We start from the raw sequence: 53,878 nt of genomic DNA on the forward strand, positions 1-53,878 counted from the left end.
AGAGCCGGACGGCCACTCCTGTGGAGCCACTGAAGGCAAGACCCCATCAGCCACATCCGGCCCTCCCGGGCCGTCTAACACCTTACGGAGAACCCCATGCGCATCACCGTGTTCGGCGCCACCGGCAACGTCGGCAGCCGGGTCGTGGCCGAGGCACTCGCCCGCGGCCACGAGGTCACCGCCGTCGTACGGGACCCGGCCAAGCCGCACGGCCTGCCGGCCACCGCCGCACTCACCGTCGGTGACGCCGGCGACCCCGAGGACGTCACCCGGATATCCGCCGGCCAGGACGTGGTGATCACCGCCACCCGCCCGGCGCCCGGCCGTGAGCACGAACTGTCCGTGGCCACCAAGGGCCTGCTCGCGGGCGTCGCCGGTACGGGCGTGCGGCTGCTGGCCGTCGGCGGCGCCGGCAGCCTCACCGTCCCCGGCGCCGGCGGGACGACCCTCGTGGAGACCCCCGACTTCCCCGCCGAGATCCGGTCGATCGCGCTGGCCTGCAGCGAGCAGCTGGACCTCTACCGCGCCGCCGGCGAGGACGTCGACTGGACGTACCTGAGCCCGGCCGCGCTGCTCGAACCCGGCGTGCGCACCGGCCGCTTCCGGCTCGGGCGCGACGAACTGCTGGTCGACGCCGCGGGCGACTCGGCGATCTCCATGGAGGACCTGGCCGTCGCGCTCCTCGACGAGGTCGAGCAGCCCGCCCACCGCCGCAGCCGCTTCACCGCCGCCTACTGACGGCCGGAAGCGGTACACCCCCGGACGGGGGTGTAGCCAGCACCACCCCGAAGACGGCAGTGCGGGTGATCGATCGTCAGGACGCGGGCGGACAGGATCGTTCCCGTGACGAACACCGAAACGACCGACACCGCAACGACGAACCCCGCAACGACGGCCACCGCACCGGCGGCCACCGCCACCCGGGCCCGGCGCGCCGCGCTGGCCGTGGCCGCCGCCCTGCTCGCCGGTCTCGCCGCGCCGGCCACCGCCACCGCCGACACCGCCCGCGACCCGGGCGACGCCGACCCGGCACCCGCCCGCTACACCCACCAGACCCTGAACTGGCAGCCCTGCGCCACGAAGCCCACCCTGGACTGCGCCACCATGACCACCCCGAGGGACTGGCACCACCCCGGCGTCGGGGCCGACCTCACCATCGCCGTCTCCCGGCACCGCGCCACCGGCCCGGCCGCCGCACGCAAGGGCACCCTGCTGCTGGCGGCCGGCGGCCCCGGCGCCTCGGGCCTGACCCGCCCGGCCGGGCTGGCCGCCTCGGCCCCGGCCGTCGGCGCCGCGTACGACATCGTGGGCTTCGACCAGCGCGGGGTCGGCGCGAGCACCAAGGCCGTCTGCCAGACCCAGTCGGAGTTCGAGGAGTTCCTGGCCGGCGACTACCGTGACCAGTCCCCCGCCGCGATCGACCGCGTCATCGCCAACTCCAAGAAACTGGCGGCCAGTTGCCAGGAGCGCAGCGGTGATCTGATCCCCTACCTGAACACCGAGCAGACCGCCCACGACGTCGACCTGTTCCGCGTCCTGCTCGGCGAGCGCAAGCTCAGCTACGACGGGCCGTCCTACGCCTCGATGATCGGCGCCTACTACGGGGCGCTCTTCCCGCACCGGGTCGAACGGATGCTGCTGGACAGCAACATCGGCTTCGAGGGCACCTGGGAGAAGTTCCAACTCGGCCAGCCGATGAGCTTCCAGCGCCGCTTCGACGAGGACTTCGTGCCCTGGCTCGCGGCCCGGGACGCCACCTACCACTGGGGTTCGACGCCGGAGCAGGTGCGGGCGCACTGGGAGCAGCGGCGGGCCGCCCTGCACGAGGCGCCCATCGTCGAGGGCTCGGTGACGATCGGCCCCAACCAGTTGGACAACATCGCGATCTCGGGGATCTACGAGGCCTCGAACTTCCCCGACGTCGCCCGGCTCCTGGCCACCGTCGACAACTGGCAGACCACCGACCCCGCGACCAGGGCGGCCGCCGCGAAGGCCTTCGGCGGCTACCTCAGCCCGGACTTCCTCGCCGAGTACTTCTCGGTGACCTGTAGCGACACCCCGTGGACCAGGGACCTGGACACCTGGGTGCAGCGCGGCGCCGAGAACACCGCCCGCTGGCCGCTGGTCGGCGCCCGGTCGCTCGCCTTCGGCGCGGTCTGCGCGTCCTGGCCGGTCGCCCCGGCGCCCAAGGTGAAGGTCACCGGCGCACACCTGCCGGCCACGCTGATGCTCAACTCGGTGCACGACCCGGCGACGTACTACGAGGCGGCGCTCGGCGCCCACCGCGCGCTGCACGGCTCGCGGCTGGTCACCGTCACCGGGAGCGGGGACCACGGCCAGTACCCCGGGGCCAACCCCTGCGTCACCGACGTGGTCGAGCGCTACCTGCTGGACGACCGGGCACCCGCCCACGACCTCACCTGCGCTTCGCCGCAGGCGAGTTGACACAGCGGGCGACCGGCGCCGGGGCCTGCAGGGCGGCGCCGGGGCCGTGTCCGACCAGCCCCGACGCCGTGTCCGACCAGCCCCGGCGCCGCGTCCGATCAGCCCCGGGACCGGGCCTTCAGCCGGCTTCGGAGCTGGTCCAGGCCGACGGCCAGCACGGCGAAGCCGCCGACGGTGAGCTTGATCCCGGCCTTGGCGACGATCCAACCGATCCCCGGGGCGGTCCACCCCAGCCAGTGGAGCGCGGCCAGCAGCGCCGCCGAACCGCACAGCGCGGCCAGGACGGTGGCCGTGACGGCGGCGGCCCGCGAGAGCTCCTTCGGACCGTCGTCGTCGGCACCCGGGGCCGACGAAGCGCCGTCCCTACCGTCGGCCGTCCCGTCCACCATGTCGTTCGTACCCCCCTCGGTCATGGAGGGATGATACGACCTCAGCGGCAGCCGTGATGCGTGTCCCCCAGGTGCTCGCCGGTCTCGTCGTCGGGGAAGCTGACGGCCAGGGTGACGCGGTACTCGTGGACGTCCTCCCGGTGCCCCGGCACCCGGGCCCAGGCCAGCGAGTGCACCTCGGCCTCTGGGGCCTGCCGGCACCAGGCGGCGGCCTCCTCCAGGGCACGGGCGGCCGACCGGCCGGTACACACCACCGCGGTGTACGCGGCGACCGCGAGGTCCCCGCCGGAGCGGCAACTGCGCGACACCGCCCGGACGGCGGCGGCTGCCTGGGTCAGGTCTCGGGCCAGGTCGTCCACGACCCGAGGGGGTGCCGGCAGGACGACCGTTCCCTCGGCGACGGTCTCCGGCAGGTTCGCGCTCACGGTCCGGACCTCCATCCGCATCATCACGCGGCACAGCATGCCGGGCGGTGATTCCTGGCATGCCCACTTTCACCGGAACATCACCCGTCCAGGGCCGAGTTGGGGGCGCACCCTGGCGCCGGCAGGCCCGTCCTGGTAGAGGCGCCCGGCTCCCGCGCCGGACGTTCCGGCAGGTCAGACCGGTCGGCCGCGGGCGCCGCCGGGGAGCTCGAACCGCCGCGCACGTACCACCCCTGTGCTCCGAACCGCCGGTCCGGGCCCCGGGGCTCGCGCCCCCTCTCGTTGGTCCCTTGGTCAACTCCTCGTACCGCAACGGGAGATGACGCCTGGAGCGGGCGCGGGCGGCGCGGGTCACGAGCCCAGGGCGGCACTCCGGGCGGCGCTCCGACGACACTCCGACGGCGCCCCGGGGCGGCGCACACCCCCGCTGAGGTGCCGAGTTAACCCCTCGGTGGGCATCGGGCCCTCTCCCGGTCACCCTGTCCCTGTCAGATCGTCGTGATACTAATCGTCCGGTGGCGGGTGCCGTCATCAGGTGGACAGGCACGATGACGACAGCTCAACCGTTCTGGGATGGTCCGGGCGGCGACGGGAGGGGACACGGATGACGGCGAGGTTCGGCAGTACCCAGGGCGGGCGGAAGCTCCGGGTCGGCAAGCGGGTCACGGGGACGGCCGCGGCCTTCGCCGCACTGGCCGCGCTGACCGGCTCTCAGGTGACGGGCCTCGGGCTCGCGCCGGTCGCGGCCGCCGACACCGGCCCGACGAACAGTGCCGCCTCCCAGAGCGCCGACTTCCCGCTCGGCAGCCCCTCGCCCGGCACTCCCGGCACCTTCGGCACCGGCGTCCCGGCCGACGGCGGCGGCACCGTCCAGCTCCCGCAGCCGCCCGGCGCGCTGCCCGGCGCGCCCGCCGCCGGCCCGTTCGCGGCCACCGGTCCCGCGCTGCCCGCCACGGTGTTCGCCGCCTACCGCCAGGCCGAGGCCTCGCTGGCGCAGCGCTCCCCCGGCTGCCACCTGCCCTGGCAGTTGCTCGCCGGGATCGGCCAGGTCGAGTCCGGCCAGGCCAACGGCGGCCAGGTGGACGCCTCGGGCACGCTGCTGCGCCCGATCCTCGGCCCGGCGCTGGACGGCAACGGCTTCGCCGCGATACCCGACACCGACGGCGGCCGCTACGACGGCGACGCCCGCTGGGACCGCGCCGTCGGCCCGATGCAGTTCATCCCCTCCACCTGGGCAGCCTGGGGCGTGGACGCCAACGGCGACGGCAAGGCCGACCCGAACAACGTCTTCGACGCCGCCGAGGCCGCCGGGCGCTACCTGTGCGCGGGCGGCCGCGACCTCGCCGACCCGGCGCAGCTCGACCGGGCGGTGCTCAGCTACAACAACTCCGGCGAGTACCTGCGGACGGTCCGCAACTGGATGGCCCACTACGGCAGCGGCACGGTGACCACCGTCCCGAACCGCCCCGGGGCCCCGGTGCCGCCCACCTCGCTGCCCTCGCCGTACCTCCCGGCCGGCGGCAGCACGACGGGCAGCGGCAGCACCGGCACCGGCACCGGCACGACGCCCGTTCCGACGCCGGACCCGACCGCGCAGCCGACGACCGCTCCGAGCCCCACCACGGCGCCGACGCCGAGCGGTTCGCCGTCGCCGACGGCGCAGCCGACCACCACCCCGACCGGCACGCCGTCCGGCACCCCGTCGACGACGCCGAGCACGACGCCCACCGGCACCCCGACCGGCACGCCCACCGCCTGCCCGGACCCGACGGCCACGGCCACGCCGACCGGCACGCCCAGCGGTTCGCCCACCGGAACGCCCACCCCGACGGGCAGCCCGTCCCCCACCGCCACGCCCACCGGCACCCCGACAGCGACGCCCACCGGCACGCCCACCGGCACCCCCAGCTGCCCGACCCCCGCCCCGACGGCGACGGGCACCCCGAGCCCGGCGCCGAGCACCACCCCCAGCGCCTCGCTCTCGCCCTCGGCCGCCCCGAAGCGCTGACCGAGCAGCAGACCAGGAGGGGCGCGGTTCCGTACGAGGAACCGCGCCCCTGGCACAACGGCTGAGCATGGGCTTCTCCCACTTGGGCCCCCGCCACACCGCTCGGGCGAGGGCACCGAGGGTGCGACGCCCGGACGGCGCCGATCAAGGATTCTTCCCGTGGCGGAACGAACCGAGCACGTACCGGAGTTGACACCTGACGGCAGGCCGGCCCGAGCGCCGCCCCGCCCCCACCGCCGGACTCCCGCCGAAAGGCCGTGTCATGCCCCAGCTTCGCCTCGGTGTCTCGCTCCAGCCCGCCCCGCCGACGGGTGACGGACTCGCCCTGCTCCGCTCCGCCCGCCGGGCCGAGGAGCTGGGCTTCGATCATGTCGCCGTCGGCAACCGCCTGTTGGAGAGCGGCTTCGGTCTGGACACCGATCCGTTCGTCCTGCTGGCCACCGTCGCGGGCGCCACGACGCGCCTGCGGCTGCTGACGTCCGTCCTGGTCGCGCCGTACTACCCGGCGCCGGTGCTCGCCAACCAGGCGGCCACGCTGGACGTGCTGTCCGGCGGTCGGCTGATCCTCGGTGTCGGCACCGGGTGGAACCCGGAGGAGTTCGCGGCCGTCGGCGTCCCCGTGCGCGAGCGCGGCGCCCGGACCGACGACCACCTCGCCGCCGCCCGGGCGCTCTGGTCGCACCGGCCCGCCGACTTCGACGGGCGGTTCACCACCCTGCGCGGGGCCCGCCTGGGCGTCGCCCCGGCCACCCCCGGCGGCCCGCCCGTCTGGATCGGCGGCCACAGCGATGCCGCACTGCGCCGGGTGCTGCGCCTCGGCGACGGCTGGTACGGCACCGGCGTCGACCCCGACCAGCTCACCGCCGTCCGGAACCGCCTGCGCGAACTCGCAGCTGAGCAGGCCGAGCAGGCCGAACAGACCGACGGGCCCGCAGGGACGGCCCCCGAGCGCCTGACGCTCGCCTCCGCCCTCTTCCTCACCCCGCCCGGCATCCCCGCCATCGCGCCGCCCCCTGGCCGGCTGCTCGGCGGCGACAAGCCCACCGCGGCGCGCGTCGCCGAGGAGCTGAGCCAGCTCGCCACCGCCGGACTCGAGGTCTGCACCCTCTGGCTGCCCATCGCGGGCGAGCACCTTGAGGAAGCGATGGAATGGATCGCCGCCGAGGTCGTGCCGCTCCTGGCCTGACGCCCTGCCGAGCGACCGGACCGGCTCCCCGGGAGCCGGTCCGGTGGCTCAGAGGTGCGTGCTCAGAGGTGCGTGCTCAGAGGTGCTTGCTCAGAGGTGCTTGACGAGCTCCGGCATCAGGTCCTGGAAGGTCCGCCCACTGGCCGGCTGGCCGATCGCGGTCATCTGCCAACCGGTGCCCGTGCGCTGCACCTTGGCCATGATCTGCGCGGTGTACGGGCCGCCGCCGGTGAGCGTGTAGCGGGCGAGCTCAGCGCCGGTGGTCTCGTCCACGAGCCGACAGAAGGCCGCCTCGACCTCCTGGAAGGTCTGGCCGGTGAAGGAGTTGACGGTGAAGAGGATCTGGTCGACCTCCGCCGACACGGTGGTCAGGTCGACGGTGATCGACTCGTCGTCGGTCGCGTCGCCGGAGCCGCCGACCAGGTTGTCCCCGCTGTGCCGCACCGACCCGTCGTTGCTGGTCAGGTGCTGGAAGAAGACCACGTCCACCGGCCGTCCCTGGGCGAACAGCACAGCCGAGGCGTCCAGGTCGATCTCCCGGCCGGCGGCGAGCAGCTTGGCCAGGAAGCCCTTGCGCTCGGCAGCCCTCCAGCCGAGCCCCATCCGGACCAGGCTCAACTGCCCACCGCCCGGCTTCTCCAGGCTGATCTTCTGCCCCTTGGCCAGCGAAACGCTCATCGCGTCCTCCTCGTTCTGCCACCGCCGCGTGCCGCGAATCTACAGCACTGTAGAAAAGTTCTGATCATCCGACGGCGCCCTGCGAGCACCCCTACCCCGCACCGCCCCACGCCTCACCCCCGACAACCGTCCGCACACTGAGGAAGCCGGCGCTCGGACGGATCAGGCGTCGCCGTCCAGCAGGTGCTGCCGCACCTCCTGGAAGGTCCACGCCCCGCCGGCCGGCCGGGAGAACACCCAGACCAGGTCGAACCGGTCCGGCCAGGCGGCAGGGGCGCCGCTGCGGCCGGCGCCCAGTGCCTCGACGATGCGCGGGATCCGCGAGTGCTCCCAGCAGATCAGCACCGGCTGCGCCCCGGCCAGGGCGGCGCCGGCCAGCGCGGACTCCTGGGACTCGGCGTACCCGGTGTCCACCGTCAGCCCGAGCGCCGCGGCCAGCGGGGTGACGGTCTGGCGCATCCGGTGCGCACCGGCCAGCGGGCCCTGGTCGGCGGCGGCGAGGATCCGGGCCGGAGTGCGCAGGCCGGGCGCGGGCGGGGAGAACAGCGAGGGCAGCGCCTTGGCGCGGGCCCAGCCGCGCTCGGTCAGGGACTTGCCGTCCTGCCTGCCGCTCTCGTCCAGGCCCGGGTGGCCGCCGTCGGGCTTCTCGCCGTGCCGGATGACCATCACGAAGGCCGCCCCGCCCGGGTCGCTCGCCCGGGCCACGGGCGCGTCCTTCCCCGGCTTGCCCGACGCCCCCGAGGAGCAGCCGGCCAGCACCAGCGGCGCGGCGCCCACGAGCCCGGTCAGCAGCGCCCGCCGGCTGGGGCCGCGGCCGGTCATGCGGCGGCCCGTTCAAGCCGCACCAGCGCGTCCACCGCGACCCGGCCCGCGCCACCGCCACCGCCACCGCCGGCGCCCGTTCCCCCGTCCTTGTGCCCGGGCTCGCCGCCGACCGTACGGTGCACCCGCTCGGCGCGGACGGTGCGCAGGCCGAGGCCGGCGAGGTCGGCCAGGACGTCCTCCGGGGTGAAGAGCACCGCCGGGTCCTGCGGGCCGCCGACGCCCTCGGTGAGGTTGCTCAGGTCGTGTCCGACGACCAGCAGGGTGCCGCCGGGGGCCAGCGCCTCGGCGGCGCGGCGCAGTACGGTCCGGCGGTCGGCGGCGGGGAGCTGGAGGTAGGCGATCAGGACGAGGTCGTAGCCGGCGGCCGGTGCCTCAAAGGTGCGGGCGTCGCCGTGGCGCCAGGTGAGGCGCTCGGCGACCTCGTCGGGCAGGTCGGCGGTGAGGCGTTCGGCGCGCTCCAGGGCGACGGCGGAGAAGTCCAGTCCGGTGACCTCCCAGCCCCGGGCGGCCAGCCAGATGGCGTTGCGGCCCTCGCCCGCGGCCAGGTCCAGGGCGTGGCCGGGGGTGCCGTCGGCCAGTTCGCGGACCACCCACCGGTTGGGTGCCGCGCCCCACACCAGTTCGTTCGCGGCGTAGCGGTCGTCCCAGTCCCGGCTGTCCATCGCGCCTCCTCCGTTCGACGGTCGTTCGACGGGCCTGCCCGTACCGGTCAACCTACCGGGCTGCCGGCCCGACGGCCGCCAAGCCGCTGAGCCAGGAGGCCGGCCCGGCCGCCTGGCCGCCTGGCCGCCTGGCCGCCTGGCCGCCTGGAAGGAGCTCAACCCGACTGCGGCGCAGACCCACTGGGATCCGGTCACCGAGAGCAGCTGGGTCTACGACGGCACCGACTTCTGGACCGGTGACACCCCGCAGACCGTCCGGGCCCGCGGGGCCTACGCCAGGAGCAAGGGGCTGGGCGGCCTGTTCGCCTTCTCCCTGGAGAACGACGACACGTCCGGAACGATGCTCAACTCGATGGACAGCAGCCTGCGTTGACGCCCATCAGCTAACAGCGACGGCCCGCGCGGGACTCCGCGCGAGCCGTCCGCAGTCCGGGACGTCAGCCGACCGGCTCAGCCCTTGAGGTTGAGCGAAGGGAAAAGGTCCTCGAACGGCTGGGTGGTCACCGAGACGCTCCGGGAGAACGGGTCGTCGAAGTCCCAGATCATGAACAGCAGGAACGCGATCAGCGCACTGAAGCACAGGGCCAACACCAACTCCCGTGGCGTGCGCCGGATCTGCAGGGCGAACAGCATGCCGACGGTCACCACGGCGCCGCCGATCAGACCGAACCACACGATCCCCGGCATCGTCGGCCCGGCGTTCTGGCCGCGCGCGTCGCGGGCGTCCGAGGCCTGGCTGATCCGGTCCATGATCGGCTGGTAGGCCTGGGACTCCAGGTCGGAGGCCGGCGGCCGGGTGGCGACGTCCGTCTGCAGCTTCTGCAGCAGCTGGTCGCCCTTCGCGCTGATCTCGCCGTTCTCCTTCATGTAGTCCCACTCGACGTTCACCACGTACGTGACGTAGGCGTCCACGTCGGCGCGGACCTGGTCGCGGAACTCGGCCGGGTAGACCACCACCCGGTCGCTCACCTCGCGCAGCGACTGCGCCTCGCGGAACAGGTCGTCCTGGGCGGCGCCGCGCGCCTCCCAGACACCCGCGATGGCGAGACCGAGGACGATCGCGTAGACCACACCGATCATCATCGTGATGTATTCGATGACGTCCGGGGTCTCGTCGGTATTCACCTCGGCACCGCCCACCCGGCGGTGCCTCAGCAGCACCACCGCCACCACGACGGCACAGGCCGACGCCATGGCGATGGTCAATGCCACCCACTCGGACATGGGAACTCCCTTCTCTGGATTGGCTTGTGACGGAACGGAAAGGTCGGGGCAGCCCGAGGTCGGGGCCGGCCCCGGAGGGCGGGTCCGGTCAGGACCGGCCCGAGCGGCCTCGACCGCGGCCCGGGCGCAGGACTGCCGCCGCGAGCACGCCGGGGACCATGATGATCAGGATCGTGGTGGTCATCGGGGCGGCCTGGTGGCGCTGCGGCAGGGGCATCGGCTTCGACGCCGGGACGTGGAACGCCGGCCGCGCGGACGGGGTCGGCCACAGCGGGCTCGGGGCCGCCGGAGCTGCCGGCGGGGGCGGCACCGCCGGGGCCGGAGTCGCGGGCGGGTCCGGCGCGGGTACGGGGGCGACCGGCGCGGCGGGCACGGGCACGACCGGGGCGGGCGCCGGGGGTGCCGGAGGCGGCGGCGGAGGCGCGGGCGCCGGGGGCGGCGTGGGGGTCCGCGTCGGTGTCGGCGTGGGAGTGGGCGTCGGGCTGGGCGTGTGCGTGGGCGTGGGCGTCGGAGTCGGGGTGTGCGTCGGCGTCGGCGTCGGCGTCGGTGTGGGCGTCGGCGTCGGACTCGGGCAGGGGTGAGGCCAGTGGTGCCAGCCGTACCCGTCGTCGTCACCGTTCCCGCCGGGCCCGTCGTTCCCGCCCGGCCCGTCCTCCGGCCGCCCGGGGCCCGGCCTGAGCCCGGCCGAGGCCGAGGAGGGCGCGAGCGGCGCCGGGGTGGCCCTGGGCGTGTGGCACGGGTGGTGCCCGTGCGGGGGTTTGTGGCCGTGCTTGCCGGTGCCGGCGTTCGGGGCCACGCTGACTCCGACCTGGACGTCGACACCCACACCGACGCCCACGCTCCCGCCCGGCCCGACCGACACCGAGACCTCGGTCTCCGTGCACACGCAGATGTCCACGGCCGGGCCGTGCGCGTGCCCTCCGGTGTGCTCGGCCCCGGACGCGGTCGCGCCGGTGACCAGCGCGCACATCGCGACCACGCCGGCCGCCGCGCCGATCAGCCGCACCCGCCGCTCGGAGGCCGTGGTCCCACCGCCGCGCAGCGGTATCCGTCGTAACTGCCGACGCTGGGACATGGGCTCCACACACCTCTCGGGTCGTCTCGGCTCGCGTCAGGAAGGAACACAGGGAACGGGAAACGGGGGGCCGGAAGGAGCTCGGGTCGAAGGCGCCGAGCACCGAGCGCCGGCCGCCGTACGGTCGGCAAGCAGGCCAAGAACGGCCACCCCCGCCCGGAAGTCAATCGCGCACGACCAAAAGTGACCAGAAACGATCAGGCGGACGGCCCGCCTCCGGGGGCGGGCCGTCCGTCATCAGGTCAAACGATCATCGAGCCAAAGGGTTACGGCCCCGGCTCGCCGTTCCGTGGGCTCAGTGGCGGCGGTGCGCGATCTCCACGTTCTCCAGCACGCCGACCGCGTCCGGCACCAGGATGGCCGCCGAGTAGTAGGCGCTGACCAGGTACGAGATGATCGCCTTCTCGTCGATCCCCATGAAGCGGACCGAGAGCGACGGCTGGTACTCGTCCGGGATCCCGGTCTGGTGCAGGCCGATGACGCCCTGGTTGTCCTCACCGGTACGGATCACGAGGATCGAGCTCGTGTTCTCCTTGGTGATCGGGATCTTGTTGCACGGCAGGATCGGCACCCCGCGCCACGCCGGCACCTGCTGCCCGCCGAGGTCGACGTGGGTGGGGTACAGGCCCCGGGCGTTGAACTCGCGGCCGATCGCGGCGATGGTCCGCGGGTGGGCCAGCAGGTAGTCGGGGTCGCGGCGGCGGTTGAGCAGCTCGTCCAGGTCGTCCGGGGTGGGCGGGCCGGAGTGGGTCTGGATCCGCTGGTCGAAGTCGGCGTTGTTGAGCAGGCCGAACTCCGGGTTGTTGACGAGCTCGTGCTCCTGGCGCTCGCGCAGGGCCTCGATGGTCAGCCGGAGCTGGTGCTCGGTCTGGTTCATCGGCTCGTTGTACAGGTCCGCGACCCGGCTGTGGATCTTGAGCACGGTCTGCGCGACGCTCAGCTCGTACTCGCGGGGCTTGAGCTCGTAGTCCACGAAGGCGCCGGGCAGCTCGAACTCGCCGTGGTGGCCGGCCGACATAGCGATCTCGGCCTCGCCGCGCTCGTTCTGGGCCTGCAGCGGCAGGGCCAGGAAGGCCTGCAGGTGTTCCTGGAGGCTCGGCGCGTTGTCCCGGATGGCGGCGAAGTCCGCCCGGCTCAGGGTGAGCGCGACACCGGCGGTGGCGGTCTTGGCGGTGAAGTCCCAGAGGGCGTCCGGGTTCAGCAGGGCGTCGTCACCGAAGCGGTCGCCGTCGCCGGCCACGCCGACCACGGTCTCGTCGCCGTACTTACCGGTGCCGATCTGGTTGATCTTGCCGTGCGCGATCAGGAAGATGCGGTCGGCGGCCTCGCCCTGGGTGACGAGCACCTCGCCGGGGCCGAAGTCCCGCTGCTGGCAGCGGTCGGCCAGGGCGGTCAGCACCTCCTCGTCCTCGTAGCCGCGCAGCAGGGCCAACTCGCCCAGCTCGGCCGGGATCACCCGGACCTGGGAACCGGTCTTGATGAACTCCACCACACCGTTGCCCACGGTGTAGGTGAGCCGCCGGTTGACCCGGTAGGCCGCGCCGGCGGCCTGCACCCAGGGGAGCACCTTGAGCAGCCAGCGGGAGGTGATCTCCTGCATCTGCGGTGCGGACTTGGTCGTGGTCGCAAGGTTACGGGCAGCGGCCGTCGCAAGGCTCTGCTGCTTGACCTGCTCTGTCTCCGGGGTCGTGTCCACGGGCATCGGCAGGGTCTCCATTCCTGTGGTCGGGTCACGCGGCTGGGGCCATTCGGACCGCCCTGGCGCATGCCCATGACGGATCATCAGATCCGTAGACTGGTGGGGGGTTTTGGCGAAGTGTCGCGAAGGTGGTCGCCGTCTCCCGACGACCCACCGGGAACCCTAGATCACCAGGACCCGACCAGGCCCGTACGAACGCCCACTACCCCCCGATAGGGTGAATCTCGCGCGGTCCGCCCCCACCGCGCCGCCGAGCGGAGGAACATCCGTTCGCACCTGCGACCCCCGCACTGCCAACGGATTCCCGTCCCCGCCCAGCCGCCCCCGGACGGCCCCGCAGGCCACCGCCCGGCGTCAACCCGGCACACCGGCACGGCGGTTCGGCGGGATCGGCGGAGCAACCGCGACCGTCCGCGGCGGATGCCACGCGGACGGCCCGTCAGGCCGCGGGCGGCAGGATGTCGCAGAGCGCCGCGAGCGCCGCCGGGTAGGCGTGGTCGGGCGGCGTGGCGTAGCCGACCACCAGGCCGTCCACGACGGGCATGGCCTCCGGGCCGATCGCCGGGTGCCGGTAGTCGGCGAGGCCTTCCACCGCCAGGCCCCGGTAGGCGGCGGCCTTGAGCACCGAGCGCTCGGTGCCCGGTTCGAGGCGCAGCACCGCGTGCAGGCCAGCCGCGATGCCGGACACCTCGATGTGCGGGGCGCTCGCCGCGAGCGCGGCCACCAGCTGGTCGCGGCGATCCCGGTAGCGGTGGCGCATCCGGCGCAGGTGCCGGTCGTAGCCGCCGGAGTCGATGAACTCGGCCAGGGTCAGCTGGTCCAGTGCGCTGGCCCAGCCCTCGCGTTCGCCCTTGGCGGCAAGCACCCGGTCGACCAGGTGGTCCGGCAGCACCATCCAGCCGAGGCGCAGCGCGGGCGTGAGGCTCTTGCTGGTGCTGCCGAGGTAGACGACCCGCTCGGGGTCGAGGCCCTGGACGGCGCCGACCGGCTGGCGGTCGTAGCGGAACTCGCCGTCGTAGTCGTCCTCCAGGATCAGCCCGCCCCGGCCGCGCGCCCAGTCGACCACGGCGGCGCGGCGGCCCGCATGCAGCGGGCCGCCGGTCGGGAACTGGTGGGCGGGGGTGAGCAGGACCGTACGGACCTCCCCGTGGTACGCCAACTCGTCGACCCGGGCGCCCTGTTCGTCGATCGACAGCGGAACGCCGGTGGCGCCTGCGGCGGCCAGCAGCCCGCGGTGGAAGCCCAGCCCGTACGCCTCGACGGCCGGCGGCCCGTTCTCGGCGGGCGGCAGTACGGGCCTCGCGCCGTCGAAGAGCAGCCGCAGGGCGTGGGCGAAGCCGGAGCAGATCACGATCCGGTCCGGGTCGGTGCGCACGCCGCGGGCGCGGGCCAGGTACTCGGCGAGGACGGTGCGCAGTTCGCGTCGGCCCTGCGGGTCGCCGGGTCCGAAGGCCTCGTTGGGCGCGACGGTGAGGGCCCGGCGGGCGGCGGCCAGCCAGGCGGTGCGGGGGAAGGAGGCGGCGTCGGGCTGGCCTTGGCGCAGGTCGTACCGGGGCCCGGGGCGTACCGACGGCCGGCGGGCCCGGGTGGGCGGCACGGGTTCGGCGCGTTCGGCGACGGTGGTGCCGGAGCCCTGGCGGGCGGTGAGCCAGCCCTCGGCGACGAGCTCGGCGTAGGCCTCGGCGGCGGTGTTGCGAGCCAGGCCGAGGTCGGTGGCGAGGGCGCGGTAGGGCGGCAGCCGGGTGCCGGGGGCGAGGCGGCCGCTGCGGATCGCCTCGCGCAGGGCGGCCATCAGCGCGGCGCGGCGGCCGCCGGTGGCGGGGAGGTCGAGGTGCAGGTCGTTGCCGGTCGGGTGGGCGGGCTCGGAGGGGTGCGTGCCCCGCGTGTCCGTCATGTTCACGCACCCTACCCGCCGCCCCACCGGCACCCTGCGGGCGGTCGACGACTTACCAGGTCGACGACTTACCAGGGGACGACTTACTTGGGGACGACTTACTTGGGGACGACGGTCACCGGCCAGCGGCCGGCCTTCACCAGCCGGACGGCGCGTCGGCCGCCCCTCCGGCCTCGGCTCCGGCCGGCCCTTCGGCCCCGGCCCCGGCCCCGGGCGCGCCCCGACCGGGCGTTCCCGCGCCCGCCGGGCCTGCTGTCTCGTTCTCGTCGCTCATGGCGCCGAGGCTATGCCCGGCACCGTGGGTGAGTGCAGGGGGCACTCCGGGTGAGGGCTGTGGTGCGGGCCACCCGCAGCGGCAGCGGGCGCCGCGGATTCGGCACCGGAGGCTGGCCGGCCGTCACGCGCTGTCGACGATGTGCGCGGCCTCACACGACTTTCGGTGTGACTCAGGCCGCTTTCCCCGATGGTTTGATCTTGGAAATGGGTGCAAATCGGGCGAAATTGGCACAATTCCTTGATCTTTACCCCCGGTAACAGCCCCCTGACGTGCCTAAACCTCCGAATGCTTGAATCGGCCACAACCACCCCCGTAACTTCGAACCCGTTGCACCGAGCAATCCGCTCCGGCCGGGCCCCACAGCCCCCGAGCAGGACGGTGCCGGACCACGCGAGTGACGTGTCCCCGAAACCGACGGCCTTCCGAGGGCCTGGTTCCGCGCGCTCGCATCCCCCTCCGAAAGGCACTTCATGACCTTCCGTAACGAGACCGCCGCTGCCACCACCACTGCCACCCCGAAGCGCCGCAACCGCGTCCGGATGGCTCTGATGGCCGGGGCGGTCACCGCCCTGCCCGTGGCCGGCCTCGTCACGGCCACCAGCGCCTCCGCCGCGCCGGCCTCCGTCTGGGACAAGGTCGCCTCCTGCGAGGCCACCGGCAACTGGGCCATCAACTCCGGCAACGGCTTCTACGGCGGCCTGCAGTTCACCTCCAGCACCTGGGCGGCCTTCGGCGGCACCTCCTTCGCCCCGCGCGCCGACCTGGCCACCAAGGACCAGCAGATCTCCATCGGCGAGAAGGTCCTCGCCGCCCAGGGCCCGGGCGCCTGGCCGATCTGCTCCGTCAAGGCCGGTCTGAGCAAGTAAGACCCCCCGAAGCCGCCGCACCCCCTGCCGGGTGCGGCGGCTCCGTCGTGCCCAGGGCAGGCCGACACCGGGCGGCGGGCCGACCGTCAGGCGGCCGGCCGGGGCGGGAGCGGCAGCGGGATGCCGGGCAGGCCGTCGATGCTGGTGCCGACCAGCGGCTTGCGCTCGCAGTAGGCGCCGAACTCCTCCTCGTCCTTGCGGTCGAAGTACTGGGCGTGCAGGTCGCGGTCCGAGCGGTAGTCCATGAACGGCACCGCGTACCCGCAGGAGTCGCTGACCCGCTCGGCCGTGACGAGCACGATCGCCCGTAGCCCCGAACCGTCGGCGGCCGGGCCGAAGTGGCCGAGCAGGTCGGCGAACCGCGGGTCGTCGCGGAAGATCGCCTCGCCCCGGCCGTGCACCCGCACCACGGTCGGCGGCCCGTCGAAGGCGCACCACATCAGGGTGATCCGGCCGTTCTCCCGCAGGTGGGCGACGGTCTCGGCCTGCGAGCCGCCGAAGTCCAGGTAGGCGAGGGTGAGTTCATCGATCACGGCGAGCGTTCCGGAGCGCCCCTTGGGCGACAGGTTCACGTGCCCGTCCCCGGCCAGCGGGGCCGTCGCGACGAAGTAGACCGGCTGGCTCTCGATGAACCGGCGCAGCCGACCGTCGATGCATTCGTACTGCTTTCCCATGTGCGCGATTCTGCCCGCATCTCGGCTGGCAAGAAAGGAAAATCCAGTCCATGAGACGGCCGTGAGCGACCCGCGCCCCGCCCGGTGGAGGCCTGCGCCGGTCTGCACACGTGTCACCCGCCCGGCAGAGCACGGGAGTTGTGATGGACTGCGGGAGCTGACCGACCACCTGGCCGACGCCCCACTCTCACGAAGCGGCCCCGTCCGGCACCCTCGAAGGGCCCGGCCGGTACGGGGGGGACCGGCCGGTCACGGGGGTGCGCGGACGGGGCGTAGGCCCTGGCTCGGGTCGGCTCGGATCGGCAGCCGACCAGGCCGGGTCAGCGCTTCATGTAGACGCCGTCCATGAAGTCGATGATCTGCTTGTCGGTCAGCCGCTGGCCGTCGCGGTGGCCCATCGCCAGGTCGGCCTCGCTGATCATGCCCACCAGCCGCTCCCCGTCGATCACCGGGATGCGCCGGATCTGGTGCTGCTCCATCTTGCGCAGCACCATCTCCATGCTGTCGTCGGCGCGCACGCAGTGCAGGTGGCCGGACAGCTCCATCGCCGTCATCGCGGCCGGGTCCTTGCCCTCGGCAACACATCGCAGCACGATGTCGCGGTCGGTGATGATGCCCTTCAGCTTCTGGTCGTCGCCGCAGATCGGCAGCGCGCCCACGTTCTTGTCGCGCATCATCTTCGCGGCCTCGGCCAGCGTCTGGTGGGCGCCGATGCACTGGGCGCCGGTGTGCATGATGTCTCGGGCAGTGGTCACGGGGACTCCTTCGTCGGTGGTTCCCCCCGGCATCCCCCCGGGCGGTGCTCCCCCGGGCGCTCGACACGGCGCGAACGGGGTGACCGCGCCCTCACCATAAGCAACACCGCGCCCGTCCGCGACCGCGCCGGGGAGCGCCCGCACCCGCGGCCCGGCGCCGCCCGGCCGTGACCGCCGATACTGGCAGGGTGACCACGGATGCCACCGCGGATGCCATCACGGATGCCCGAGGAGACGCCGCCCCCGGAACGGACCCGCCCCTCGACGAGGCCGTCCGGGCCCGGCCCGCGACCACCCTGCGCCCGTACGTGGCCTGGTACTCCGGCTACCGGCAGCGCGGCCTCGCCCCCGCCGTGCACCGGGGCCTGCCCTCCCCGTACCTGACGTTCATCCTCACCCTCGACGAGCCGCTGGTGATCGCCGGGCACCCCGACCCCGCGCAGCCGCCCGGCAGCTACCCGACCCTGCTCGGCGGCCTGCACACCGCCCCCGCGCTGATCACCCACGAGGGCGCGCAGTCCGGGGTGCAGATCGCCGTGCACCCGCTCGCCGCCCGGGCGCTGTTCGGGCTGCCCGCCGGGGAGTTGGCCGGGATCGACGTCCCCGCCGAGGAGGTGCTCGGGCGGCTCGGCCCGCGGCTCCGGGAGCAGCTGCAGTCCGCACGCGATTGGCCGGAGCGGTTCGCCGTGCTGGACGCGGCGCTGCTGCGGGCCGCCCGTCCGTCCGGGCAGGTGCCGCCGGAAGTCGGCTGGGCCTGGCGGGCGCTGCGGCGCAGCGGGGGCGGGCTGCCGGTGGCGGCGCTGGCCCGGGAGACCGGCTGGAGCGCCCGGTACCTGCGGGAACGGTTCCGCCGGGAGACCGGTCTGACGCCGAAGGCCGCCGCCCGGGTGATGCGCTTCGACCGGGCCCGGCACCTGCTCGCCACCCCGGCCCCACCGGCCCGGCCGACCCGGCTGGCGGAACTGGCCGTGCACTGCGGCTACTTCGACCAGGCGCACCTGGCCCGCGAGTTCCGCGCGCTGGCCGGGGTGGCGCCCAGCGCCTGGCTGGCGGCGGAGGGACCGGAGGCGGCGAAGTTCCGAAACGTCCAAGGCGGGGCCGCCGGGGCGGCCGCAGAGTGGGACTCCTAGGGAACTTCCCTCCCCCAGCCGATCCCCTCCCGAGGAGACAGCCATGGCCGCCACCGAGACCCCCGCCCCGCAGGTCTGGCCCAGCCTGCGCGCCACCGACGCCCGGGCCCTGATCCGCTTCCTGGTCGAGGCCTTCGGCTTCCAGGAGGTCGTCACCTACGGTGAGGGCGAGGTCGTCGCGCACGCCGAACTCGCCTGGCCCGAGGGCGGCGGCGTGATGCTCGGCTCCGAGCGCGAGACCCCCGAGGGCGCCGAGCCCTGGCCGGGCCGCCCGGGCACGTTCACCGCGTACGTGGTCACCGCCGACCCGGACGCCGTGCACGCGCGCGCGGTCGCGGCCGGCGCCCGGATCTCCACCGCGCCGTTCGAGACGGACTACGGCTCGCGGGACTTCGCCGCCGCCGACCCGGAGGGCAACCGCTGGTACTTCGGCACCTACCCGGGCGCGCCCCGGCCCGCCGCGGGCTGAGCCCCGGCGCGGGCTGAGCCCCGGCGCGGGCTGAGGCCCGGCGCACCCCGGCCCTGGGACCGAGCCGAGGCGCCCGGGGCGGTGGCCGCCGAACCGGGGCAGACTGGCTGCGGGGGCCACCCTCCCGCAGGCTTCGGAGGCGGACCGTGCCGCAGATGACGGTGGACGGGCGCACCCTCGCCCTCTCCCACCTCGACAAGGTGTACTACCCGCGCACCGGCACCCTCAAGGGCGAGGTGCTGCGCTACTACGCCGCCGTCCACACCGCCCTGCTCCCGCACCTGCGCGACCGTCCGGTCTCCTTCCTGCGCTGCCCGGACGGCGTGGAGGCGGAGGTGTTCGTCGCCAAGAACCCGCCGCCGGGCACCCCGGCGTGGGTGCGCAGCGTCGAGGTGCCGAGCAACACCGGCGAGCTGCGGCAGCTGGTGCTGGAGAACGGCGCGGCGCTGCTCGCGGTCGCCAACCTGGGCTGTCTGGAGCTGCACGTCCCGCAGTGGCACGCGGCCGCGCCCGCCCTCGCCGACCGGCTGGTCCTGGACCTCGACCCGGGCGAGGGCGCGGACGTCCTCACCTGCCGGGCGGTCGCGCTGCTGCTGCGCGAGCGGCTGGCGGCCGACGGCCTCGCCGCCTGGGTGAAGACCTCCGGTTCCAAGGGCCTGCACCTGCTGGTGCCGATCGAGCCCACGCCCAGCGCCCGGGTCTCCGGCTACGCGAAGGCGCTGGCCGCCGCCCTGGAGGCCGAGCACCCGGAGCTGGTGGTGCACACCATGGCCAAGGCCCGGCGCCGGGGCCGGGTGCTGGTCGACTGGTCGCAGAACAACGCCAAGAAGACCACCGCCGCGCCGTACACCCTGCGGGCCCGGCCGCGGCCGACCGTCTCCACCCCGGTGTCCTGGGCGGAGCTGGAGCGGGCCGGCGGCGAGGAGGAGCTGGCGTTCACCCTGGCCGAGGTGCCGGACCGGCTGGCCGCCCACGGCGACCTGTTCGCACCGCTGTTGGACCCCGGGCAGGCCCGCCCGCTGCCCGGTGCCCGGCCGGCGCCCGGTCCCCCGCCGGCGGCCCCGCCCCCGTCCCCGTTCCCGCCCGCGACCCGGCCCGTCCGGGTGCGCCAGGTGCTGCACCCGCCCGTCGAGGTGATGCGCCCCGTCGCCGTCACCGCCGTACCGCCCGCCGACGGCCTCGGCGGCGGGGGCGTGCAGTACGAGCTGAAGCTGGACGGCTTCCGCTGCGTCGCCTTCGCCCGCGGCGACGGCCCGCCGTTCCTGCAGTCCCGCACCGGCCGCGACCTCGCCCCCGAGTTCCCCCCGATCGCCGCAGCCGTCGCCCGGCTGCCCGAGGGGCTGGTGCTCGACGCCGAACTGGTCGCCTGGCGCGACGGCCGGTTCGCCTTCGGCGAGCTGCTGCACACCCGGCAGGCCCGGGCCGCCGCCCCGGACGTCGCGCTCGGCCTGATCGCCTTCGACCTGCTGGCCCTGCCCGGCCGCGACGTCCGCCGCCTGCCGCTGGCCGACCGCCGCCGTCTGCTGCTCGCCGCGCTGGCCGACGTCCCGCCGCCGATCCAGCCGGTGCTGGCCACCACCGACCGGGCGGAGGCGCTGGAGTGGATGGAGCAGCTCGCCGACACCGGGGTGGAGGGCCTGGTCTGCAAGGCCACCGCCTCCCCCTACCGCCCGCGCGGCGCCGGCCGCAGCTGGGTCAAGTACCGTCGCAGCGACACCCTCGACGCGACCGTCCGCGCCCTCACCGGCCCGGCCGATCGACCGCACGCGCTGGTCCTCCAACTCGACGACGGCCGGGTCCTGCTGACCACCCCCCGGCTCACCCCCGTGCAGTCCCGCACGGTCGCCGAGGTCGCCGGCCCGCTGCTCGGCCCGGCCGCCACCGACCCCGACCACGGCCCGGTCCACCCCCTCACGGCCGCCCTGCGCGCCGAGCTCACCCTCACCGGCCGCCCGCCCACCGCCACCTTCGTCCGCCTCCGCGGCGACTGACCCCGCCAGGGTCACCATGAAGCTCCCAGGCCGCCCTGCCCCGCCCCGCGCTACGTCCGCCGCTTCGCCGTCGCGTGGGCGAACTCCGTGACGAACGCGTCCTCGAAGAGCGGCAGGTCCCCCGGTTTGCGGCTGGTGACGAGGACGCCGGGGCCGTCCCGGCAGACGTGGACCGCTTCGTCGACCCAGTGGGCACCGGCGTTGACCAGGTCGGTGCGCAGGCTGGGCCAGGAGGTGAGGGTGCGGCCGCGGACGGCGTCCGCCTCGATCAGGGTCCACGGGGCGTGGCAGATCGCCGCGGCCGGACGGCCGGCGGCGCAGTGGGCGTGCACGAAGGCGACGGCGGCCCGGTCCAGCCGCAGGTGGTCGGGGTTGGCGACGCCGCCGGGCAGCACCAGGCCGTCGTAGCCGGCCTGGTCCGCCTCGGCGACCACGGCGTCCACGGCGAAGGTGTCGCCCGGGGCGCGGTGCCGGACGGCCTGGATCCGCCCCGGCGCGGTGGACAGCAGGCGCGGGGTGCCGCCGGCCTCGGCGACCGCCTGCCAGGGGGAGGTCAGTTCGACCTGCTCGACGCCGTACGGCGCGACCAGGAAGGCGATCGTCCGGCCGGTGAGGGTGGTGGACGGCCAGCCCATGACTCGGCGCCTCAGCAACTCGGCGACTCAGCGCGGACGGGGCGCGGTCAGGTCGACGGCGGTGGGCGGGGCGGAGCTGAGCCTGGCCCGCGGGCAGTCGAGGTGGACGGCCAGCATCAGGTGGTCGACGCGGGCGACCACGCCGACCGGGACGAGCACCCGGGCGCCCGGCACCCAGGGCTCGGCATCGATCAGCAGGTGGTCCCCGGTGTCCTGTTCGACCCGCCCGACCGGGCCGTCGGTGGCCAGCACCTCGTACCCGACCAGGCCCGGGTCGGCGGCCGGATGGGTGCCCGGGCGGTACTCCCACAGGTCGGTACTCATGCGCCCGCCTCGCTTCGCTCGGTCATCGCCCTCACGCCTCCGGCTGGTCCCAGGGCCGCCGATCGCGGCGCTCGCGGGTCTCCTCGGACTCGGCGGTGCCGGTCCGGCCGCCCCGGGAGGCGCTGCGACGGCGCAGCAGCTCCGAGGCGGCGACCGCGGCCGCCACCGAGGCCACCCAGACCACCCCGAGCGCGGTCAGCACGGCCGTGGTCGGGGTCCGTACGCCGACGCCGAGGCAGATCGCCGTCATCACCAGGGCGGTCAGCGCCACCCCCGCCGAGATCCGGCGCCCGACCGCGCGCAGCGCGCCCCGCAGCCGGCCGGGCCGCTTGGCGCCCATCGTGCTCAGTTTCCGGTCGAGCCGTGTGTCCTGGCGCAGATCGGACTCGATCTCCTCAAGGAGCCGCCGCTCCCATCCGCTCAAAGCGGGGCCGTCCATCTCGGTCACCTCCGACACTTCCGGTGACGTGCTCACACCCGGGCGGTTGCCCGGTACGGGCCGGCGCTAACCGTTCCCGGCGCCGCCCGTTCCCGCGCCCACGGGTCCGAAGGCCCGGGGGCGGGCGAGCAGGCTGTCGTCCAGGACGCGCAGCAGGGCGGCGGCATCGCGGTGGACCTCGGCCGCACCCGCCGTCCGCAGCTCCGGACCGGCGTCCCCGCCGGCCTCCAGGGCGACGCACGGCACCCCGGCCCGCCGCGCCGCCCGAACCTCACGCACACTGCCGGCGACGGCCACGGCGTGCGAGGGCACGCCGTCCACCAGCTCCAGCGCGGCCCGTACCGGGTCGCCCCCGGGTACGGCCACGGTCAGCGCCGGCACCCCGACGGGCCCGGGCCCGGTCAGCACCACCGTCCAGCCCCGAGCGGCGCACTCGCGCAGCAAGTCGGCACCGCCGGGCAGCCCAGGCCGCCAGTCGGTACCGAAGAGAGCCGCCGAGATCACCGTCATGGCCACCGCTTCCCGTCCGCACAGGCCGAGCACCGTACGCGCCCTTCCAGATTAGGCCGCTCCCCCGCCCCGCGCGCTGCCTGCCGGGGAGCACTCCAGCGGTTGGGGTTTCCGGGGCCGGGGGTGGCACGAGCCGCCGGTCAGCCGCCGCTCGGCACGCCCGCGTTTGCGAGGATCTCGCGCGACGGCAGTGCGACGCTCCCGGCGGCGGTCAGGCCGGTGGCGGCGAGGTGCGCGTCCGCGATCCGCAGGCCGGCCGCGTACCCGGCGGCGTGCGGCAGCCCCACCGGCTCGCAGCCCATCAGCCGCGCGGTCGCGTCGCCGTAGACGTACGGGGGCAGGTTGTGCATCCCGGACACGTCGATCCCGGCGGTGACCTTCCGGTACGCCTCCTCCAGCTCGGCCCCGGTCAGCGAGGTCGCCCACGGGCCCAGGGCCTGTTCCCCGGCCAGCTCCCGCACGAAGGCTTCGGCCAGCCCTTCGGCGACGACCTGCTCGCCGACGGTGACGGTCGCCGGGTCCCAGCGCACGTTGGCGTAGCGCACGTTGTGGTGGAGCTCGTGGGCCGCTGCATGGCCGATCTTGGTCAGGGCGGTTTCGGTGGGCCACATCAGCAGCTGGATCGCACCGGGGAAGCCGCCCATGCCGAAGTAGCCGCTGTTGCGGACGACCAGGTGCTCGTCGTCCGGGTCGCCGAGCACCACGACGACGTGCACGGTGTCGGCGTGCGCGACGCCGGGCACGGCGCCGTCGAGCCGCTCCCACGCGGTTCGGAGCGCCTCCTCGACGCGCTGCCAGACTGCCGCCTCCTGCATCTGCCGCACGGCGGGCAGGTACCGGTCGTCCTCGCGGTCGAGCCGGAAGCCGCTTCCCATCCGGTGCATCCCGACCAGGTCGGCCTCGCCCAGCACCGCGGACATCACGCCCTCCAACGGGCGGTACAACTCCCTGAGGGCAGCGGGCCGTTCGGCCACCGGGCGGTGGAACAGATCGAGCATCGCGCTCGCCGTGTCGTGAACAACGATCTTCATGACACGGGACGGTAGGGCCTTCCGTTGCGTGAGGGTCAACAGCCGCGGGTCAGGCGGGCCCCGGGTGGTCGGTGAAGGGGTCGGTGGCCAGGCGGGCGTGCAGGTGCTCGTCGGTGTAGTCGCCGCCGGCGCGGCGGTAGGAGGCTCGCAGGGTGCCCTCGTACGGGAAGCCGGCGCGGACGGCGACCCGGCAGGAGCGGTCGTTGTCGACGAAGTGGTAGAGCTCGATGCGGCGGGCGTCGGCGGTGTCGACGGCCCAGCGGGTGACGGCGGTGGTGGCGCGGGTGGCGAGGCCGCGGCCGCGGGCGGCGGCGAGCAGCCAGTAGCCGACCATGACGACGCCGTCGGCCCGGTTGTTCCACTGCAGGTAGGCGTTGCCGAGGAGGGTGCCGTCGGCCGCGTCGGTGATCGCGAAGGCGGCCGAGCTGCCGTCGGCCCAGCGGGCGTCGCAGCGGTCCAGGTAGGCCTCGGCGGCGGCCGGGTCGGCGGTGTTCAGCGGGTTCCAGTGGGCGATCTCCGGGTCCGCCGCGGCGGCGACGAGCGCGGGGACGACGCCGCCGGTGATGTCGAGGGCGCGGCCCCAGGGGCGCAGCCGGACGTCACCGAGGTCGAGGACGGTGGGGCGGAAGACGCGCCGGTCGGCGGGTGCGGAGGTGAAGGGGTCGCTGGTGCTCATCCGGCCTTCCTATCCCTCACCCGCCAGCGCCCGCCAGCCAATATCCCGGCCCCGGTCCCGGCCCGCCCGGTCGGGACCGGGCGGGCCGCACAAACAGTAGGTGGGTCAGATCCGGGCCAGGTACCCGTTGTCGACCAGCCAGAGGACGTTCAGCCTGGCCGGGCCGCCGGGCACCAGGGCCGTGTCGAGCTGGTACTGCAGGCCCCAGCCGGGCTGGTTGAACCACGGCGCGATCGGGCCGGCGTGCACCTTGAACGCCTTGACCACCTTGTAGTCGTGGTAGTTGCAGGTGGCCGGCGGGTTGCCGTCCAGGCTCTGCGGCGGGATGGCGCGGCTGGCGTACGGCAGGCCCTCGGGGGCGAGGAAGGCGCCGTACTCGCTGCCGTAGCGGTCGATGTTCTGGTTCGGGTAGAGCGTGATGTCGAACTCGATCGGGCTGCCGTCCGGCAGGGTGACGTAGCCGTCGGCCGGCGGGTAGATCCAGCCGCCCTTGCCGCCGTTGGCGGCCGGGTCGTAGTACTTCGCGAGGAAGTCCTGGTCGCTCGCGCCGCCGGTGCGCTGGTAGCCGAGGAGCTGGCGGCCGACCCGGCCGGTGGTGGGGAGGTCCTGGGGGCCGAGGCGGGCGTCGTCGTCGTGGAAGGCGGCGGAGCACTGGTCGGACGGGGTGGCTGCCCGCGCGGCGGTGGTGGCCGGGGCGGCAGCGGCGGCCGGCAGGCTCGGGGCGAGCACGGCGGCGGCTGCGGCGAGGGGTGCGGCGAGCAGGCGAAGGCGAAGGCGCACGGTGTCTCCGTCGGACGGGTCGGCGGTGGGAGGGCGGTCGAGGAAGGAGCCACGGAGGGGTGTTGTGCTCACCCTCCGTGGCTGGTTCGGCACCAGGCAAGCGGATCTGCTGATCATTCGTCAACACGACTTGGCGCAGCGGGTTCCGGATTCCCCGGTTTCGGCCAACCCGGGGACGCCGGGGCCGTCCATCCGAAAGGAGGACCGGCCCACCGCGAGCCCGTCAGCGCCCGGGTGCGACCCGCCCGACCAGGTGGAGCAGCCGGTCGAGGGCGTCCTTGGAGTTGGGCTCGGTCAGGTTGACCATCAGCCGGAACGCCACCTTCAGCAGCGCCGGGTGGCCGAGTCCGGCGGCCCCGGCGGTGCCGAGCAGCTTGGGGCGGCCGAGCAGGCCGGCGGCGAGCCGGCCGAGCGCGAAGTAGCCGGCGTAGGCGGAGCGCAGCGCCTGCGGGTAGCCGTGCAGGGCGAGTTCGCGGCCGCGGTCGGTGCGGCGGGCGACGGCCTGGACGATGCTCTCGGCGGCGTAGCGGCCGGATTCCATCGCGTAGGCGATGCCCTCGCCGGTGCCGGGGCTGACCGTGCCGCCGGCGTCGCCGACGAGCAACAGGCCGTCGGCGTAGTGGGGTTGGCGGTTGAGGCCCATCGGGAGGGCGGCGCCGCGGATCGGTTCGGTGACGCCGTCGGGGGTGTAGCCGTACTCGGGCGGCAGGCCGTCGCACCAGCGGCGCAGCAGGTCCCGCCAGTCGACGTCGGTGTTCGAGGTGTCGAGGACGCCGAGGCCGACGTTGGCGGTGCCGTCGCCCATGCCGAACACCCAGGCGTAGCCGGGCAGGAGGCGGCCGGCCGGGTCGCCGGGAGCGCGCAGGTCGAGCCAGGCCTCCAGGTAGCGGTCCTCGTGGCGCGGGGTGGTGACGTAGGTGCGGTAGGCGACGCCCATCGCCCGGTCGGTGCGGCGGTAGCGCTTCATGGCGACGGACAGCCGGGTGGAGTTGCCGTCGGCGGCGACGACGATCGGGGCCCGGTAGGAGACCGGTCGGCTTTCCTCGCCCAGTTTGGCGGTGACCCCGGTGATCCGTCCGGTCCGCTCGTCCACCAACGGGCCCGCCACGTTGGCGCGTTCGACGAGCCGGGCGCCGAGGGAGGCGGCCTTGCGGGCGAGCAGCTGGTCGAAGTCGGCGCGGCGGCGGACGAGTCCGTACCCGGGGAAGGCGGAGAGCTCGGGCCAGTCGAACTCCAGCGAGCGCCGCCCGGCGATCAGCCGCAGGCCCCGGTTGTGCAGCCAGCCGGCCTCCTCGGAGACGTCGATGCCGAGGTCGGTCAACTGCTTGACGACGCGCGGGGTGAGGCCGTCCCCGCAGACCTTCTCGCGCGGGAAGGCGGACTTCTCCAGCAGGAGGACGTCCAGGCCGGTCCGGGCGAGGTGGGCCGCGGCGGTGGAGCCGGCCGGGCCGGCCCCGACCACGATGACGTCGGCGCTCTCCTCGGCGGTCTGCTCTGGGCCGGGCATCGCACTCTCCCACGGGTCGGATCGGTCGCATACGCAACGGAATCGGCGGACTGGGCGGTTCCAGACGGACGATAGAGAACGCCGGCGCCCGCCTGCCGCCCCGACACGCAGGCCATTGCCCGGGACCGGTCAATACCGGCCACCTCGGTTCCGCGGATTCACCCGCCGGGCCGGGGAGCGGAGTTGACCACCGCATCGGCCATCGGAGGGAAGGAGCGTGCACAAATCCATGACAACCGGGTGATCGGATCGTTGTAACGAACTCATCGGACCAACCGTCCGCAACGATGCATTTCGGCCAAACCGCCCTTGCGTCACGTTTCCCGCTGCGGGACCTTGTGCCCCTCCCGTCGTACGGCACCGGCCCCGCCGACCGGCCGACCGGAGGCTCCCTCCCACTGCGCAGGCTCGTCCCCGGCCTGCCGTACCCGATGGATCACCCATGCACATCCGCTCCACCGCAGCGCGCTCCCTGGTGGCCCTCCCGACCGCCGCCGCCCTCATGCTGCTCGCCCCCGCCGCACACGCCGTCGCGGGCGGCGGCAAGGGCGGCGCCCCCGGCAACAACGGCACCGTCAAGATCCACGACGCCTCCACCGGCCAGGAGGACGTCCGCAACGAGCCCAAGGTCTGCACCTTCTACCTGGACTCCTTCGGCTTCGACGCCAACCAGGACGTGATCTGGGCGATCACCACCGTCGGCGGTGGCCCCAAGGAGAAGCTCGTCGCGTTCGGTGACCTCCCGGTGGACGGCAAGGGCCACGTCCGCACCGAGGACATCCACCTGCCGGACGGCCACTACAAGCTGTACTGGCAGTCCGTCGAGCTGGTCGACGGCGAGCTGCCGCAGGGCACGAAGCTCAACAACCCCAAGCACAAGGTCTTCAAGGTCGACTGCGGCGGCGAGACCCCGGCCCCGACCGGCAAGCCCTCGGCGACCGTGACGCCGACCCCGGCCAAGACCCCGTCGGGCGGCCCGACCACCGTGCCGGCCACGCCGTCGCACAGCCCGTCGGCTCCGGCCTCGCCGAGCGCGAGCGCCACCGCGAAGCCGTCCGAGACCCCGACCGCCACGCCGACCACCCCGGCGCCGACCGGCTCGGCTCCCGCCACTCCCGCGCCCACCGCCCCCGCCACCGACGAGCCGACCGACGCCCCCACCGGCGCCCCGAGCCCGGGCCCGTCGACCGCGCCGACCGCGACCGTGCCGGTCCACAAGCCGACCACCGACACCCAGGTCAGCCCGGACGAGCCGCTGCAGCTGCCCGCCAAGGTCAGCGTCCCGACCCCGATCCCGGGCGCCGCCTCCGACGGCAAGAAGCTGGCCACCACGGGTAGCGACGGCACCCTGCTGTACGCGGGCGCCGGCACCGTCCTGCTGCTCAGCGGCGCGGGCGCGGTGGTCTACACCCGCCGTCGCCGCACCTCCTCCTGAGGCGCCGGCCCCGTCATAGGGCAGTGAGCCCGTGATAGGGCAGTGAGCCCCTGGCCCCGCGAGCAGCTGCGGGGTCAGGGGCTCCAGGCTGTCCGCAGGCGCCAGCACCCCCGGGGCTTCACGACCGGGGGCGCTGCCGACGGCGCCGGGACGACGAGGGCCCCGGCCACGGGGGTGAAACCAGGGGCTCTCTCCCCGTTCTACGGCCGGCCCGCCGCGCCCGGTTCACCGCACCGGCCGGGAATTCCGGAAGCCCCCGGCCGCACGGGGGAGCGGGCCAGGGGCTTCCAACCGGGACTACGGGCGTCCGGCCGTCACGGGTTCACCGCCAGCACCATGTACCCCGCCAGCACCGCCAGGTGCACCGCGCCCTGCAGCGGCGTCGCCCGGCGCGGGATGACCGTGAGGATGCCCAGCACGACGGTCAGGGTGAGCAGCACCAGGTGCGCCGGGTCCAGGCCGAGCACGAGCGGGCCGGACAGCCGGCTGGAGGCGATCGCGACCGCCGGGATGGTCAGGCCGATGCTGGCGAGCGCCGAGCCCAGGGCCAGGTTGAGGCTGGTCTGCACCCGGTTGCGGACGGCCGCGCGCAGCGCCGCGCTGGTCTCCATTGCGCGGCAACCGCGCGGAGCTTCGTGATCATGTGGCAGAGGGTCCCAGACCGGGCACCCGTCACCCGGGTGCCCGCACGCGGTTCGGGCGGATGTGGCACGACTCGTCCCGATTCGCGCTCTCACCCTCCGTAGTCGGAGAGGTGCCGGAGCACCTGCTCGACATGGGGCCGGACGCGCTCGGGCACGCCCCCGGCCGCCGTCACGGTCTTGTCGCTGGTCCGGTAGGCGGCCGTGACCAGGGCGGGCAGGTCGCGGGTGAAGCCGGCGTGCTTGAGCTGCTGGTCGAGCCAGCAGACGTAGTTGCCCATCGCGTCGATCGCGTCGCCCGGGTCCAGGTAGGACTTCGGGCCGGGGTGGGTGGCCGCTTTGGCCCAGGCCTCGAACACCGCGGGCGTCCACATGGCGATCCCGTACTCGCCGGTCTCCGGGCGGGCGGCGTTCGGGTCGAAGCCGCTCTCGGCCTTGAGCATCGCGGCCAGCAGCACCGGGGTGACCTCCGGCTCGGGGCAGCGCCGGGCGGCGACCTCGATCATGCCCCGGTAGGCGACGGGGACGTCCGAGTCCGCCGGGATCGCACCGCGCAGCCGGGGCGGGGCGCGGTGCCGCGACGGCCCGGCGGGCTCGGGCGCCCCCGTCGTCAGCGCGAGGGCGGCGAGTACGGCGAGGACGCCGGCGAGCAGGCCGGCCCCGGCCCGTACGGCGGCGCGGCGACCCCGGGCCGGGCGGGCGGTGGCGCGGGCGACCAGTGCGGCGAGGTCGGTACGGGCGCGCTCCTCCCGGCGGGGGGCCAGGCAGGTGGTGACCACGGCCCGCCAGCGCAGCGGCAGTGCCTCGTCCGTCCGCAGCGGCGCCGCGCCGCGGGCGTACGCCTGGGCGGCGAGCGAGCGGGCCCGGGCGGTGGCGCCGAGGAAGGGGTGCAGGCCGCCGGTGAGCAGCTGGTGGGCGATCACGCCGAAGGCCCAGATGTCCGCGCTGGGGCGCACGGCGACGCCGCGCGCGCCGGCACGCTGGGACCACCACTCGGGCGGGACGTGGTCGGGCGAGCCGAGCGGCGGGGCGTAGGCGTGGGTGCCCTCCAGTTCGGCGGTGAGGCCGAAGTCGGCGATCTTGGCGGTGCCGTCGGGCATCAGGAGGATATTGGCCGGTTTCAGGTCCCCGTGCACCCAGCCGACCCGGTGCATGTGGGTCAGCCCGGCGCACACCTCGGCGAGGATCCGCTCGGCGCCGGGCACGGCCGTGCCGGGGCGGGCGTCAGTGAGGACGTCCTGGAGGCTGCGGGCGGCGCGCTCCATCACCAGGGCGACGGCGCCGTCCAGGCCGGGGTGGTCCGGGTCCTCGACGGTGACGACGGCGAGGGTGCGGATCAGGTGGGGGTGGTCGGCGAGGCGACTGAAGCGCTGCTCGCTGCGGGCCATCCGGGCCACCGTCCGGCGCTGGCCGGGGCTGAACCGGGCGGCGGCGAGGATCTTGACGGCGGCCGGGGTGCCGTCCGGGCCCTCGGCGGCGTGGACGCTGCCCCAGGCGCCCGCGCCGAGGAAGCCGCCGGTGCGGTAGCCGGCGATCGGGTAGCCGTCGGGGAGGTCGAGGCCTTCCGGGGGATGTTCCCCGGGGGGCGGCCGATCGGGCCGGGCGGGCTTCACGGCCGGGCGGCCGGGCGCCGGGGCGGGAGCAGGGCCAGGTGCTCCTCCCGGACGAGGTCGAACCTCAGTGCCAGGGCGACGAGTTCCTCGCGCTTGCCGCCGCCCGGCCCCTCCTCGTACGGCTCGCGCAGCCGCAGCTTCGTCTCCACCAGGTAGTCGATGTGGTAGTTCACCGCCGAGCGGGTCAGCCCCCGGCAGGAGGGCAGGACGCGCAGCCGGGCCAGCACCTCGGTCGCGCCGGGGACGGCGGCGGCGGAGGGCGAGCGCAGCCGGGGTTCGCAGAGCGCCAGCAGCACCAGGAAGTACTTGGCGGTCGGGTCGAGGGCGAACGGACTGACGGTGTGCTCGCCGTCGGCACCGCCCGGTCGGCCGTCCAGGTAGGCGTGTTGCGGGGCGAAGACCTTGAAGGAGGCAGGTTCGCCGAGGGCGGGGAGCAGCACCCGGGAGAGCTCGAACGGCACCGGCGCGCCGAGCCGGCCGGGCGCCACCTTGATGTGCTCCCCCGCGCCCTCCAGGTTCTCCACGACGTAGGTGGCGGAGCCGCTGAAGTTCGACAGCCGCCAGTAGTCCTCGGCCGCGACGACCTCGCCCGCGCGGCGGGAGACGCCCTGGTCGGACAGCCGGATGGGGACCGGCCGGCCGGGCTCCCCGCGTCCGAACAACGCGGCCTCGCCCGGGCCCATCCGCAGCAGGGCGGGCGCCCTGCCGGTCGCCATCTCGGGCCCCGGGCCGGGAAGTTGCACGATGACCGTGTCCACGCAGCCACCTCCGTGGGATCGGGTCGATGGTATCCGCCCGGTTCGCCCCGGCGGCAATCCGCCACCCGGACGAGTGAAGGGACACTGCCAACCCTGCCTGGCCGCCCCGGAGTTCCGGTCCGCAGGCGCCGGATGGCACTGCCGCCGATGAACTGATCATCCGTCAGGCCGTGACATGTCCGCATGTCGAACAGTCGGCGAATCGTTGCGGTATGTAGTTGAACGGTCACCATCAGTGTGACGCAACGCACATCACCCGATGTTCACATTGTGTGCAAGACTCATCTCAAGGAGTGAGATCCCCTTAATTTCCAAGGAGGTTCAAATCATGCGCACTCGGATCGCAGCTGTGATGATGGCGGTGGCAGGGATCACTGGCCTGACGGCCGGCCCGGCCCTGGCCGCCACGGCCACATCCGAGCCCGGCACCACGGCCTGCACCACGGTGCTCAACCGCCCCTGCGTCTCGCAGCAGACCGACGGCGCGGGCATCATCGGTGTCGCCCAGGTCACCGCCGACCCGGCCCAGTTGACGATCGTGCGGGTCGAGGTCCGCACCCAGGCCGCCTGGGGCAGCCCATGGGAGACCACCGCCTCGGCGACCACCGTACGGCTCGGCTCCGCCAAGGCCACCACCCCGCGCGTCACCACCACCGACCTGCGCATGATCTGCGCCACCGCCGGCCCGGCGCTGGACGCGGCCAAGCAGGTCACCACCTGTACCAGCCCGTTCTGAACCCGCACCACCGCGCACCGGGCAACTGAGCACCTGAACGCCTGAGCACCTCAGCACCTCAGCACCTCAGCACCTGAGCAACCGAACTGCGGCACCTCCCCAGGGCCGGCCGCCGGGACCCCCGTTCCCGGCGGCCGGCCCGTCCGCGTCGGCGCCCCGGCCCCCTCGGGGGCGGGCCCGGAGAGCCGCCCGGCAGGGCCTTTGACCTGGCCCGGGTGGACCTGGGGCACCTGTTCGCGGCAAACTGGTCTAGACCTCGCAGGTCTAGACCTCAGACTCGCCTCAGAACGGTGGACCCAGTATGGAAATCGTGATCGTCCCTGACGCCCCTGCGGCCGGCGAACTCATCGCTGCGGCGATCACCGATCTGCTGACCGACAAGCCGGACGCCCTGCTCGGCGTGGCCACCGGCTCGACCCCGCTGCCGATCTACCAAGCCCTCGCCGCGCGGGTCCGCGACGGCCGGCTGAACGCCTCCCGGGCCAGGATCTGCCAGCTGGACGAGTACGTCGGCCTGCCCGCCGGGCACCCCGAGTCCTACCGCTCGGTGGTGCTGCGCGAGGTCGTGGAGCCGCTCGGCCTGACCGAGGACTCCTTCCTGGGCCCGGACGGCAACGCGACCGACATCGCCGCGGCGGCCACCGCCTACGACCGCGCGCTGGCCGAGGCCGGCGGCGTCGACCTCCAGCTGCTCGGCATCGGCACGGACGGCCACATCGGCTTCAACGAGCCCTGCTCCTCGCTCGCCTCCCGGACCCGGATCAAGACCCTGACCCGGCAGACCCGCGAGGACAACGCGCGCTTCTTCGACAGCATCGACGAGGTCCCGCACCACGTCATCACCCAGGGCATCGGCACCATCCTGGAGGCCCGCCACCTGGTGCTGCTGGCCACCGGCGAGGCCAAGGCCGAGGCTGTCGCCCGCTCCGTCGAGGGCCCGCTGTCCGCCGCCGTCCCCGCCTCGGCACTCCAGCTCCACCCGCACGCCACCGTGGTGGTCGACGAGGCCGCCGCCTCCAGGCTCAAGCTCGCCGACTACTTCCGCGACACCTACGCGGCCAAGCCGACCTGGCAGAAGCTCTGAGCGCAGATGCGATGAAGCGCTGAACGCCTGCGCGCGGCCGTGACAGCCGTGATGCCCGTGACGGCCGGGGCGCCGGCCCGCCGAGGAGATCGGCGGGCCGCTGCCCCGGCCGTTTCGGTGTCCGTCGGGCCCGGTCAGCGCTTGCGGAGCCAGTCGGCGAAGGCTTCCAGCGCCGGGCCCGGGTCGCGGCGGCCGACGCCGATGCGGAACCGGTCGGTCGGGGTGGGCGTCAGCTCGGAGCGGAAGATGCTCGCGGGCAGGAGGAGGACGCCCGCCTGTTCGACCAGTGCCGTGCAGAACTCCTCCACGCCGTCCGCCCCGAGGTAGCGCGGGTAGGCGACGCAGCCGCCGGCCGGAGCGCGCCACTCGAAGAGGTCGGCGAACTCGGCGAAGAAGGCGTCGAACCGCGGCAGGTTCTCCGCGATGATGCCGCGGTTTCGCTCCAGGATCCGCTCCCGGGCGGTGATCGCGATCCGGGCCAGCACCTCGCTGGGCGCCGAGTTGCAGATCGTGGCGTAGTGCTTGGCTCGTTCCAGCCGGGAGCGCAACTCCCGGTCCCGGCAGGCGATCCAGCCGATCCGCAGGCCGGGCAGGCCGAGCGACTTGGAGGTGACGTTGAGCGAGAGGGCGCGTTCGGAGAGGTCGGCGGCCTGCGGCAGGGTGCGGGCCCGGTCGTGTTCCAGGCCCCGGTAGACCTCGTCCGAGAACAGCCGGATGCCGCGTTCGTCGCAGATTTCGGCGAGCCGGGCGAAGTCGGCGGCGTCGATCACCCCGCCGGTCGGGTTGTTGGGGAAGTTGACCGACAGCACCTTGGTGTTCGGGCGCAGCGCCGCCTCGACCGCGTCGAGGTCGAGCGCCCAGTCCTGCCGCTCGTCGAGGGCGACGCCGGTGACCTCGCACAGGGAGAGCGGGATGGTCTCGGCGGACTGGTAGTTCGGGGTCACCACGACCGCGTGGTCGCCCGGTTCGAGCAGCACCCGCATGGCGAGGTCGAGCCCCTCCTGGGCGCCGCCGAAGCAGATCACGTCGTCCGCGTCGATCCGCTCGTACATTCCGGCGATCGCCCGGCGCAGCCCCGGGTCGCCGAAGGTCTCGGTGTAGCCGAGGGAGAGGGTGTCCCAGGCCTCGCGGTCCTCGGGGCCGGCCAGGGCGAGCAGTTCGGCCATGGTCATGGTCTGGGCGTCGGAGGCGGTGAGGTGGTGGCGGGCGGTGAACTCCCAGCGCGAGAAGTGGGTTTCGAGGCGGAAGTCGGGGAGCTGGGGCATGGGGGCTATTCCTTCCTGAGGCCGGCCGGGTGCTTGAGCTCGGCGAGCAGGCTGTAGGCGGTGGAGCGGGAGATCCGCAGCGCGGTGGCGACGGCGGGCACGGCGCGACGGACGGCGAACACCCCGGCCTCGTCGAGTCGGCGCAGCACGGTGAGCCGGTCCTCGCGGGTGAAGCGCTCCAGCGGGCGGCCCTGTGCGCGGACGTGGCCGCCGATCACGTCGTTCATCCGCTCCGTCCAGTCGCGTTCGAAGAGCGGTTCGGGGCGCGGTGCGGTGGGGGCGGCGAAGCCGGCCAGCAGGGCGGCGGCCTGTTCCAGCGGGCCCCGGTCGAGGTTGACGCAGAGCACCGCCGCGGGCCGGTCGGCGTCGTCGCGCAGCACGGCGCTGACCGAGGAGAGCCGGCGTCCGTCGGGCAGCAGCTTCTCGTACGGGCCGTAGACGTCGGGGGCGGAGGGGTCGATCTCGTCGAGTTCGCCGAGCAGCGACGGGTCGCCGGGGGCCCGGGGGGTCATCGGGTTCCAGATGGCCAGTACCCGGTCGGTGGTGGGATCGTGCAGCACGACCTCGGCGTAGGGGCCGAGCAGCAGGGCGACCGCCCGGCAGGCCGGGGCGAAGGTCCGTACCCGCGGGTCGGGGGTGCCCGATGGCGAGTCGTGGGTGTCCGGAGGCATGTCTGGACTGTACGTCCAGTCCGGACGATTCGTCCAGGACGGCCGACGCCGCGGCCCGCCGGAACGTTCCGGCGGGGCCGCGGTGCACTCGCCTTCAGGACGCTCGCCCTCGGGACGGGCGTTCTCGGGACGGTCGGGCGCTACGTGCAGGTGATCACCAGCCCCAGGACGGAGGAGCAGCTGCGGGTGTCCTGGCTGGTGGCGGGCGACGGGTCGGCGGGCACTCCGGCGGTGCGGGCGACGGTGACGTCCCAGCTGCGGATCAGGGAGAGCAGGCCGACAGTGACCGAGAAGTGCCGGGTGGTGCTCGCGCCCTTGGCGAGCGGTGCGGCCAGCGTGCAGCTGCGCTTGCCCGCGGCGATCGAGCAGTCGGTGGAGGTGGCGGTGAGCCCGCTGGGCAGGCCGGCGGCGACGGTGGCCGAGGTCAGCTCATCGGGCCCCTGGTTGGTGAGCGTGACCGTGTAGTCGACGCGGCTCGCGAGCAGGTGGGTGACCGGGGTCGCGGTGAGCGCGACGGCCAGGTGGGCGCTCGGCGCGGTGTAGGTGAAGTGGTCCGCGGCGACGGCCGCGCTGGTGCCGCCCGCCGTGGTGACCTGGACGTCCACCGCGCCGGTCACGGTGGTGGCGGGGGCGGTGGCGGTGCAGCTGGTCCTGGTGCAGCTGAACGCGGTGGCGGCGCCGGCCGCGCCGAAGGTCACGGCGGTGGCGCCGTTGAGGTCGGTGCCGGTGACGGTCACGATGGTGCCGCCCACCCCGGAGCCGCTGCTCGGGGTGACCGCGGTCACGGCCGGCACCGGCAGCGGGAAGTTCAGCGCCTGGACGGTGCCGCCGGTGAAGTCCGCGAGGTAGCCGCGCCGCCCGTCGGCGGTCAGCGCCAGGGTGTACGGGCTCGCGCCCACCGGGACGGTGGCGGTGACGGTCCGGCTCGCGGTGTCCACGACGCTCAGCGTGTTGTCCGCGTAGTTGGACACGTATGCGGCGGCGCCGTCCGGGGCCACCGTGACGGCGTATGGGCCGGAGCCGACCGGGACGGTGCCGAGGAGCGTGTTCGCGGCGGTGTCGATCACGGCGGCGGTGCTGTCGTCGGCGTCGGCCGCCCAGAGCCTGCCGCCGTCCGGGCTGAGTGCGAGGCCGAAGGCGCTGTGGCCGACGGGAACGGTGGCGCTCACCGTGCTGCCCACGGTGTCGATCACGTTCACCGCCTTGTCGCCGGAGGCCGCCACGTACAGCCGCCTGCCGTCCGCCGAGACGGCCAGCCCGTGCGGCTCGGCGCCGACCGGGACGGTCGCGGTCACCGTGTCGGACGACGTGTCCAGCACGCTCACGGTGTTGGCGGAGGCGTTGCTCACATAGGCGCGCGAGCCGTCCGGTGAGAGGACGAGGCCCCAGGGCTGGGAGCCGACCGGCACGGTCGCCGTGACGGTGTTGCTCGCGGTGTCCACGACGCTGACCGTGTTGTCCAGGTGGTGCGTCAGGTAGGCGCGGTGCCCGTCGGGCGAGAGGGCGACCGCGTACGAGCCGGTGCCGACGGTGAAGCTGCCGCTTACGGTGTTGGTCGCGGTGTCCAGCACGCTGACGGTGCCGCTGCTCTGGCTGGTCACGTAGACATGGCCGCCGTCCGGCGTCAGGGCCACGCCCGCCGGGTAGGGCGCCACCGGCACCTGGGCCGTGACGGTCGGCGGCGGGGCCGCGGCCGCGGCGGTGGCCGGCTGGGACAGCAGTGCGGCCGTGGCCGCGGCTATCGCGGTCACGGCCGTCACGGTGCGACGGGGTGCTCGGCGTGTTCTCACGGATCTCTCCAGCGGGGTCGGTGGTGCGGGGTCTGAGCCGCAGGGCAGCGTAGAAGCCGGTCTGACCGGCCGTCAGGAGCTGATCGTTACTGTTGCCAACTGTTCAGATTCGACCGATTCGCCGCGACGGCCTCCCGGCCGGACGGAGCGCGATCGGGCAGGGCGGGATCGTGCAGGGCGGGATCGTGCAGGAAATTGGAGTTGTGGAGTCGTATTCGCTAGCGTTTCGAACGTGAGGCTGACCAAGAGCACCGACATCGCCCTCCGCATCGCCATGCGACTGGCGGTCCTGAGCGAGAGCGACAACCCGACCACCCGCGAGGTGGCCGAGTCGGTGGGCGTGCCGTACACCCATGCGGCGAAGGTGGTCAGCCGCCTGCAGCACCTGGGGGTGGTGGAGGCCCGGCGCGGTCGCGGCGGCGGGCTGATGCTCACCTTCGCCGGGCGGACCGGTTCGCTCGGGCTGCTGCTGCGAGAGCTGGAAGGGGTCGGCGACGTGGTCGGCTGCGAGGACGACCCACCGTGCCCACTGCGGGCCGCGTGCCGGCTGCGCGGGGCGCTGCGCAACGCCCAGGAGGCCTTCTTCGCCACCCTCGACGGGCTCTGCATCGACGATCTGGTGGCCTCCCCCACCGGGCCGGTCCTGCTCAGCCTCACCCCGAGACCCGCCGAGAAGTCCACCGGCTGATCTCCCCGCCCATCCGCCCACCCCTTCACCCGCCCCTTCATCCGACCGGGGCTGTGCGCCGCCAGTGCGCGGCCTTAAATACGAATCTCAGATACCAGTTAGGAGCCCCCTCTGATGCTGTCCGCCAAGTCCGCCGAGGTCATCGAGGCCACCCTGCCCGTCGTGGGCGCCGCCATCGGCGACATCACCCCGCGCTTCTACGACCGGATGTTCGCCGCCCGCCCGGAGCTGCTGCGCGACCTCTTCAACCGGGGCAACCAGGCCAACGGCACCCAGCGCCAGGCGCTGGCCGGCTCGATAGCCGCCTTCGCGTCGGCGCTGATCGCCCACCCGGACCAGCGCCCGGACGCGATGCTCGCGCGGATCGCCCACAAGCACGTCTCGGTCGGCATCGACAACGAGCAGTACAAGATCGTCCACGAGCACCTGTTCGCCGCCATCGTCGAGGTGCTCGGCGAGGCCGTCACCCCCGAGGTCGCCGCCGCCTGGGACGAGGTGTACTGGCTGATGGCCAACGCGCTGATCGCCGTCGAGGACCGGCTGCGCGCCGAGGTCGCCGCCGGCGGCGACCCGGCCGACCTGTGGCGCCCGTACACGGTGGTCACCCGCCACCAGGAGACCGGGACCGTCACCAGCTACCTCGTCCGCCCGGCCGACGGCCGTCCCGCCCCGGCCTCCCGGCCCGGCCAGTACGTCTCCGTGCGCACCGAACTGCCCGACGGCGCCCGGCAGATCCGCCAGTACAGCCTCTCCGGCGGCGCCGACGGCGCGCTGCGCTTCACCGTCAAGCGCGAGGCCGGCGGCGAGGTCTCCGGCCACCTGGACGACCACCTGCGGGCCGGCGACACGATCGAACTCTCGCCCCCGCTGGGCGACATCGTCCTGGCCGACGGCGACGGCCCGCTCCTGCTCGCCTCCGCCGGCATCGGCAACACCCCGATGACCGCGATGCTCGACCACCTGGCCGCCACCGGCTCCACCCGCCGGATCATCTCGGTGCACGGCGACCGCGACCAGCTCAGCCACGCCTTCCGCGCCGATCTGGAGCAGCTCACCGCCAAGCTGCCCGACGCCACCGCCCACGTCTTCTACGAGCAGCCGCTCGGCGAGTGGCCGACCGAGCGCACCGGGCTGGTGGACCTCTCCTCCGTCGACGTCCCGGCTGGCACCACCGCCTACCTCTGCGGTCCGCTGCCCTTCCTGCGCGCCGTCCGCGGACAGCTGCTGGCGGCGGGCATCCCGGCGGCGGACATCCACTACGAGGTGTTCGGCCCGGACCTCTGGCTCGGCGCCTGACCCCACGTCCCGGGATCGGATGGGCTGGTCAGGATCCCACGACGGCAGCGGTCCGCTCGTACGTTCACGGGCGGGCCGCGCACCCTGGAGGTGCTCCTGACAGCCCCGGGGGTCCGCTACGGCCTGAGCTCCAGGGTGCAGCACTTGGCTCCGCCGCCGCCCTTCAGCAGCTCGGAGACGTCCACCGGGATCGGCTGGTAGCCGTGCTCGACCAGGCGGCCCGCCAGGTTCTTGGCCGTCTCCGGCAGCAGCACCCGGCGGCCGTCCGAGACCGCGTTGAGCCCGAACACCTCGGCGTCCGCGCGGTCGGCGAGGATCGCGTCCGGATAGAGCCGGCGCAGCAGGGCCCGGCTGTCGGCGTCGAAGGCCTCCGGGTAGTACATGACGTGGTCGTCGGCGAGGACGGCCAGCGCGGTGTCCAGGTGGTAGAAGCGCGGGTCGACCAGGGTCAGGCTGGTCACCGGGACGCCGAACAGCTCGCCCGCCTCGGCGTGCGCGGCGCGGGAGGTGCGGAAGCCCGTCCCGGCGAGCACCCGGCGGCCCACCACCAGGTGGTCGCCCTCGCCCTCGTTGACGTGGCCGGCGCGGCGCACCTCGCGGTAGCCGCGCTCGCGGAACCAGGCCTGGTAGGCCTCCGACTCGCCGGCGCGCTCCGGGTAGCGGAAGGTCGCCACCAGGGCCCGGCCGTCCAGCACGGTCGCGCCGTTGGCGGCGTAGACCATGTCGGGCAGGCCGGGCACCGGGTCGATCAACTCGACGGTGTGGCCGAGCCGGCGGTAGGTCCGGTGCAGCCGCTCCCACTGGCGCAGCGCGAGCGCGGTGTCGGTGGGCTGGGCCGGGTCCATCCACGGGTTGATCGCGTAGTCCACCGTGAAGTGCGTCGGCCGGCACATCAGGTAGCGCCGTGGCCTGGCGGTGCGCTCCGGGGTCTGCGGGGGCATGGCTCGTCCGTCCTTGGGATCGCGGGGAGTTCCGGCTTCCGGGGTTCCGTCGCTGCGGGACCCCGCACTGTTCCCCAGGCGGCTGCCCCGGCTCCACCGTTCGCACACCCGCGCGGGCGCCCCCGCTGGGCGCACGCCCCCGCGCACCCGGCGCGGGCCCCGGCGCACGGGTGTTCGGTGCCTCCGTCCTTACCCGGGCCGTCCTTACCCGGGGCCGTACTTGCGCGAGGACGTGCCTGCTACCAGCGGACCGCGCCGAAGTCCACCGGCGCGGGCCGCAGCTGCGCGCAGCGGACGGCGAGGGCGCGCAGCCGGCGGTCCGCCTCCTCGGCGGGCATCCGGCGCCGGTCCCCGTGGCCGGGCAGCAGCCACTCGAAGCGGAGCACGCCCAGGCTGCGCTCCAGCGAGGCGGCCTGCTCCTCGATCGAGTACCAGGTGACGGCCTCCTGCACCTCCACGTCCCCGGTGGTGCGGGACCAGTACAGGCTGTCGCCGCTGAAGCAGTACCGCTCCTCGGCGACGTACAGCACGCTGCCGAGGGTGTGGCCCGGGAAGGGGTGGGCGACCAGGCCGGGGGCGATCTCCACCGGCTCGGTGCCGCGCAGCACCCGGTCGGCGTCGGGGGCGGCGGCCAGGTCGCCCTCGTGGATCCACAGCCGGGCGCCCAGCCGGTCGGCGTACTCCCGGCCGTGCCGGGCGTGGTCACGGTGCGTCAGCAGAACGTCGGTGACCGGGCCGAGCGCCGCGTAGCGGGCGGCCAGGGCCTCGCTGTAGCGGGGCGTGTCGATCATCACCCAGCCGGTGGGGCGGCGGCAGAGGTAGGAGTTGGCGCCCGCGGTCAGCCGGGAGTTGTGCCCGAGCAGCAGCACGTCCTCGGCGAGGGCGAGCGGGAAGGGGTCGGTGGCCGGGTCGAGCGGGCCGGCGCCGGGGCGGATGGAGCGGGTCGGGCAGGCGTGGGCGGCGGCCCGCAGCTGCCGGCGCTCGGCCTCGTCGCGCGGCTGGCGGACCAGCTCGGAGCGTCCGTCCTGCTCGCGGACCAGACCGGGCGCGAGCTGCCGGGCGACGTCGCAGTTGGTGCAGCGGTCGTCGATGGACCAGGTCTCGGGTCCGTCGGAACGCGTGGTCGTGGCCATGGATGCCTTCCCCCAGGAGGACGGCGGCCGGGGTGGCCGCGCCCTTCGAGCATCGGCCGGGCGCAGCCGAAAGCGGAAGGGGGGACGGACCTTGTGCTTTCCGGAGCACCCCGCTCTGAGCGGCGCGGCGGGCCGACGAGGGCACGTGGTCCATCTCACGTGCCGCCATGGTCACCTACGGTGGCGTAGGTCACTTGATCGGGTGAACTATCTCTTTCATGCCGAACCTCCAGGAGACCCTTGACCTCAGTTCGTACGCCGCCCTCGGGGACAGCTTCACCGAAGGCCTGAACGACCCCGGGGTCGGCGGCAGGTACGCCGGGTGGGCCGACCGCCTGGCCGGAATGCTCGCCGACGGCCGACCGCCGGGCGCCTTCCGCTACGCCAACCTGGCGGTGCGCGGCCGGCTGCTGGACCAGATCGCGGCCGAACAGGTCCCGGAGGTCCGCCGGCTCCAGCCCGACCTGGTCACCTTCTGCGCCGGCGGGAACGACATCCTGCGGCCGGGCGCCGACCCGGACGAGGTGGCCGAGCGCTTCGAGGCGGCCGTCGTCCAACTCGCCGAATCCGCCGGGACGGTGCTGATCTGCACCGGCTTCGACACCCGCGACGTACCGCTGCTCAAGCACCTGCGCGGCAAGATCGCCACCTACAACGGCCACATGCGGGCCGTCGCCGACCGCAACGGCTGCAAGGTCGCCGACCTGTGGTCGCTGCGCGCGGTGCAGGACCGCCGCGCGTGGAGCGAGGACCGGCTGCACCTCTCCCCCGAGGGCCACCAGCGGGTCGCCCTGCTGGCCGCCCGCTCGCTGGGCCTGGCCACCGGGCAGGATCCGGAGGCCCCGTGGCCGGACGCCCGCGTGCTCACCCCCGCCGACCAGCGGCGCGAGAACATCCAGTGGGCTCGCGAGCACCTGCTGCCCTGGGTCGGACGGCGGCTGCGCGGCGAGTCCTCGGGCGACCACGTCGAGCCCAAGCGGCCGGACCTGCTGCCACTCTGACGGATCGTCAGGTCTGTCGGCTCCGGCCCTGCGGGTCAGGCCGCTTCACCGGGTGATGCGGGGCGAACGGTCCGCGCCACCCGGTGGAGCAGCACCGCACCGCCCGCGCCCACCAGGTACCAGAGCAGGTCCGGCGGGTTGAAGGTCGAGCCCAGCACGAGCCGGGCGAGCGTGCTGCTCCGGCCCCACGCGTCCGGCAGCCCGGTGAGCTGGAACAGCTCGACGGCCCAGCTCAGCGCGGCCGCCCAGACGGCCGCCCGGGCGGGGCGTGCGCGCGGCGCGAACAGCAGGACCAGGGTGTACAGCAGGACGGTGTAGAGCGCGTCCCCCGCGCACTTGGCGAACTCCCCGCCCGCCACCGCCCGCACACCCAGCCCCGCCGCCACCGTCACGCCTGCCGCCAGCGCCGCCGGCAGGCGGGCGTCCAGCTTCCCCCGAAGATCATCCACGCGCTCACGCTACCCGGCACCGAGCGACCACCGGCCACGGGTCGATACGTCGCACCCGCCCGCCCGCGCCCCCGACCGCACACCTTCACCCCACCACCCCCAGGAACCACCGCGCGGCCCCGAACGTCACTCCCCCCGATGAACCATCCGCGCAGGTCGCGGGCGGGTGAGGACCGGAAGGGACGGGCGGGGCGCGGTGGCGCGGATGACCGAGGCAGTGGACGGGGCGGAGCCGAGAGCAGCGGAGGGTCGGGGCAGGCCGGTGGTCGTGGCGCAGCGGAGCGCGGAAGACCGAGCCGCCCGGGCGCGGCGCGGGTTCGCGGTGGCCGGGTTCGCGCCGGCACAGGACGGGCGGGCCCGGGAGCGGGGAAAGGAGCTGCGGGGGCAAGTGCCCCGGGAGCGGCACGCGGAGTTCACCCTGGCCGACGGGCGGCCGACGGCCGTGGAGGCGATCGAGGCGTCGAACGCGGGCCGGATCGCCGAGCTGGTGCCGATCCGGGTGGGCCGGATGGCGGCGAGCCCGTTCGCGTTCCTGCGCGGTTCGGCCGGGCTGATGGCCGCCGACCTCGCGGGCACTCCGGTGACCGGGGTGGACGCGCAGCTGTGCGGCGACGCGCACGCGGCCAACTTCGGCCTGTACGGCGATGCGCGCGGCCAACTCGTCATGGACATCAACGACTTCGACGAGACGGTGCCGGGCCCGTGGGAATGGGACCTCAAGCGGCTCGCCGCCAGCCTGGTGCTGGCCGGCCGGGAGACCGGGGCGAGTGAGAGCACCGCGCGGGAGGCCGCCGCGCACGTGGCCGGCGCCTACCGCCGGACCATGCGCACGCTGGCCAAGCTGCCCGCGCTGGACGCCTGGAACGCCGTCGCGGACGAGCAGTTGGTCTCCTTCGCCGACGCGCACGACCTCGCGGACGTGCTGCGCAAGGTCGGTGCCAAGGCGCTCGGCAACACCAGCGCGAAGTTCGCCGCCCGCAGCACCGCCCGTACGGCGGACGGCGGTTGGCGTTTCACCGCGGCTCCCCCGGTGCTCACCGAGGTGACCGACGCGACCGCCCGGGCCGTCGCGCACGCGCTGGGCCCGTACGTGGAGACGGTGCCCGCCGAGGTGCGCACGCTGCTCTCCCGGTACCGGGTGCAGGACGTGGCGTTCCGGGTGGTGGGCACCGGCAGCGTCGGCACCCGCTCGTACGTGGTGCTGCTCACCGACCACCGGGACCAGCCGCTGGTGCTGCAGGTGAAGGAGGCCCGCCCGTCCGCGCTGCTGCCGTACCTCCCGCGGGGGGAGCAGGACGGGCACGAGGGCCGCCGGGTGGTCCTCGGCCAGAAGCACATGCAGGTGGTCAGCGACACCCTGCTCGGCTGGACGACGGTCGACGGACTCCCGTACCAGGTGCGGCAGTTCCGCAACCGCAAGGGCAGTGTCGACCCGGCCGCGCTGCTGCCGGGGCAGTTGGACGACTACGCCCGGATCACCGGCGCGCTGCTGGCCCGGGCGCACGCGCACACCGCCGACCCGGGGCTGCTGGCCGGATACTGCGGCAAGAGCGAGGCGCTGGACGAGGCGGTGGCCGCCTTCGCCGTCGCCTACGCGGACCGCACCGAGGCCGACCACGCCGATCTGCTGGCGGCCGTGCGCAGCGGGCGGCTGCCCGCCGAGCAGGGCGTCTGATCCTCAGCGGGATCAGCTCCTCAGCTGGCTCAGCTCCTCAGCTGGCTCAGCACGATCAGCGGGATCAGCGGGATCAGCGGAATCAGCGGGCTCAGCGGGAGAGGAACGGCGCCACCGCGGCGACGAACTCCGCGGGCCGGGCACCGTGCACCAGGTGCCCGGCCTCGACGGTGACGAGGCGGCAGTCCGGGATCAGCCGGGCGAGTTCGGCGATCCGCTCCTGGGGGACGGTGCTGGAAGGCCCGCCCGCCACCGCCAGGGTGCGGGCGGTGACCCTCGCCAGCCCCTCCCGCCAGGCCGGGTCGGGGCTGTCGAACTGGGCCTTGACCGCCCGCACCATCGCCCAGTCGAAGTGAACGTCCTCCTCCGGGTCCTCCGGCACCGCACTGGCGGGGCGCGGGTACAGCGCCGGGATCTCCTCCAGGACGAGTCGCCCGATCCGCTGCGGCGCGGCCTGGGCGAGGAGGCAGGCGACGGCGCCGCCCATCGAGTGGCCGACCAGGTCGACACGGTCGAGTCCGAGCGCGTCGAGGAAGGCCAGCACGTCGTCCCGCATCGCCTCCAGGCTGTACGCCCCGGCCCGGCCGCTGTCGCCGTGGCCGCGCAGGTCGAGGGCGTACACGTGGTGGCCGGGGGCGAGGTCGGGCAGCACGACGTCCCAGTCGGAGGCGCGCTCGCCCAGCGCGTGCAGCAGCACCAGCGGCGGGCCGTCGGCGCGGCCGCTCTCGCGGTAGGCGAGCGTCACCTCGGGCAGGTCCACGGTTCGTACGTCGGTCATGACGATCACCGTACGGCCTCGGGGCCCGCTAGCGGACGGGCGTTCGCCCTCGGCTCAGCGCGACCGGTTCGTCCTCGTGCTGCTCCCGGGCCGCCGCACGTCCCGCCAGGACCGAGGCCAGCACGGCGAGTCCGGCCACCGCCGCGCACACCACGCTCGCGGCGAGGAAGGCGGAGCGGTGCCCGCCGCCCGCGGCGGTCTCCCGCAGGTAGACGCCGGACAGTGCCGAGACCGCGACGGCGGCCGCGATCCGCTGGGCCATCTGCAGGATCGCCCCGCCCACCCCGGCCGCCTCGGCGGGCGCGTGGCGCAGTACGTAGGCCTGGTTGGTGGAGCCCATCAGGCCGATCGACGCGCCACCGATGAGTTGGAGCAGCGCCAGCAGCCAGGGCAGCACGGCGGCGGGCGTGCCGTGTGCGAGGAGCCCGCCGGTGAGGATGGTCAGGGCGGAGCCGGCCATGCCGACGGTGACGGTGCGTCGGCCGAAGCGCTGCACCACCCGCCAGGCCAGCGCGGAGGCGACGCCCATGGCGACGGCCGAGGGCAGGGCGACGAGCGCGGCGCCCATCGGGGAGAGCCCGAGGCCGTCCTGGAGAAACATGGTCAGAACCAGTGAGGCGGCGAGCGAGGAGCCGAACTGGGCCATCGCCGTCGCCGTGCCGAGCGCGTACGGGGCGGAGCGGGTGAGCGCGGGGTGGATCAGCGGCTGTCCGCCGGTGCGGGCGTAGCGGCGCTGCCACCAGACGAGCGCGCCGAGCAGCAGGAAGGCGGCGGCCGCGAAGCCGAGCCAGCCGGTCCAGCCGGGCGGCCGGACGAAGGGCAGCATCAGGACGAGGGTGAGCGCGCCGACCAGCAGCAGGCCGACCAGGTCGAGGTTGGTCTGCCGGGCGCTGGGGCGGGGTTTGGGGAGGTGGCGGGCCGCCAGGGCGACGGTGGCCAGGCCGAAGGGGAGGTTGAGCAGGAAGGTGATCCGCCAGCCGAGCTCGGGGCCGGCCGCCGCGAGCACCGCGCCGCCGACGGGCGGGCCGAGGGCGAAGGCGAGGCCGCCGGTGACGGCGTACATCCCGAGGGCGCGGGCCCGCAGTTGGCCGTCGAAGACGTCCTGGAGGGTGCCGATCATCTGGGAGTTGACCAGGCCCGCGCCCGCGCCCTGGACGAGCCGGGCGGCGATCAGCACCCCGGGGTCGGTGGCGGTCGCGGAGACCAGGCTGACCAGCGTGAAGAGCGCGAGCCCGGTGACGAAGAACCACTTGCGGCCCTTGACGTCGCCGAGCCGGCCGCCGGGGATCAGAGCGAGGCCGAAGGCGAGCGAGTAGCCGGCCACGATCCACTGCAGGTCGGCGGGCCCGGCATGCAGGGTCTCGCGCAGGGCCGGGATGGAGGTGTTGAGCACGGACTGGTCGAGCAGGGTGGTGAACCCGCCCGCGACGCAGACCAGCAGGACGCGACGCCCGGCGGCGTCGAAGCGTTCCTTCGCTATCGGGCCGGTGGCGGCGCTCACTGCTCGACCGCCACCAGCGCGTAGCGGGCCTCGTCCGGGCCGAGGCTGCGGAAGCGGGTGGTCCCGGAGACGTAGCGCAGACAGTCGCCGGCGGCGAGCAGCTGCGCCTCGCCGTCCACGGTCAGCTCCAACCGCCCCTCGAACAGCCAGAGGTGGTGCTCCCGGCCGGGCACGCAGGCGCGGTCGTAGGCGATGTCCGCGCCGGCCGGCAGTCGGCCCTCGATCATCTCCGCCCGCAGCGAGCCGTGCGGCGGCGAGACGGATCGGCGAACGAAGCCCGTCGTCTCGTCCCGCCACACCTGCTGGTCCCCGGCGCGCACCAGCCGGGCCGGGCCCGCCTCCACCTCGGCGAGCAGCCGCGACATCGTCCGCCCGTACACGGCGCACAGCCGCCCGAGCAGTGCGGCCGTCGGGCTGACCTCCGCCCGCTCCACCCGCGACAGCGTCGACCGGCTGACGTCCGCCAGCCGCGCCAACTCCTCCAAGGTCCACCCGCGTTCGAGTCTCAGCTCGGCGATGCGCTGTGCCAGCCGCTCGTCGGCGGCGGTGTCGATTCCCATATTCGCGATGCTATCCCGGATGTGAGATCCACTCACCGGGTTTCCGCCGTCACCGGGTTTCCGCCGTCACCGGTCCGGCCCGCAGGCGCGCGTGGGCCTGCGGTGCGGCGAGGGGTCGGCCGGGGGGGCGGCCGGGGGTCGGCCAAGGCGGGTCGCCGATCATATGATGTGCGGCGAATCGTGGCCGGTCAGCGGCCCGAGCGGCGAGGGGGACGATCGTGTTCGGCATCATCAGACCGTGCAAGCACCGACTGTCGGAGCGGCTCCAGACCTCCTGGGTGGCGCACCTGTGCGGGCTCTGCCTCGCACTGCGCGACGACCACGGACAGCTCGCCCGGACCGCCACCAACTACGACGGTCTGATCATCTCCGTGCTGGTCGAGGCCCAGGCCGCCCGGGAGGACTCCTCCTGGCGGCGCACCGCCGGGCCGTGCCCGCTGCGCGGCATGCGCACCGCCTCCGTCGCCAAGGGCGAAGGCGCCCGGCTCGCCGCCGCCGTCTCGCTCGCGCTCGCCTCGGTGAAGATCCGCGACCACGTCGAGGACCGCGACGGCGTCTTCGCCCGCCGCCCCGTTGCGGTCGGGGCCCGGGCGGTCACCCGGCGGTGGGACCGGCAGAGCGCCGGCAGCGCCTCGACGGTCGGTTTCGACACCGGTGTGCTGCTCGAAGCGGCCTCCCGGCAGGGCGAGTTGGAGCGCTCGCTGCGGCCCGGCGGATCCGTCCTGTTGGTCACCGAGCCCACCGAGACCGCCACCTCGGCGGCCTTCGCCCACACCGCCGTGATCGCCGGCCGCCCGGGCAACGCCGCCCCGCTCGCCGAGGCCGGGCGGCTGTTCGGCCGGCTCGCCCACCTCCTCGACGCCGCCGAGGACCAGGCCGCCGACGCCGCCTCGGGCGCCTGGAACCCGCTGACGGCCACCGGCACCGACCGCGCCGAGGCCGAACGGCTCTGCCGCGACGCCGTCCACGGCATCCGGCTCGCGCTGCGCGAGGTCGAGCTCACCGACCGCGCGCTGGTCCACGTCCTGCTCGCGCACGAGACCGAGCGTGCCGTCGAGCGGGTCTTCGGGGCCCGGCACGCGGCCGACTGCCGTACGGCGGGCGGCGCGGCTGGCGGCGCGGCGGACGGCGCAGCCGGCGGGGCCGTCGGCTCAGCCGCGGGCGAGCACCCGCACCACGCACCGCCGCACCAGGCGCCGCCCGGTCAGGACCCGGGCCAGGCGCCGATCCCGCCGTGGGTGCCGCAGGGCCCCGGCTTCACCCCGCCCGGCGAGAAGCCGCCGCGCCCGCGCAACCTGCTCGCCGGGTGCGCGGTGTGGGCCCTGATGGCCTGCACCTGCCAGCTGCTCTGCTGCGACCACAACGACCCGTTCAGCCGCCAGCGCCGCCAGGGCTTCTGCCAGCGGCACGACTGCTGCGACTGCTGCGACTCCTGCGACCCGGGCTGCGGCGACTGCTGCAACTGCTGCAACTGCTGTGACGGGTGCGACTGCTGCGACGGCTGCGACTGCGGGTGCGACTGCGGCTGACCGGACATCAGGCCATCGGCGACTCCGGTGGCAGGGCTGATCCCGCGACCTCCTGCCACTGATCGACCGCCGCCGGCCCGGGCTGCCCCCGCAGCACCCCGGGCCGGTCCGCGTTCCCCTGCTCCCCCTGCTCCTCACGCTCGCCGCGCCGCCAGAGCGGCACCACCGCCACCGGGCGCCACCCGGCGACCTCAGGCATCGCGCCCCGCCGCCTCCCGGTCCGCCACCAGCGACTGCTCCAACCCCGCCAGCAACTGCCGGAACCGCTCGGTGTCCTGCTCCGTCATCCGCCCCTCGGGGACCACCCCGGGCCGCTCGGCCACTCTCTCCGCCACTCTGTCGTCCATGGGCCCGACGTTAGGCGGAGTCGATCAATGGCCGATAAACGCCCGCTGGAGCGAGGAGCACCTGCCGCCGGGACGCCGACCGCGGCGAGCCCGCCGGTCGGCGCTGCGCAATTTCATTAGGAAAGTTTCCTTACCACCTGGACCCCTGCCGCTTCCCCGGCCTACTCTGCTGCCGTGAGCTCGCGCTCTTCCCCACCGGAGATCGGAGCACCCCCGTGCGCGCCTCCCGAACCACCCACCGCCTCACCGGCATTACCGGCCTCGCCGCCGTCGTCGCGGCGACCGCCTGCGCCACCGGCCCGGCCTCGGCCGTCCCCCCGACGCGGGCGGCGCACACCAGCACGGCCGCAGTCGCAGCCGCTGCCGCGGCCGCTGCCCGGCAGGCGTCCGCCGGGGGGCTCACCCCCGACCAGCGCCGCCGGGCGGACCAGTTGATCAGCGTCTTCGAGAACAGCACCACCGAGATCCAGTACGGCTACGCCGAGAACATCGGCGACGGCCGCGGGGTCACCGCCGGACGGGCCGGCTTCACCACCAACGACGGTGACGCGCTCAAGGTCGTCCGCGCCTACGCCGCCGTCGCCCCCGACAATCCGCTCGCCCGCTTCGCCCCCGAGCTGGAACGCCTGGCCGCGTCCGGCAGCGGGGACACCGGCGGCCTGCCCGAGGGCGAGTACATCGCCGCCTGGAAGCAGGCGGCCGAGGACCCCGCCTTCCGGCAGGTCCAGGACGAGCAGGTCGACCAGCGGTACTTCGGCCCCGCGACGGACCAGGCCGACCGCCTCGGCCTCACCACCGCGCTGGCCCGCGCCGAGCTCTACGACGCCTCCATCCAGCACGGCAACGGCGGCGAGTACGACGCCCTGCCCGCGCTGATCGGCCGGACCACCGCCAAGGTCGGCCCGCCGTCCGCCGCCGGGGAGCGCGCCTGGCTGGACGCCTTCTTCGACGTCCGCGTCGACGACCTGACCAACCCGGCCAACGCCTCCACCGCCGACGAGTGGCGCACGTCGGTCGACCGCGTCGAGTGCCTGCGCCGGATCGCCGCCACCGGCAACGACGACCTCGACGGCCCGTTCACCGTCACGGCCTTCGGCTCCGGCTACACCATCGCCTGAGCCCTCCTTCTCCCCCCGACCCGGGGCCCGGGATGTGGGCCCGGGCCCCGCCCGACCGCCGGTGGTGGCCGGGAGCCCCGCGCTCCCGGCCACCACCGGCGGCTCCGAGGACGCTCTCTTAACGCGGCAGCCTCTAACGTGGCAGCGCGGCGTCCAGCAGGATCCGGGCGGCCTGCTTGGCATCGGCGGCGGCCGTCGGATCGCCGTGGACGGCGGCGGCGGTGATGGCACCCTCGGCGAGCAGGGTCAGGTGGACGGCGGTGGTGGGCGGCGCGCCGGCCGCCTCGGCCAGGCCGGCGAGGTAGCCGCCGAACTCCTCCTTGTGGTGCCGGGCGGCGGCCGCGACGGCCGGGGTGGTGGCGCCCAGTTCGCCGAGGGAGTTGACGAACGCGCAGCCGCGGAAGCCGGGTTCGGCGAACCACCGGCCGAGCCAGTCGAAGACCGCGAGCAGCTGCTCGCGAGGTGTGCCGCCGCTGCGCGAGACGTACACGGCGAGGCTCGCCCGCCAGCGGCCGTCGCGGCGCAGCAGGTAGGCCTCGACCAGGTCGTTCTTGGACGGGAAGTGCTGGTACAGGCGGCGCATCGTCATACCGGAGGCCGATCGGACGGCGTCCATGCCGACCGCCTGGATGCCCTGCCCGTAGAACAGTTCCTCGGCCGCGTCGAGGATGCGGGCCCGTGGGTCTTCGTGCTCCATCTGCCGTGCCCTTTGCGCGAGAACGATAGTTCTCCTATCGTAGCCAGCAACGTGAGAACGATCGTTCTCACTGGCGGAATACCCGTTCTCCGAGGAGTCCACGCATGGCCGACCAGCACGAAGGACAGCGCCCACCCCTGCCCCCGTTCACCGAGGAGACCGCCCGGCAGAAGGCCCGGGCCGCCGAGGACGCCTGGAACACCCGCGACCCGCGGCGCGTCGCCCTCGCCTACACACCCGACAGCCGCTGGCGCAACCGCGCCGAGTTCCTCACCGGGCGCGAGGCGATCGCCGACTTCCTCACCCGCAAGTGGCACCGTGAGCTCGACTACCGGCTCATCAAGGAGCTGTGGGCGTACGACGGCGACCGGATCGCGGTCCGCTTCGCCTACGAGTGGCACGACGGCGCCGGCCGGTGGTACCGCTCCTACGGCAACGAGAACTGGGAGTTCGCCCCGGACGGCCTGATGGCCCGGCGGCACGCCTCCATCAACGACCTGCCGATCACCGCCGAGGAGCGGCTGTTCCACTGGCCGCTCGGCCGCCGACCCGACGACCACCCGGGCCTGACCGAACTCGGCCTCTGAGGCTACCGGGGCGGCCGGGGGGCTGGGGGGCCGGGGCGGCGGCGCTCTCCGAGGCCTCCGGGGCAGCCTGACGCCGCATCGGGCGACACTGTTCCACGCCTGTGACACCCCGCGAACCGGTCACTGACCTCGCGCTGACACGCTTCCTTCTCGAAAGCGAACAGCACCCGAGGGGGACCTGGAATGTCCGTGCGCAACAGATTCGGCACCGCCGCCGCGATCGCCCTGATGACCACCGTCGGCGCGGTCCTGCTCTCGGCCTGCGGCCCCGACACCACCGGCTCCAGCCCCACCGCCGCCCCGACCGGTGCCGCGCCGACCGGCGCCGCCCCCGGTTCCGCGGCGCCGGGGACGGCCGCGCCCGGCGCCCCGTCCCACTCCGGCAGCCCCGCGCCGGGCGGCAAGGAGGTCAACGGCACCTCCGCCGCCAACCACCTCACCATCAGCACCGGAACCCAGACCGTGGCGATGAACGGCACCACCGTCGACTTCGGCACCGTCGTGCGCGACCTCGCCTGGTCCCCCGACGGCAAGAAGGCCGCCTTCGTCAACGGCGACGGCGACCTGGTGACGGCCAATCCGGACGGCACCGGCAAGGTCACCCTCGCCAAGAACCCCGGCGGGGAGACCTGGTCCCACCCGACCTGGCAGCACGCCACCACGGATCCCGGCGTCACCACCGTCCCCGGTGCCCTCGACCGCTTCGCCACCATCGTCTTCGCGAGCAGCAAGGGCGGTGTGCTGAAGCTGGAGAAGGTCCCCACCAAGACCCCCGGCGCCACCCCCGAGGTCCTGACCCCGCACAACTCCGAGGGCGGCAACGACAACCTGCCGCAGCCGCCGCAGACCGGCAACACCTGGGCCAACGCGGGCGGCCACCGCGGCGAGATCGCCTACGCCAACACCCCGGCCAACGAGGTGTACATCTACGACGACTACATCCGGCCCGACACCCGGGACGTGGGCAAGGGCTCCCAGCCGGCCCTCTCCCCCGACGGCGAGCACGTCGTCTTCGTCCGCTCGGTGAACGGCCACGACCACCTGTTCACCCGCTCCATGGATGTCGACCGGAAGGACGAGAAGGACCTCACCCCGTCGGCCGGCACCGACTACACCGAGCCCGCCTGGTCCCCCGACGGCAAGACCGTCGCGGCCCGCACCCCGGACGGTGTCAGCACCCTGCCCGCCGACGGATCCGCCGCGCCGACCCACGTCTCCACCGTCAAGGGCCTGCCCGTCTACCGGCCGTAGGGCCGAGAGACCGACAGACCGTAAAGCCGACCGGCCGTTAGAAAGCCGACCAGCCGGCGGCGGACCTGCCTACCGGCCCTGGCCGGGCTTCGCCAACTCGGCGCGCAGCTCGGCCAGGTGTTCGTCGGCCGACTCGTGCGGCAGGAACTCGACCAGGTCGAGGAAGCGGAACAGCACCCGGGCCTCGGTGACCGCGTACTCGTAGTCGCCGAACCCGACCACCGCGCCGAGCCCGCCGCGCGCCGCCCCGCGGACGGCGGCCGAGGTCAGCTCGTCGGCCGGGTCCTCGGCGGTCGCCCGCCGCCGGGCGTTCGGTCGCGCCAGGTACGGGCAGACCATCGACGCGTAGAGCATGCACGCGCGGTGCCCGGGGCCCTCCATGGTCGGTGCGAGGTTCCGGTACGGCCGCCCGCTGGCGAGGGCCTCGGCGATCGCCGCGCTCTCGGCGGGGCCGACGACCCGCCAGACCGGCCCGCGCGCCATGAAGCCGCCGCACACCGAACAGCGGCGCTGGAGCGCGCAGTCGGCGCTGCGCCCGTGGTCCGTGAGCGCGAACTGCGGCTCGCCGCCGCGCCAGGGCGTGATCGCCGGCACCGGGTACCCCCGCCCGTCCCGGGGCCGCGCCCCCACACCGTCCGGCATCGGCACAAGTTCGAATCGCACGCCCCTATCGATACCAGGGACGAAGGCGGCAGGTCGACCCCGGGCACGACGGGAAGGGCGGTGCGCGACGGGAAGGGCCGGTGCGCGACGGGAGGGCCGGGGCCGGCGGCGGCAGCCTAGGAGTCCCGCCCCTCCGCCTCCTGGACCAGCATCACCTTCCGCAGCAGTTCCGACAGCGTGCGCCGCTCGTCCTCCGACAGCACCCCGAGGAGTCGGCGTTCCTCCCGGCCGACCACGTCGAGGGCTTCCTGCCAGGCGGCGCGCCCGGCGTCCGTCAGCACGATGTCGACCTTCCGGCGGTCCGCCGTGGACGGCGTGCGCAGGACGAAGCCCCGGCGTTCCAGGGTCTCCAGCCGGCCGGTGATCGAGGCCGGGGCGAGGTTGAGGTCGGCGCGCAGTTCGGAGGGGGCGGCGTGGCCGCCGCGGCCGGCGAGGACGTGCAGGGTGTCGAACTCGTGCTTGTGCAGGCCGTAGTCGCTGACGCCCTGTTCGCGGACCCGGCCGAGGTGGCGGATGAGCCGCTGCATGCGGGTGACGGCGGCCTCGATGTCCGGGTCGAGGTGGGGCAGCACCGGTAGCCAGCGGTCGAGGTGGCCGTCCGTCCAGTCGCGGGGCGGCGCGTCGTGCTGGTGGGGGTGCTCGGCCATGGGAGGAGTCTACAAACCCTAAAGCAACGGCAGCAAAATATTCGTTGCCAAAATTTCGTCACCGAAATACAGTGCGGCGCGTGACCCGACACCCCCTGCGCCTCCCGGCCTTCCGCCTGCTCTTCCTCGGCCGGACGATCTCCACCCTGGGCGACGCCGTCGTCCCCGCCGCCCTCGCGATCGCCATAACCCGGGCCACCGGCTCCTCCGCCGCGCTCGCCCTGGTGCTGGGCTGCGCGATGGTGCCCAGGCTGCTCCTGCTGCCCTTCGGCGGGGTGGTCGGCGACCGCTTCGACCCGCGCCTGGTCGCGCTCACCACCGACCTCGTCCGGGCCTTCAGCCAGCTGCTCGTCGGCCTGGAACTGCTCGGCGGGCACCCCCGCCTCGCACACCTCGCGATCGCCTCGGCCGTCGGCGGCACCGCCTCCGCCTTCGCCATGCCCACCGCCT

56 protein-coding genes and 3 pseudogenes (1 of these 59 cut by a window edge) are annotated in these 53,878 nt (G+C 74.4%); 22 read left to right on the forward strand and 37 right to left on the reverse strand.

What is annotated here, in order from left to right; translation table 11 throughout:
• Positions 1-96 precede the first annotated feature (96 nt).
• Both OP86_RS17005 and OP86_RS17010 read left to right on the forward strand, forming a co-directional pair.
• On the forward strand, positions 97-738 hold the full coding sequence (locus tag OP86_RS17005; RefSeq protein WP_033332167.1) for an NAD(P)-dependent oxidoreductase: 642 nt from the start codon (positions 97-99) through the stop codon (positions 736-738).
• Positions 739-843: 105 nt separating this feature from the next.
• Positions 844-2,445 (forward strand): alpha/beta hydrolase, encoded by a 1,602-nt coding sequence (locus OP86_RS17010; RefSeq protein ID WP_245231782.1) that lies wholly within the window; start codon positions 844-846, stop codon positions 2,443-2,445.
• A 98-nt stretch (positions 2,446-2,543) separates the two neighbouring features.
• Here the strand turns inward: OP86_RS17010 and OP86_RS17015 are convergent, their stop codons facing one another.
• Together OP86_RS17015 and OP86_RS17020 are read right to left on the reverse strand one after the other, a co-directional pair.
• Positions 2,544-2,858 carry a hypothetical protein gene (locus OP86_RS17015; RefSeq protein WP_033332169.1) on the reverse strand — a complete coding sequence of 105 codons (315 nt, stop codon included), beginning with the start codon at positions 2,856-2,858 and terminating at the stop codon, positions 2,544-2,546.
• A 17-nt stretch (positions 2,859-2,875) separates the two neighbouring features.
• A complete protein-coding gene (locus tag OP86_RS17020) occupies positions 2,876-3,259 on the reverse strand; it encodes a hypothetical protein (RefSeq protein ID WP_157849757.1) in 384 nt (127 codons plus the stop codon).
• A 604-nt stretch (positions 3,260-3,863) separates the two neighbouring features.
• Between OP86_RS17020 and OP86_RS17025 the strand changes: the two genes are divergently transcribed.
• A complete protein-coding gene (locus tag OP86_RS17025) occupies positions 3,864-5,267 on the forward strand; it encodes a lytic transglycosylase domain-containing protein (protein ID WP_030059487.1) in 1,404 nt (467 codons plus the stop codon).
• Positions 5,268-5,529: 262 nt separating this feature from the next.
• Positions 5,530-6,453, forward strand: a complete 924-nt coding sequence (locus tag OP86_RS17030; protein ID WP_030059486.1) for a TIGR03619 family F420-dependent LLM class oxidoreductase — start codon at positions 5,530-5,532, stop codon at positions 6,451-6,453.
• A gap of 90 nt (positions 6,454-6,543) precedes the next feature.
• On the opposite strand, the gene OP86_RS17035 is transcribed toward OP86_RS17030, so the two are convergent.
• The 3 genes from OP86_RS17035 to OP86_RS17045 form a co-directional block, all read right to left on the reverse strand.
• Positions 6,544-7,131: a TerD family protein gene (locus OP86_RS17035; RefSeq protein WP_030059485.1), complete on the reverse strand. Its 588-nt coding sequence runs from the start codon at positions 7,129-7,131 to the stop codon at positions 6,544-6,546.
• Positions 7,132-7,293: 162 nt separating this feature from the next.
• Positions 7,294-7,953 carry a hypothetical protein gene (locus tag OP86_RS17040; protein WP_030059484.1) on the reverse strand — a complete coding sequence of 220 codons (660 nt, stop codon included), beginning with the start codon at positions 7,951-7,953 and terminating at the stop codon, positions 7,294-7,296.
• A complete protein-coding gene (locus OP86_RS17045) occupies positions 7,950-8,618 on the reverse strand; it encodes a class I SAM-dependent methyltransferase (RefSeq protein WP_063832393.1) in 669 nt (222 codons plus the stop codon). Before OP86_RS17045 ends, OP86_RS17040 begins: the two co-directional genes overlap by 4 nt.
• A gap of 136 nt (positions 8,619-8,754) precedes the next feature.
• Between OP86_RS17045 and OP86_RS38115 the strand changes: the two genes are divergently transcribed.
• Positions 8,755-8,991 carry a glycosyl hydrolase family 18 protein gene (locus OP86_RS38115; RefSeq protein WP_245231785.1) on the forward strand — a complete coding sequence of 79 codons (237 nt, stop codon included), beginning with the start codon at positions 8,755-8,757 and terminating at the stop codon, positions 8,989-8,991.
• 77 nt (positions 8,992-9,068) lie between these two features.
• Here OP86_RS38115 and OP86_RS17050 read toward each other — a convergent pair whose 3' ends face one another.
• The 5 genes and pseudogenes from OP86_RS17050 to OP86_RS39180 all read right to left on the reverse strand — a co-directional run.
• Positions 9,069-9,842: a bestrophin-like domain gene (locus OP86_RS17050; RefSeq protein WP_030059482.1), complete on the reverse strand. Its 774-nt coding sequence runs from the start codon at positions 9,840-9,842 to the stop codon at positions 9,069-9,071.
• Between the two features lie 88 nt (positions 9,843-9,930).
• Positions 9,931-10,917: a hypothetical protein gene (locus tag OP86_RS36635; protein ID WP_157849758.1), complete on the reverse strand. Its 987-nt coding sequence runs from the start codon at positions 10,915-10,917 to the stop codon at positions 9,931-9,933.
• Positions 10,918-11,212: 295 nt separating this feature from the next.
• Entirely contained in the window at positions 11,213-12,619 is a 1,407-nt protein-coding gene (locus tag OP86_RS17060; RefSeq protein WP_033332199.1) for a family 2B encapsulin nanocompartment shell protein, read from the reverse strand.
• Between the two features lie 436 nt (positions 12,620-13,055).
• Positions 13,056-14,510, reverse strand: coding sequence for a MocR-like pyridoxine biosynthesis transcription factor PdxR (gene pdxR, locus OP86_RS17065; RefSeq protein WP_033332174.1), 1,455 nt, complete (start codon positions 14,508-14,510; stop codon positions 13,056-13,058).
• 98 nt (positions 14,511-14,608) lie between these two features.
• Positions 14,609-14,698, reverse strand: a pseudogene (locus OP86_RS39180) (universal stress protein); the annotation flags it as partial.
• A 559-nt stretch (positions 14,699-15,257) separates the two neighbouring features.
• Here OP86_RS39180 and OP86_RS32970 point away from each other — a divergent pair.
• A complete protein-coding gene (locus tag OP86_RS32970) occupies positions 15,258-15,653 on the forward strand; it encodes a transglycosylase family protein (protein WP_030059476.1) in 396 nt (131 codons plus the stop codon).
• Positions 15,654-15,739: 86 nt separating this feature from the next.
• Here the strand turns inward: OP86_RS32970 and OP86_RS17075 are convergent, their stop codons facing one another.
• Complete coding sequence (locus tag OP86_RS17075; protein ID WP_030059475.1) at positions 15,740-16,327, reverse strand: pyridoxamine 5'-phosphate oxidase family protein; 588 nt, start codon at positions 16,325-16,327, stop codon at positions 15,740-15,742.
• A gap of 320 nt (positions 16,328-16,647) precedes the next feature.
• Entirely contained in the window at positions 16,648-17,082 is a 435-nt protein-coding gene (locus OP86_RS17080; RefSeq protein WP_030059474.1) for a CBS domain-containing protein, read from the reverse strand.
• 188 nt (positions 17,083-17,270) lie between these two features.
• On the opposite strand from OP86_RS17080, the gene OP86_RS17085 reads away from it, so the two are divergent.
• The 4 genes and pseudogenes from OP86_RS17085 to OP86_RS39330 all read left to right on the forward strand — a co-directional run bounded on the left by OP86_RS17085 (position 17,271) and on the right by OP86_RS39330 (position 20,672).
• Positions 17,271-18,212, forward strand: coding sequence for a helix-turn-helix transcriptional regulator (locus tag OP86_RS17085; protein WP_245231783.1), 942 nt, complete (start codon positions 17,271-17,273; stop codon positions 18,210-18,212).
• A 43-nt stretch (positions 18,213-18,255) separates the two neighbouring features.
• Entirely contained in the window at positions 18,256-18,681 is a 426-nt protein-coding gene (locus OP86_RS17090) for a VOC family protein (RefSeq protein ID WP_030059471.1), read from the forward strand.
• A 155-nt stretch (positions 18,682-18,836) separates the two neighbouring features.
• A pseudogene (ligD, locus tag OP86_RS39325) lies at positions 18,837-19,706 on the forward strand (non-homologous end-joining DNA ligase); the annotation flags it as partial.
• Between the two features lie 111 nt (positions 19,707-19,817).
• Complete coding sequence (locus OP86_RS39330; protein WP_063836616.1) at positions 19,818-20,672, forward strand: ATP-dependent DNA ligase; 855 nt, start codon at positions 19,818-19,820, stop codon at positions 20,670-20,672.
• 50 nt (positions 20,673-20,722) lie between these two features.
• On the opposite strand, the gene OP86_RS17100 is transcribed toward OP86_RS39330, so the two are convergent.
• From OP86_RS17100 to OP86_RS17135, 8 genes are all read right to left on the reverse strand, one after another.
• Entirely contained in the window at positions 20,723-21,307 is a 585-nt protein-coding gene (locus OP86_RS17100; RefSeq protein WP_051830170.1) for a type 1 glutamine amidotransferase domain-containing protein, read from the reverse strand.
• A 27-nt stretch (positions 21,308-21,334) separates the two neighbouring features.
• Entirely contained in the window at positions 21,335-21,631 is a 297-nt protein-coding gene (locus OP86_RS17105) for a hypothetical protein (protein WP_051830171.1), read from the reverse strand.
• Between the two features lie 31 nt (positions 21,632-21,662).
• Positions 21,663-22,070 carry a DUF3040 domain-containing protein gene (locus OP86_RS17110; RefSeq protein WP_157849761.1) on the reverse strand — a complete coding sequence of 136 codons (408 nt, stop codon included), beginning with the start codon at positions 22,068-22,070 and terminating at the stop codon, positions 21,663-21,665.
• A 66-nt stretch (positions 22,071-22,136) separates the two neighbouring features.
• Positions 22,137-22,580, reverse strand: a complete 444-nt coding sequence (locus tag OP86_RS33620) for an HAD family hydrolase (protein ID WP_051830172.1) — start codon at positions 22,578-22,580, stop codon at positions 22,137-22,139.
• 140 nt (positions 22,581-22,720) lie between these two features.
• Entirely contained in the window at positions 22,721-23,611 is an 891-nt protein-coding gene (locus OP86_RS17120; protein WP_030059466.1) for a DUF2268 domain-containing putative Zn-dependent protease, read from the reverse strand.
• 49 nt (positions 23,612-23,660) lie between these two features.
• On the reverse strand, positions 23,661-24,287 hold the full coding sequence (locus OP86_RS17125) for a GNAT family N-acetyltransferase (protein ID WP_051830173.1): 627 nt from the start codon (positions 24,285-24,287) through the stop codon (positions 23,661-23,663).
• Positions 24,288-24,392: 105 nt separating this feature from the next.
• The gene (locus tag OP86_RS17130) at positions 24,393-25,067 is read right to left on the reverse strand and encodes a TNT domain-containing protein (RefSeq protein WP_030059464.1); all 675 of its coding nucleotides are present in this window, start codon (positions 25,065-25,067) and stop codon (positions 24,393-24,395) included.
• Positions 25,068-25,290: 223 nt separating this feature from the next.
• On the reverse strand, positions 25,291-26,574 hold the full coding sequence (locus tag OP86_RS17135; RefSeq protein WP_030059463.1) for a geranylgeranyl reductase family protein: 1,284 nt from the start codon (positions 26,572-26,574) through the stop codon (positions 25,291-25,293).
• A 442-nt stretch (positions 26,575-27,016) separates the two neighbouring features.
• Between OP86_RS17135 and OP86_RS38810 the strand changes: the two genes are divergently transcribed.
• On the forward strand, positions 27,017-28,009 hold the full coding sequence (locus OP86_RS38810) for an LPXTG cell wall anchor domain-containing protein (protein WP_033332180.1): 993 nt from the start codon (positions 27,017-27,019) through the stop codon (positions 28,007-28,009).
• Positions 28,010-28,323: 314 nt separating this feature from the next.
• Here the strand turns inward: OP86_RS38810 and OP86_RS17145 are convergent.
• The 3 genes and pseudogenes from OP86_RS17145 to OP86_RS17155 all read right to left on the reverse strand — a co-directional run.
• Positions 28,324-28,617 (reverse strand): annotated as a pseudogene (locus OP86_RS17145) (ionic transporter y4hA); the annotation flags it as partial.
• 125 nt (positions 28,618-28,742) lie between these two features.
• Positions 28,743-30,263 carry a serine/threonine-protein kinase gene (locus OP86_RS17150; protein WP_051830174.1) on the reverse strand — a complete coding sequence of 507 codons (1,521 nt, stop codon included), beginning with the start codon at positions 30,261-30,263 and terminating at the stop codon, positions 28,743-28,745.
• Positions 30,260-31,021, reverse strand: coding sequence for a hypothetical protein (locus tag OP86_RS17155; RefSeq protein WP_033332182.1), 762 nt, complete (start codon positions 31,019-31,021; stop codon positions 30,260-30,262). Before OP86_RS17155 ends, OP86_RS17150 begins: the two co-directional genes overlap by 4 nt.
• A 328-nt stretch (positions 31,022-31,349) precedes the next feature.
• Here OP86_RS17155 and OP86_RS17160 point away from each other — a divergent pair, with 328 nt between their 5' ends.
• Both OP86_RS17160 and nagB read left to right on the forward strand, forming a co-directional pair.
• Positions 31,350-31,757 carry a hypothetical protein gene (locus tag OP86_RS17160; RefSeq protein WP_157849762.1) on the forward strand — a complete coding sequence of 136 codons (408 nt, stop codon included), beginning with the start codon at positions 31,350-31,352 and terminating at the stop codon, positions 31,755-31,757.
• Positions 31,758-32,058: 301 nt separating this feature from the next.
• Complete coding sequence (gene nagB, locus OP86_RS17165) at positions 32,059-32,841, forward strand: glucosamine-6-phosphate deaminase (RefSeq protein ID WP_030059456.1); 783 nt, start codon at positions 32,059-32,061, stop codon at positions 32,839-32,841.
• Between the two features lie 134 nt (positions 32,842-32,975).
• On the opposite strand, the gene OP86_RS17170 is transcribed toward nagB, so the two are convergent.
• The 3 genes from OP86_RS17170 to OP86_RS17180 form a co-directional block, all read right to left on the reverse strand.
• On the reverse strand, positions 32,976-34,106 hold the full coding sequence (locus OP86_RS17170) for an aminotransferase class I/II-fold pyridoxal phosphate-dependent enzyme (protein ID WP_030059455.1): 1,131 nt from the start codon (positions 34,104-34,106) through the stop codon (positions 32,976-32,978).
• 5 nt (positions 34,107-34,111) lie between these two features.
• Entirely contained in the window at positions 34,112-34,777 is a 666-nt protein-coding gene (locus tag OP86_RS17175; RefSeq protein ID WP_030059454.1) for a helix-turn-helix transcriptional regulator, read from the reverse strand.
• 140 nt (positions 34,778-34,917) lie between these two features.
• On the reverse strand, positions 34,918-36,528 hold the full coding sequence (locus OP86_RS17180) for a YVTN family beta-propeller repeat protein (RefSeq protein WP_167344212.1): 1,611 nt from the start codon (positions 36,526-36,528) through the stop codon (positions 34,918-34,920).
• Between the two features lie 271 nt (positions 36,529-36,799).
• Between OP86_RS17180 and OP86_RS17185 the strand changes: the two genes are divergently transcribed.
• Together OP86_RS17185 and OP86_RS17190 are read left to right on the forward strand one after the other, a co-directional pair.
• Positions 36,800-37,255: an RrF2 family transcriptional regulator gene (locus tag OP86_RS17185; protein WP_030059452.1), complete on the forward strand. Its 456-nt coding sequence runs from the start codon at positions 36,800-36,802 to the stop codon at positions 37,253-37,255.
• 114 nt (positions 37,256-37,369) lie between these two features.
• Positions 37,370-38,551: a globin domain-containing protein gene (locus tag OP86_RS17190; RefSeq protein WP_033332185.1), complete on the forward strand. Its 1,182-nt coding sequence runs from the start codon at positions 37,370-37,372 to the stop codon at positions 38,549-38,551.
• Between the two features lie 116 nt (positions 38,552-38,667).
• On the opposite strand, the gene ddaH is transcribed toward OP86_RS17190, so the two are convergent.
• Complete coding sequence (gene ddaH, locus OP86_RS17195) at positions 38,668-39,492, reverse strand: dimethylargininase (protein ID WP_033332186.1); 825 nt, start codon at positions 39,490-39,492, stop codon at positions 38,668-38,670.
• A gap of 239 nt (positions 39,493-39,731) precedes the next feature.
• Positions 39,732-40,625, reverse strand: coding sequence for an MBL fold metallo-hydrolase (locus OP86_RS17200; protein ID WP_033332188.1), 894 nt, complete (start codon positions 40,623-40,625; stop codon positions 39,732-39,734).
• A gap of 218 nt (positions 40,626-40,843) precedes the next feature.
• On the opposite strand from OP86_RS17200, the gene OP86_RS17205 reads away from it, so the two are divergent.
• The gene (locus OP86_RS17205; protein WP_030059448.1) at positions 40,844-41,626 is read left to right on the forward strand and encodes an SGNH/GDSL hydrolase family protein; all 783 of its coding nucleotides are present in this window, start codon (positions 40,844-40,846) and stop codon (positions 41,624-41,626) included.
• Positions 41,627-41,661: 35 nt separating this feature from the next.
• Here OP86_RS17205 and OP86_RS17210 read toward each other — a convergent pair whose 3' ends face one another.
• Positions 41,662-42,075 (reverse strand): DUF2809 domain-containing protein, encoded by a 414-nt coding sequence (locus OP86_RS17210; RefSeq protein ID WP_078653586.1) that lies wholly within the window; start codon positions 42,073-42,075, stop codon positions 41,662-41,664.
• A 205-nt stretch (positions 42,076-42,280) separates the two neighbouring features.
• Here OP86_RS17210 and OP86_RS17215 point away from each other — a divergent pair, with 205 nt between their 5' ends.
• Entirely contained in the window at positions 42,281-43,750 is a 1,470-nt protein-coding gene (locus tag OP86_RS17215; RefSeq protein ID WP_033332189.1) for a DUF2252 domain-containing protein, read from the forward strand.
• Positions 43,751-43,841: 91 nt separating this feature from the next.
• Here the strand turns inward: OP86_RS17215 and OP86_RS17220 are convergent, their stop codons facing one another.
• From OP86_RS17220 to OP86_RS17230, 3 genes are read right to left on the reverse strand one after another with little or no spacing between them, the layout of a single operon-like run.
• Positions 43,842-44,528 carry an alpha/beta fold hydrolase gene (locus OP86_RS17220; protein WP_030059444.1) on the reverse strand — a complete coding sequence of 229 codons (687 nt, stop codon included), beginning with the start codon at positions 44,526-44,528 and terminating at the stop codon, positions 43,842-43,844.
• 28 nt (positions 44,529-44,556) lie between these two features.
• Positions 44,557-46,029, reverse strand: a complete 1,473-nt coding sequence (locus tag OP86_RS17225; protein WP_051830177.1) for an MFS transporter — start codon at positions 46,027-46,029, stop codon at positions 44,557-44,559.
• Positions 46,026-46,589 carry a helix-turn-helix domain-containing protein gene (locus tag OP86_RS17230; RefSeq protein WP_033332190.1) on the reverse strand — a complete coding sequence of 188 codons (564 nt, stop codon included), beginning with the start codon at positions 46,587-46,589 and terminating at the stop codon, positions 46,026-46,028. The genes OP86_RS17225 and OP86_RS17230 overlap by 4 nt, the downstream gene beginning before the upstream one ends.
• 218 nt (positions 46,590-46,807) lie before the next feature.
• Between OP86_RS17230 and OP86_RS17235 the strand changes: the two genes are divergently transcribed.
• Positions 46,808-48,118, forward strand: coding sequence for a DUF5685 family protein (locus OP86_RS17235; RefSeq protein WP_030060451.1), 1,311 nt, complete (start codon positions 46,808-46,810; stop codon positions 48,116-48,118).
• A gap of 7 nt (positions 48,119-48,125) precedes the next feature.
• Here OP86_RS17235 and OP86_RS17240 read toward each other — a convergent pair whose 3' ends face one another.
• Together OP86_RS17240 and OP86_RS36645 are read right to left on the reverse strand one after the other, a co-directional pair.
• The gene (locus OP86_RS17240; protein ID WP_030060450.1) at positions 48,126-48,317 is read right to left on the reverse strand and encodes a hypothetical protein; all 192 of its coding nucleotides are present in this window, start codon (positions 48,315-48,317) and stop codon (positions 48,126-48,128) included.
• Positions 48,310-48,465, reverse strand: a complete 156-nt coding sequence (locus OP86_RS36645; RefSeq protein WP_157849763.1) for a hypothetical protein — start codon at positions 48,463-48,465, stop codon at positions 48,310-48,312. Before OP86_RS36645 ends, OP86_RS17240 begins: the two co-directional genes overlap by 8 nt.
• 215 nt (positions 48,466-48,680) lie before the next feature.
• Here OP86_RS36645 and OP86_RS17245 point away from each other — a divergent pair, with 215 nt between their 5' ends.
• Positions 48,681-49,583 carry a chitosanase gene (locus OP86_RS17245; protein ID WP_051830178.1) on the forward strand — a complete coding sequence of 301 codons (903 nt, stop codon included), beginning with the start codon at positions 48,681-48,683 and terminating at the stop codon, positions 49,581-49,583.
• A gap of 133 nt (positions 49,584-49,716) precedes the next feature.
• On the opposite strand, the gene OP86_RS17250 is transcribed toward OP86_RS17245, so the two are convergent.
• Positions 49,717-50,280 carry a TetR/AcrR family transcriptional regulator gene (locus OP86_RS17250; protein ID WP_033332191.1) on the reverse strand — a complete coding sequence of 188 codons (564 nt, stop codon included), beginning with the start codon at positions 50,278-50,280 and terminating at the stop codon, positions 49,717-49,719.
• Positions 50,281-50,384: 104 nt separating this feature from the next.
• Here OP86_RS17250 and OP86_RS17255 point away from each other — a divergent pair, with 104 nt between their 5' ends.
• Both OP86_RS17255 and OP86_RS17260 read left to right on the forward strand, forming a co-directional pair.
• Entirely contained in the window at positions 50,385-50,867 is a 483-nt protein-coding gene (locus OP86_RS17255) for a nuclear transport factor 2 family protein (RefSeq protein ID WP_033332193.1), read from the forward strand.
• A 189-nt stretch (positions 50,868-51,056) separates the two neighbouring features.
• The gene (locus OP86_RS17260) at positions 51,057-52,118 is read left to right on the forward strand and encodes a hypothetical protein (RefSeq protein WP_425337759.1); all 1,062 of its coding nucleotides are present in this window, start codon (positions 51,057-51,059) and stop codon (positions 52,116-52,118) included.
• A gap of 69 nt (positions 52,119-52,187) precedes the next feature.
• Here the strand turns inward: OP86_RS17260 and OP86_RS17265 are convergent, their stop codons facing one another.
• Both OP86_RS17265 and OP86_RS17270 read right to left on the reverse strand, forming a co-directional pair.
• On the reverse strand, positions 52,188-52,781 hold the full coding sequence (locus OP86_RS17265; RefSeq protein WP_245231784.1) for a hypothetical protein: 594 nt from the start codon (positions 52,779-52,781) through the stop codon (positions 52,188-52,190).
• 116 nt (positions 52,782-52,897) lie between these two features.
• Entirely contained in the window at positions 52,898-53,428 is a 531-nt protein-coding gene (locus OP86_RS17270; RefSeq protein ID WP_030060444.1) for a MarR family winged helix-turn-helix transcriptional regulator, read from the reverse strand.
• 80 nt (positions 53,429-53,508) lie between these two features.
• Here OP86_RS17270 and OP86_RS17275 point away from each other — a divergent pair, with 80 nt between their 5' ends.
• Positions 53,509-53,878 carry the 5' end (the start) of an MFS transporter gene (locus tag OP86_RS17275; RefSeq protein WP_063832395.1) on the forward strand. Its footprint extends 992 nt past the window's final position, so 370 of the gene's 1,362 nt are visible here — the first part of the coding sequence; its start codon is at positions 53,509-53,511; its stop codon lies off the right edge, out of view.

Origin of the sequence: Streptomyces novaecaesareae (assembly GCF_000716875.1) — a bacterium.
Lineage (GTDB): Bacteria > Actinomycetota > Actinomycetes > Streptomycetales > Streptomycetaceae > Kitasatospora > Kitasatospora novaecaesareae.

What these genes read in the sequence shown, in the direction of transcription:
- OP86_RS17270 (WP_030060444.1), bottom strand. Translation starts at nt 53,428, where the DNA reads ATGGCCGAGCACCCCCACCAGCACGACGCGCCGCCCCGCGACTGGACG.
- OP86_RS17160 (WP_157849762.1), top strand. Translation starts at nt 31,350, where the DNA reads ATGCGCACTCGGATCGCAGCTGTGATGATGGCGGTGGCAGGGATCACT.
- OP86_RS17100 (WP_051830170.1), bottom strand. Translation starts at nt 21,307, where the DNA reads ATGGGCTGGCCGTCCACCACCCTCACCGGCCGGACGATCGCCTTCCTG.
- OP86_RS17170 (WP_030059455.1), bottom strand. Translation starts at nt 34,106, where the DNA reads ATGCCCCAGCTCCCCGACTTCCGCCTCGAAACCCACTTCTCGCGCTGG.
- OP86_RS17205 (WP_030059448.1), top strand. Translation starts at nt 40,844, where the DNA reads ATGCCGAACCTCCAGGAGACCCTTGACCTCAGTTCGTACGCCGCCCTC.
- OP86_RS17135 (WP_030059463.1), bottom strand. Translation starts at nt 26,574, where the DNA reads ATGCCCGGCCCAGAGCAGACCGCCGAGGAGAGCGCCGACGTCATCGTG.
- ddaH (WP_033332186.1), bottom strand. Translation starts at nt 39,492, where the DNA reads ATGCCCCCGCAGACCCCGGAGCGCACCGCCAGGCCACGGCGCTACCTG.
- OP86_RS17015 (WP_033332169.1), bottom strand. Translation starts at nt 2,858, where the DNA reads ATGACCGAGGGGGGTACGAACGACATGGTGGACGGGACGGCCGACGGT.
- OP86_RS17190 (WP_033332185.1), top strand. Translation starts at nt 37,370, where the DNA reads ATGCTGTCCGCCAAGTCCGCCGAGGTCATCGAGGCCACCCTGCCCGTC.
- OP86_RS17040 (WP_030059484.1), bottom strand. Translation starts at nt 7,953, where the DNA reads ATGACCGGCCGCGGCCCCAGCCGGCGGGCGCTGCTGACCGGGCTCGTG.
- OP86_RS32970 (WP_030059476.1), top strand. Translation starts at nt 15,258, where the DNA reads ATGACCTTCCGTAACGAGACCGCCGCTGCCACCACCACTGCCACCCCG.
- OP86_RS36635 (WP_157849758.1), bottom strand. Translation starts at nt 10,917, where the DNA reads ATGTCCCAGCGTCGGCAGTTACGACGGATACCGCTGCGCGGCGGTGGG.
- OP86_RS17045 (WP_063832393.1), bottom strand. Translation starts at nt 8,618, where the DNA reads ATGGACAGCCGGGACTGGGACGACCGCTACGCCGCGAACGAACTGGTG.
- OP86_RS17125 (WP_051830173.1), bottom strand. Translation starts at nt 24,287, where the DNA reads ATGAGCACCAGCGACCCCTTCACCTCCGCACCCGCCGACCGGCGCGTC.
- pdxR (WP_033332174.1), bottom strand. Translation starts at nt 14,510, where the DNA reads ATGACGGACACGCGGGGCACGCACCCCTCCGAGCCCGCCCACCCGACC.
- OP86_RS33620 (WP_051830172.1), bottom strand. Translation starts at nt 22,580, where the DNA reads ATGACGGTGATCTCGGCGGCTCTCTTCGGTACCGACTGGCGGCCTGGG.
- OP86_RS17240 (WP_030060450.1), bottom strand. Translation starts at nt 48,317, where the DNA reads ATGCCTGAGGTCGCCGGGTGGCGCCCGGTGGCGGTGGTGCCGCTCTGG.
- OP86_RS17060 (WP_033332199.1), bottom strand. Translation starts at nt 12,619, where the DNA reads ATGCCCGTGGACACGACCCCGGAGACAGAGCAGGTCAAGCAGCAGAGC.
- OP86_RS17075 (WP_030059475.1), bottom strand. Translation starts at nt 16,327, where the DNA reads ATGGGAAAGCAGTACGAATGCATCGACGGTCGGCTGCGCCGGTTCATC.
- OP86_RS17110 (WP_157849761.1), bottom strand. Translation starts at nt 22,070, where the DNA reads ATGGACGGCCCCGCTTTGAGCGGATGGGAGCGGCGGCTCCTTGAGGAG.
- OP86_RS17175 (WP_030059454.1), bottom strand. Translation starts at nt 34,777, where the DNA reads ATGCCTCCGGACACCCACGACTCGCCATCGGGCACCCCCGACCCGCGG.
- OP86_RS36645 (WP_157849763.1), bottom strand. Translation starts at nt 48,465, where the DNA reads ATGGACGACAGAGTGGCGGAGAGAGTGGCCGAGCGGCCCGGGGTGGTC.
- OP86_RS17250 (WP_033332191.1), bottom strand. Translation starts at nt 50,280, where the DNA reads ATGGAGCACGAAGACCCACGGGCCCGCATCCTCGACGCGGCCGAGGAA.
- nagB (WP_030059456.1), top strand. Translation starts at nt 32,059, where the DNA reads ATGGAAATCGTGATCGTCCCTGACGCCCCTGCGGCCGGCGAACTCATC.
- OP86_RS39330 (WP_063836616.1), top strand. Translation starts at nt 19,818, where the DNA reads ATGCGCCCCGTCGCCGTCACCGCCGTACCGCCCGCCGACGGCCTCGGC.
- OP86_RS17035 (WP_030059485.1), bottom strand. Translation starts at nt 7,131, where the DNA reads ATGAGCGTTTCGCTGGCCAAGGGGCAGAAGATCAGCCTGGAGAAGCCG.
- OP86_RS17005 (WP_033332167.1), top strand. Translation starts at nt 97, where the DNA reads ATGCGCATCACCGTGTTCGGCGCCACCGGCAACGTCGGCAGCCGGGTC.
- OP86_RS17230 (WP_033332190.1), bottom strand. Translation starts at nt 46,589, where the DNA reads ATGGGAATCGACACCGCCGCCGACGAGCGGCTGGCACAGCGCATCGCC.
- OP86_RS17200 (WP_033332188.1), bottom strand. Translation starts at nt 40,625, where the DNA reads ATGGCCACGACCACGCGTTCCGACGGACCCGAGACCTGGTCCATCGAC.
- OP86_RS17255 (WP_033332193.1), top strand. Translation starts at nt 50,385, where the DNA reads ATGGCCGACCAGCACGAAGGACAGCGCCCACCCCTGCCCCCGTTCACC.
- OP86_RS17030 (WP_030059486.1), top strand. Translation starts at nt 5,530, where the DNA reads ATGCCCCAGCTTCGCCTCGGTGTCTCGCTCCAGCCCGCCCCGCCGACG.
- OP86_RS17105 (WP_051830171.1), bottom strand. Translation starts at nt 21,631, where the DNA reads ATGAGTACCGACCTGTGGGAGTACCGCCCGGGCACCCATCCGGCCGCC.
- OP86_RS17090 (WP_030059471.1), top strand. Translation starts at nt 18,256, where the DNA reads ATGGCCGCCACCGAGACCCCCGCCCCGCAGGTCTGGCCCAGCCTGCGC.
- OP86_RS38810 (WP_033332180.1), top strand. Translation starts at nt 27,017, where the DNA reads ATGCACATCCGCTCCACCGCAGCGCGCTCCCTGGTGGCCCTCCCGACC.
- OP86_RS17120 (WP_030059466.1), bottom strand. Translation starts at nt 23,611, where the DNA reads ATGAAGATCGTTGTTCACGACACGGCGAGCGCGATGCTCGATCTGTTC.
- OP86_RS17050 (WP_030059482.1), bottom strand. Translation starts at nt 9,842, where the DNA reads ATGTCCGAGTGGGTGGCATTGACCATCGCCATGGCGTCGGCCTGTGCC.
- OP86_RS17220 (WP_030059444.1), bottom strand. Translation starts at nt 44,528, where the DNA reads ATGACCGACGTACGAACCGTGGACCTGCCCGAGGTGACGCTCGCCTAC.
- OP86_RS17025 (WP_030059487.1), top strand. Translation starts at nt 3,864, where the DNA reads ATGACGGCGAGGTTCGGCAGTACCCAGGGCGGGCGGAAGCTCCGGGTC.
- OP86_RS17215 (WP_033332189.1), top strand. Translation starts at nt 42,281, where the DNA reads ATGACCGAGGCAGTGGACGGGGCGGAGCCGAGAGCAGCGGAGGGTCGG.